Annotated in this window: 49 protein-coding genes and 1 tRNA gene (2 of these 50 running past the window's edge); 25 read left to right on the forward strand and 25 right to left on the reverse strand. The window is 57.3% G+C overall.

The genetic code is table 11. From position 1 onward, the window contains the following. Together BN5935_RS11815 and BN5935_RS11820 are read right to left on the reverse strand one after the other, a co-directional pair. Positions 1-1384: the 5' end (the start) of a hybrid sensor histidine kinase/response regulator transcription factor gene (locus BN5935_RS11815; protein ID WP_064976262.1), read on the reverse strand. The gene continues 2612 nt to the left of window position 1, outside the view; the window shows 1384 of its 3996 coding nt (coding positions 1-1384); its start codon is at positions 1382-1384; its stop codon lies off the left edge, out of view. A 43-nt stretch (positions 1385-1427) separates the two neighbouring features. Continuing rightward, a complete protein-coding gene (locus BN5935_RS11820) occupies positions 1428-3482 on the reverse strand; it encodes a beta-L-arabinofuranosidase domain-containing protein (protein WP_064976263.1) in 2055 nt (684 codons plus the stop codon). Positions 3483-3684: 202 nt separating this feature from the next. Between BN5935_RS11820 and fsa the strand changes: the two genes are divergently transcribed. The 5 genes from fsa (at position 3685) to BN5935_RS11845 (ending at position 7268) form a co-directional block, all read left to right on the forward strand. Then, positions 3685-4341 carry a fructose-6-phosphate aldolase gene (gene fsa / locus BN5935_RS11825; protein ID WP_064976264.1) on the forward strand — a complete coding sequence of 219 codons (657 nt, stop codon included), beginning with the start codon at positions 3685-3687 and terminating at the stop codon, positions 4339-4341. Beyond that, a complete protein-coding gene (locus BN5935_RS11830; protein WP_064976265.1) occupies positions 4341-5390 on the forward strand; it encodes an alcohol dehydrogenase in 1050 nt (349 codons plus the stop codon). Before fsa ends, BN5935_RS11830 begins: the two co-directional genes overlap by 1 nt. Before the next feature lie 205 nt (positions 5391-5595). Next, positions 5596-6246 (forward strand): FadR/GntR family transcriptional regulator, encoded by a 651-nt coding sequence (locus tag BN5935_RS11835; protein ID WP_064976266.1) that lies wholly within the window; start codon positions 5596-5598, stop codon positions 6244-6246. Between the two features lie 28 nt (positions 6247-6274). Beyond that, complete coding sequence (locus tag BN5935_RS11840; protein WP_204244911.1) at positions 6275-6658, forward strand: antibiotic biosynthesis monooxygenase family protein; 384 nt, start codon at positions 6275-6277, stop codon at positions 6656-6658. An 82-nt stretch (positions 6659-6740) separates the two neighbouring features. Next, positions 6741-7268, forward strand: a complete 528-nt coding sequence (locus tag BN5935_RS11845) for a methylated-DNA--[protein]-cysteine S-methyltransferase (RefSeq protein WP_064976941.1) — start codon at positions 6741-6743, stop codon at positions 7266-7268. A gap of 83 nt (positions 7269-7351) precedes the next feature. Here the strand turns inward: BN5935_RS11845 and BN5935_RS11850 are convergent, their stop codons facing one another. Genes BN5935_RS11850 through BN5935_RS11875 form a run of 6 tightly spaced genes read right to left on the reverse strand, consistent with a single transcriptional unit; the run spans position 7352 to position 13207 of the window. Beyond that, positions 7352-8509, reverse strand: coding sequence for a MalY/PatB family protein (locus tag BN5935_RS11850; RefSeq protein WP_064976267.1), 1158 nt, complete (start codon positions 8507-8509; stop codon positions 7352-7354). Positions 8510-8512: 3 nt separating this feature from the next. Continuing rightward, positions 8513-9946, reverse strand: a complete 1434-nt coding sequence (locus tag BN5935_RS11855; protein WP_064976268.1) for an MATE family efflux transporter — start codon at positions 9944-9946, stop codon at positions 8513-8515. A 19-nt stretch (positions 9947-9965) separates the two neighbouring features. Then, positions 9966-10832, reverse strand: a complete 867-nt coding sequence (locus BN5935_RS11860) for a DUF3737 family protein (protein ID WP_064976269.1) — start codon at positions 10830-10832, stop codon at positions 9966-9968. A 25-nt stretch (positions 10833-10857) separates the two neighbouring features. Beyond that, the gene (locus BN5935_RS11865; RefSeq protein WP_064976270.1) at positions 10858-11382 is read right to left on the reverse strand and encodes a cyclophilin-like fold protein; all 525 of its coding nucleotides are present in this window, start codon (positions 11380-11382) and stop codon (positions 10858-10860) included. Between the two features lie 2 nt (positions 11383-11384). Next, positions 11385-12200, reverse strand: coding sequence for a carboxymuconolactone decarboxylase family protein (locus BN5935_RS11870; RefSeq protein WP_082944129.1), 816 nt, complete (start codon positions 12198-12200; stop codon positions 11385-11387). A gap of 11 nt (positions 12201-12211) precedes the next feature. Continuing rightward, positions 12212-13207 (reverse strand): flavin reductase, encoded by a 996-nt coding sequence (locus BN5935_RS11875; protein ID WP_064976272.1) that lies wholly within the window; start codon positions 13205-13207, stop codon positions 12212-12214. A gap of 203 nt (positions 13208-13410) precedes the next feature. On the opposite strand from BN5935_RS11875, the gene BN5935_RS11880 reads away from it, so the two are divergent. Continuing rightward, entirely contained in the window at positions 13411-14307 is an 897-nt protein-coding gene (locus BN5935_RS11880) for a helix-turn-helix domain-containing protein (protein WP_064976273.1), read from the forward strand. 17 nt (positions 14308-14324) lie between these two features. After that, positions 14325-15155 carry a helix-turn-helix domain-containing protein gene (locus BN5935_RS11885; RefSeq protein WP_064976274.1) on the forward strand — a complete coding sequence of 277 codons (831 nt, stop codon included), beginning with the start codon at positions 14325-14327 and terminating at the stop codon, positions 15153-15155. Positions 15156-15186: 31 nt separating this feature from the next. Here BN5935_RS11885 and BN5935_RS11890 read toward each other — a convergent pair whose 3' ends face one another. After that, positions 15187-16023: an SDR family oxidoreductase gene (locus BN5935_RS11890; RefSeq protein ID WP_064976275.1), complete on the reverse strand. Its 837-nt coding sequence runs from the start codon at positions 16021-16023 to the stop codon at positions 15187-15189. 375 nt (positions 16024-16398) lie between these two features. Next, positions 16399-17364 carry a hypothetical protein gene (locus BN5935_RS11895; RefSeq protein WP_064976276.1) on the reverse strand — a complete coding sequence of 322 codons (966 nt, stop codon included), beginning with the start codon at positions 17362-17364 and terminating at the stop codon, positions 16399-16401. 706 nt (positions 17365-18070) lie between these two features. Between BN5935_RS11895 and BN5935_RS11900 the strand changes: the two genes are divergently transcribed. Further along, complete coding sequence (locus BN5935_RS11900) at positions 18071-18952, forward strand: HEPN domain-containing protein (RefSeq protein WP_064976277.1); 882 nt, start codon at positions 18071-18073, stop codon at positions 18950-18952. Beyond that, positions 18952-19602 (forward strand): hypothetical protein, encoded by a 651-nt coding sequence (locus tag BN5935_RS11905; protein ID WP_064976278.1) that lies wholly within the window; start codon positions 18952-18954, stop codon positions 19600-19602. Before BN5935_RS11900 ends, BN5935_RS11905 begins: the two co-directional genes overlap by 1 nt. A gap of 13 nt (positions 19603-19615) precedes the next feature. Here the strand turns inward: BN5935_RS11905 and BN5935_RS11910 are convergent, their stop codons facing one another. Both BN5935_RS11910 and BN5935_RS11915 read right to left on the reverse strand, forming a co-directional pair. After that, positions 19616-21046, reverse strand: coding sequence for a relaxase/mobilization nuclease domain-containing protein (locus BN5935_RS11910; RefSeq protein WP_064976279.1), 1431 nt, complete (start codon positions 21044-21046; stop codon positions 19616-19618). A gap of 2 nt (positions 21047-21048) precedes the next feature. After that, positions 21049-21405 carry a plasmid mobilization protein gene (locus tag BN5935_RS11915; RefSeq protein ID WP_064976280.1) on the reverse strand — a complete coding sequence of 119 codons (357 nt, stop codon included), beginning with the start codon at positions 21403-21405 and terminating at the stop codon, positions 21049-21051. Between the two features lie 1180 nt (positions 21406-22585). Here BN5935_RS11915 and BN5935_RS14965 point away from each other — a divergent pair. The 3 genes from BN5935_RS14965 (at position 22586) to BN5935_RS11925 (ending at position 23913) form a co-directional block, all read left to right on the forward strand. Beyond that, on the forward strand, positions 22586-22744 hold the full coding sequence (locus BN5935_RS14965; RefSeq protein ID WP_082944130.1) for a helix-turn-helix domain-containing protein: 159 nt from the start codon (positions 22586-22588) through the stop codon (positions 22742-22744). A 1-nt stretch (position 22745) separates the two neighbouring features. Next, complete coding sequence (locus BN5935_RS11920; RefSeq protein WP_064976281.1) at positions 22746-23051, forward strand: helix-turn-helix domain-containing protein; 306 nt, start codon at positions 22746-22748, stop codon at positions 23049-23051. 148 nt (positions 23052-23199) lie between these two features. Further along, entirely contained in the window at positions 23200-23913 is a 714-nt protein-coding gene (locus BN5935_RS11925; RefSeq protein WP_147625831.1) for a hypothetical protein, read from the forward strand. Here BN5935_RS11925 and BN5935_RS11930 read toward each other — a convergent pair. The 4 genes from BN5935_RS11930 to lepA form a co-directional block, all read right to left on the reverse strand. After that, the gene (locus tag BN5935_RS11930) at positions 23910-25130 is read right to left on the reverse strand and encodes a site-specific integrase (RefSeq protein ID WP_064976283.1); all 1221 of its coding nucleotides are present in this window, start codon (positions 25128-25130) and stop codon (positions 23910-23912) included. The genes BN5935_RS11925 and BN5935_RS11930 overlap by 4 nt on opposite strands. A 320-nt stretch (positions 25131-25450) precedes the next feature. Beyond that, positions 25451-25523, reverse strand: a tRNA-Gly gene (locus tag BN5935_RS11935). 65 nt (positions 25524-25588) lie between these two features. Next, the gene (locus BN5935_RS11940; protein WP_064976284.1) at positions 25589-27496 is read right to left on the reverse strand and encodes an AMP-dependent synthetase/ligase; all 1908 of its coding nucleotides are present in this window, start codon (positions 27494-27496) and stop codon (positions 25589-25591) included. A gap of 4 nt (positions 27497-27500) precedes the next feature. Beyond that, on the reverse strand, positions 27501-29291 hold the full coding sequence (gene lepA, locus BN5935_RS11945; RefSeq protein ID WP_064976285.1) for a translation elongation factor 4: 1791 nt from the start codon (positions 29289-29291) through the stop codon (positions 27501-27503). Between the two features lie 130 nt (positions 29292-29421). Between lepA and lysA the strand changes: the two genes are divergently transcribed. Continuing rightward, positions 29422-30588, forward strand: a complete 1167-nt coding sequence (gene lysA, locus BN5935_RS11950; protein ID WP_064976286.1) for a diaminopimelate decarboxylase — start codon at positions 29422-29424, stop codon at positions 30586-30588. Positions 30589-30622: 34 nt separating this feature from the next. Then, a complete protein-coding gene (locus BN5935_RS11955) occupies positions 30623-31525 on the forward strand; it encodes a DMT family transporter (protein ID WP_064976287.1) in 903 nt (300 codons plus the stop codon). Positions 31526-31644: 119 nt separating this feature from the next. Here BN5935_RS11955 and BN5935_RS11960 read toward each other — a convergent pair whose 3' ends face one another. Then, positions 31645-33006, reverse strand: a complete 1362-nt coding sequence (locus BN5935_RS11960) for a TrpB-like pyridoxal phosphate-dependent enzyme (RefSeq protein WP_064976288.1) — start codon at positions 33004-33006, stop codon at positions 31645-31647. A gap of 337 nt (positions 33007-33343) precedes the next feature. Between BN5935_RS11960 and pheT the strand changes: the two genes are divergently transcribed. Both pheT and BN5935_RS11970 read left to right on the forward strand, forming a co-directional pair. After that, positions 33344-35809 carry a phenylalanine--tRNA ligase subunit beta gene (pheT, locus tag BN5935_RS11965; RefSeq protein WP_064976289.1) on the forward strand — a complete coding sequence of 822 codons (2466 nt, stop codon included), beginning with the start codon at positions 33344-33346 and terminating at the stop codon, positions 35807-35809. Between the two features lie 68 nt (positions 35810-35877). Next, entirely contained in the window at positions 35878-36507 is a 630-nt protein-coding gene (locus tag BN5935_RS11970) for a lysoplasmalogenase family protein (protein ID WP_064976290.1), read from the forward strand. Positions 36508-36513: 6 nt separating this feature from the next. On the opposite strand, the gene BN5935_RS11975 is transcribed toward BN5935_RS11970, so the two are convergent. Further along, positions 36514-38682, reverse strand: coding sequence for a beta-N-acetylhexosaminidase (locus tag BN5935_RS11975; RefSeq protein WP_064976291.1), 2169 nt, complete (start codon positions 38680-38682; stop codon positions 36514-36516). A 72-nt stretch (positions 38683-38754) separates the two neighbouring features. Here BN5935_RS11975 and mazG point away from each other — a divergent pair, with 72 nt between their 5' ends. From mazG to BN5935_RS12005, 6 genes are all read left to right on the forward strand, one after another. Further along, positions 38755-39531, forward strand: coding sequence for a nucleoside triphosphate pyrophosphohydrolase (gene mazG, locus BN5935_RS11980; protein WP_064976292.1), 777 nt, complete (start codon positions 38755-38757; stop codon positions 39529-39531). 76 nt (positions 39532-39607) lie between these two features. Further along, the gene (locus tag BN5935_RS11985; RefSeq protein ID WP_064976293.1) at positions 39608-40138 is read left to right on the forward strand and encodes a gamma carbonic anhydrase family protein; all 531 of its coding nucleotides are present in this window, start codon (positions 39608-39610) and stop codon (positions 40136-40138) included. A gap of 147 nt (positions 40139-40285) precedes the next feature. Further along, complete coding sequence (locus BN5935_RS11990) at positions 40286-41593, forward strand: histidine kinase (RefSeq protein ID WP_064976294.1); 1308 nt, start codon at positions 40286-40288, stop codon at positions 41591-41593. Next, positions 41590-42351 (forward strand): LytR/AlgR family response regulator transcription factor, encoded by a 762-nt coding sequence (locus BN5935_RS11995; protein WP_064976295.1) that lies wholly within the window; start codon positions 41590-41592, stop codon positions 42349-42351. Before BN5935_RS11990 ends, BN5935_RS11995 begins: the two co-directional genes overlap by 4 nt. A 142-nt stretch (positions 42352-42493) precedes the next feature. After that, entirely contained in the window at positions 42494-42946 is a 453-nt protein-coding gene (locus tag BN5935_RS12000; RefSeq protein ID WP_064976296.1) for a DUF4890 domain-containing protein, read from the forward strand. A gap of 153 nt (positions 42947-43099) precedes the next feature. Further along, a complete protein-coding gene (locus BN5935_RS12005; RefSeq protein ID WP_064976297.1) occupies positions 43100-46084 on the forward strand; it encodes an outer membrane beta-barrel protein in 2985 nt (994 codons plus the stop codon). A gap of 45 nt (positions 46085-46129) precedes the next feature. On the opposite strand, the gene BN5935_RS12010 is transcribed toward BN5935_RS12005, so the two are convergent. Further along, a complete protein-coding gene (locus BN5935_RS12010) occupies positions 46130-46756 on the reverse strand; it encodes a nitroreductase family protein (RefSeq protein WP_064976298.1) in 627 nt (208 codons plus the stop codon). Positions 46757-46884: 128 nt separating this feature from the next. On the opposite strand from BN5935_RS12010, the gene BN5935_RS12015 reads away from it, so the two are divergent. Continuing rightward, positions 46885-47775 (forward strand): AraC family transcriptional regulator, encoded by an 891-nt coding sequence (locus BN5935_RS12015; protein ID WP_064976942.1) that lies wholly within the window; start codon positions 46885-46887, stop codon positions 47773-47775. 8 nt (positions 47776-47783) lie between these two features. Here the strand turns inward: BN5935_RS12015 and BN5935_RS12020 are convergent, their stop codons facing one another. From BN5935_RS12020 to BN5935_RS12045, 6 genes are all read right to left on the reverse strand, one after another. Continuing rightward, positions 47784-49013, reverse strand: a complete 1230-nt coding sequence (locus BN5935_RS12020) for an ABC transporter permease (protein WP_064976299.1) — start codon at positions 49011-49013, stop codon at positions 47784-47786. Position 49014: 1 nt separating this feature from the next. Next, positions 49015-50193, reverse strand: a complete 1179-nt coding sequence (locus BN5935_RS12025) for an ABC transporter permease (RefSeq protein ID WP_064976300.1) — start codon at positions 50191-50193, stop codon at positions 49015-49017. 3 nt (positions 50194-50196) lie between these two features. Then, the gene (locus BN5935_RS12030; RefSeq protein ID WP_064976301.1) at positions 50197-51186 is read right to left on the reverse strand and encodes an HlyD family secretion protein; all 990 of its coding nucleotides are present in this window, start codon (positions 51184-51186) and stop codon (positions 50197-50199) included. 12 nt (positions 51187-51198) lie between these two features. Beyond that, positions 51199-52653, reverse strand: coding sequence for a TolC family protein (locus tag BN5935_RS12035; protein ID WP_064976302.1), 1455 nt, complete (start codon positions 52651-52653; stop codon positions 51199-51201). Between the two features lie 110 nt (positions 52654-52763). After that, positions 52764-53840 carry a dihydrofolate reductase family protein gene (locus BN5935_RS12040; protein WP_082944132.1) on the reverse strand — a complete coding sequence of 359 codons (1077 nt, stop codon included), beginning with the start codon at positions 53838-53840 and terminating at the stop codon, positions 52764-52766. After that, entirely contained in the window at positions 53831-54988 is a 1158-nt protein-coding gene (locus tag BN5935_RS12045; protein ID WP_064976303.1) for a metallophosphoesterase, read from the reverse strand. Before BN5935_RS12045 ends, BN5935_RS12040 begins: the two co-directional genes overlap by 10 nt. A gap of 182 nt (positions 54989-55170) precedes the next feature. Here BN5935_RS12045 and BN5935_RS12050 point away from each other — a divergent pair, with 182 nt between their 5' ends. Together BN5935_RS12050 and BN5935_RS12055 are read left to right on the forward strand one after the other, a co-directional pair. Next, on the forward strand, positions 55171-56526 hold the full coding sequence (locus BN5935_RS12050) for a DcaP family trimeric outer membrane transporter (protein WP_204244912.1): 1356 nt from the start codon (positions 55171-55173) through the stop codon (positions 56524-56526). Between the two features lie 173 nt (positions 56527-56699). Further along, positions 56700-57671, forward strand: the 5' portion of a protein-coding gene (locus BN5935_RS12055; protein ID WP_064976305.1) for a mechanosensitive ion channel family protein. 225 nt of this gene lie beyond the right edge of the window; 972 of the gene's 1197 nt are visible here — the first part of the coding sequence; it begins with the start codon at positions 56700-56702; its stop codon lies off the right edge, out of view.

A 57671-nucleotide genomic window follows, 5' to 3' on the forward strand; every position in this document is an offset into this window, starting at 1 on the left:
GCCCGTCGTAAAAGGTCCCCGCCCAGAGATTGTCGGTGCCGTCCTGCAACAGGCTGTAAACGCTGTTCGAGGGGGTTGCCGGGGTTGCTCTGCGCAGGTTGAACACTCCGTCGCCCGGCCTCATGCGGTTCAGTCCGCCGTAAAAGTTTCCGACCCAGAGGTTTTTGCGGTCGTCGATGCAGACGGCGTGTACGTTGTCGTTGTTCAGGCCGCTGTTGCGGCTGTTGTAATTGCGGAAATGCGACGTGGCGGTGTCGTAGACGAACAGTCCCCGGTTCTCGGTACCGATGTAGATGCGCTCGCCGACCGAGGTGATGGAGCTGACGGCGCACCCTTTCAACTCGTTGCGCCCCGACGCCGACACAAGGTCGGCGAACATGCCGTAACGGTCGTTCATCACATTGACGCCGCCGAAGAACGTCCCGACCCACATCGCGCCGTCGCGATCGCGGCAGAGGCTGTACACCGCATTGTCGTTCAGTCCCCACATGTCGTTCTCGCGGCTGTAAAGGAATTCCGTTTCCCCGTCCGCGAAGATCGTGATTCCCTTTTCCGTCCCAGCCCACATCTTTCCGTCGCTGTCCGTGCCCAGAGCGCGGACGATGTCGTTGCTCAACGTGCCGTCCCGTTCGCTGTAGTGTTCCGTCGCGCCGGCTGCGTCGACCCGGAAAAGCCCCGAGCCTTCGGTGGCGGCCCACAGCCGCTGCCGGTCGTCTTCGGCCAGCGCCTTGACCGCGTGGTGTGACCCTGCGAGCGGAATGCGGACGCATTCACCGCCCTCCATGCGCCACAGGTTGCCCCCGTTGTCGCCGAACCAGACCGAACCGTCGCGCCGGCAGATTACGGCCGTAATTGCCGGAAAACCCTCCGACGGAGGCGGAACGACCGTGCAGATGCTCCGCGTCGGGTCAATCCGGTTCAGGCCGTTACCCGTACCGACCCACAGCGCGCCGTCCGTCGTCCCGTCCATGCAGAGCACATCGTCGGACGAGAGCCGGCAGGGGCTCTCCTCGCTGGAAGCGTAACGCGTGTAAGTGTTGTAACGGCGGTCGTGGCGATAGAGGCCGTCGTCGGTTCCGAACCAGAGGTCGCCTGCGGCATCCTCTTCGACGAAGGTCACGTTGGCGGCCGTGCCGTTGCTGCGGTTGCTGAACGCATACTCCTCGAATTCATAACCGTCGTAACGGTAGGTGCCGTACATGGTCGAGAACCAGAGATAGCCGCGGCTGTCTTGGTCGATGTTCCATATCCATGTGTACTTCAATCCGTTCTGGTTCGTGATATGCCGGAACCGGTAGCGGGAGTCGATTCCGTCCGCCGAGGCACGGACAGTAGAGAGGCCGAATCCCGCCGGCATCAGCAGGGATGCCAGCAGGATTGCCAAGAATCGGTATGACGGACGTAATCGCATGGATCGTTTTCAGTCGTTATTCGGCCGAGTGCTGCCCCGTCATCGGGAACTCGGTCACGCGCAGGGTCGTGCAGCCGTAGGGGATCAGTTCGATCCCGGCCTCCTCCGCCGTGCCGAGACCGTACATGATGCTGTAAGGCAGCGGTCCCGCCATCTGGTTGTATTCTTTCCACGAGGGAACGCGCACGGCCCGGGTGCGTATCGTGACCGGTGCGGCCTCTTCGCTCCACGGACGCACCGCCGCGGCTTTGACCGGATCGACGCTCACCGTGTAATGTTCCTCCAATTTGTCTTCCGGACACTGTATCAGGGCGTAGTTCCAAGGCGTGGACGACGTGTGTTCGTAATGCCACTCCCCCTGATAGGCCGGATCGCCGTCGTTATCGACTTTCCGGCACTCGGTTTCCATCTTCAGGGCATATACCAGCGGTCCCCGTTCGACGGTCCGGGCGTTCTCTTTCCACATCGTGAGCCGCACGCGCGGCGAGAACCGCAGTTCGAGTTCGTCGCCCGCACTCCACTCGCGTCCGATGGTCGCCAGACGGTCCTCCCCGACGGAGAATGCCACGACTTCACCGTTGAGCCGAATCTCCGTACTCTCGCTCCACGAAGGGATACGCACCGTAAAGGGGAACTGCGCCGGGCGCGCCATCTCTTCGATGCGGAACGCCACGGTCTCTTCGAACGGATAGTTCGTTCGCTCGGCGATGCGGACATCGACGCCGTCGGCTACCTTCATCCGCACCTCCGAGGGGGCGTACTGCGTGACGGCCACCCCGTTTGCGGGCGTCGCATACCAGAGGTTCTGCGTGAATTTGGGCCAGCCCTGATGCATGTTCGACGTACAGCAGGGGTAACCGGTCAGGATACCGAAACAGCAGTCGAGGCCGTCGTGGTTGACATCGAAATTCCGTATTCCGGGCGTCAGCTTCACCTGATTGACCTGCTGGAAATACTGGCGGGTGACGAACTCGTCGTCCACCTGCGCCGGCAGTGCGTTGTAGGCGATCTTCTCCAGCAGTTCGGCGAATTTCGGGTCGCCCGTGATGCGGTACATCGTCTCCAGCGAGAACATGTATTCCACGATGGTGCACAGTTCCACGCCCTGTGTCGGGTCGGTGCCGTGGATGGCTTCGTCGCCGCTGAACATGCCCGTCGGATAACCGTGGTAACGGTGCAGGTCGTCCAGCGCGCAATCCAGCGCATCGAGGTACTTTTGCTGCGGATCGGCCTGCCAGTAAACGACCGGGGTCTTGATGCCCTGCGCGAGGTTCACCGCATGGATCGTCCCCACGCGCGTCAGCTTGTCGCCTGCGAGAAACATCTCCGTGTAGGGCTCCGTTTGGGCATAGAGTTTGCGTCCCAGCTCCAATAACGTATCGTCGCCCGTAATATTATAGAGCCAGTATGCGGCCATCATGTTGTCGCCGCCGCGGAAACGCGCCCAGAAGCTCCAGTTGTCCAGCGGATACTGGTCGAGATGGGCCAACTGATAATGGAAATAGCGGGTCATGAAATCGATGACGCGTTCGTCGCCCGTGGCCGAATGGTACTGCATCAGCACTTTGAGCATCACCATTTTGGGCCACCAGTCGCGGCAGTTGTCGCGTTGCAGCCCGGGCTCGAATTCGTAATCGGTCACCGGTCCGAAATAGCCGTCCTCCTGCTGGCTGGCGAGCGTCCATTCGACCCACGGACGGGTTTTGGCGATCAGCGCCGAATCCTGCAGGATATAGGCCAGCGGCAGCAGTCCGTCTATCCAGTACGGACCGCGTTCCCACTGGTCGCCGTCGCCGCCCAGCCAGCCGTTGCGCGGCCCCATCACCAGCGGATAGAGTTCGTCGAGATGTCCCGTCGCTCCGTCGCGCTGTGCCGCCAGCATTTCGCGCAGCCACCCCGAAGGCGAGATGCTGCCGAGCGGCAGTTCCACGAAAGCCTGCGGCTGAAGGGGGGCGCGGCTTCCCCCGTAATTGACATTTTGCGGAGTCCCGGCCCCGGTCCCGCATGAAACGAGCGTTGCGGCCAGCATCCCGGCGGCCGTCCATAATCCGATAGTTCGTTTTAATTCCATGAGTAGTTTTGTTGCAAAATTAATTCGAAACAAAAATAAACCATCCCGGGAGATTCTATCGGAACCATCCTGTCAAAACACCGGACAAATCGTTCATCTGCGCCTCCGGTGCTTCTGCGGTGGGTATAAATACCCGGGGATGCGGAAATATACGATAATTTTTTCTATCTTTATTCGGTCGAACAACTTAAAAAACGCGCTTATGAAATTCTTTATCGACACAGCCAATCTGGAACAGATCCGCCGCGCCCATTCGCTGGGCGTTCTCGACGGCGTGACGACCAATCCGTCGCTGATGGCCAAGGAGAACGTCCGGGGCGAGGAGGCCTGCTTCCGCCGTTACATCGAAATCTGCCGCATCGTGGACGGCGACGTCAGCGCCGAGGTGATCTCGACGGATTTCGACGGCATGGTCCGCGAGGGTGAACGCCTTGCCGGACTGCATCCCAATATCGTCGTGAAACTCCCCTGCACCGCCGACGGAATCCGCGCCGTGAACTACTTCGCCGGGAAGAACATCCGCACCAACTGTACGCTGGTCTTCTCCGTCGGGCAGGCCCTGCTGGCCGCGAAAGCTGGGGCCACCTATGTTTCGCCTTTCGTCGGGCGTCTGGACGACATTTCCGAGGACGGCGTGGCGCTCGTGGCCCATATCGTGCGTGTCTACCGTTATTACGGTTATAGGACTCAGGTGCTCGCCGCGTCGATCCGCCATACGCAGCACATCATCCAATGTCTCGACGCCGGTGCCGACGTGGCGACCTGCCCGCTGGCGGCCATCGAAGGATTGCTCAACCATCCGCTGACGGATCAGGGACTGGCGAAGTTCCTCGCCGACCATGCCAAAGTAAACCGATAATGCAAGCCTATACTTATATTGAACGCGGACGCTTCGAATTCCGCGAGAAACCGAAACCCGAACTGCTGGACCCGCGTGACGCCATCGTGCGGGTCACGCTCGGAAGCATCTGCACCAGCGATCTGCACATCAAGCACGGCAGCGTTCCCCGCGCCGTGCCGGGCATCACCGTCGGCCACGAAATGGTCGGCGTCGTGGAGCAGGTCGGGGCGGATGTCGCCACGGTCAGGCCCGGCGACCGTGTCACGGTCAACGTCGAGACCTTCTGCGGCGAATGTTTCTTCTGCCGGCACGGATATGTGAACAACTGCACCGATCCGAATGGCGGTTGGGCCTTGGGCTGCCGCATCGACGGCGGGCAGGCGGAGTATGTCCGCGTCCCCTATGCCGATCAGGGACTCTGCCGCATTCCCGATACCGTGAGCGACGAACAGGCTTTGTTCGTGGGCGACGTGCTGGCTACGGGTTTCTGGGCCGCCCGCATCTCGGAGATCGGTGAGGAGGATACGGTGCTCATCATCGGGGCCGGGCCTACGGGCATCTGCACCCTGCTTTGCGTGCTGTTGAAACGTCCGAAGCGCATCATTGTCTGTGAAAAGTCCCCCGAGCGCATCCGTTTCGTCCGGGAGCATTATCCCGACGTGCTGGTCTGCGAGCCGGAGATGTGCCGGGATTTCGTACTCCGCAACAGCGATCATGGAGGCGCCGATGTGGTGCTGGAGGTGGCCGGAGCGGCGGATACGTTTCGGCTGGCTTGGGAGTGTGCCCGCCCCAATGCCGTCGTCACGGTCGTGGCGCTCTATGACCGGCCGCAGACGCTTCCCCTGCCGGACATGTACGGCAAGAACCTGACCTTCAAAACGGGAGGCGTGGACGGCTGCGACTGCGCCGAAATCCTGCGCCTGATCGAAACAGGGCTGATAGACACTACCCCGCTTATCACGCACCGCTTTCCGCTGAGCCGTATCGACGAAGCCTACCGCCTCTTTGAAGGTAAATCGGACGGTGTTATCAAGATCGCCGTCGAGTTGCGTCAGGCTCGGATATAGGCTCCGTTTTAAGTAGTGAGATATGAAAATTGTAATTTTAATAAAAGTCAAATTTTCATAATCAATATTGGCCGACGGTTAAGTTTTTCGTTGGTAATTCACTGCATTAAACATCGATTAATCATTGAATATTTTGCTTGTCAGATAGAAATGCATACTTTTGTAAATCATCTGATGATATGATGAATAAAAGAGAGGTAGATATATGATTATACAGAAGAAGTCTTTGGCCGATATGGTAGCCGAGCAGTTGAAACAACAGGTTGCGGAAGGAGTTTATACAATCGGGGATAAACTTCCGACCGAACCGGAGTTGATGAAAACGTTCAAAGTCGGACGATCGAGTATCCGTGAAGCGGTAAAATTGTTGGTAAACATGGGTGTTGTCCAAGTCCGGCAAGGGGCGGGAACATTTGTCGCCGAAGCACCCGATGATAATAGAGGCAGCATAAATATGAGTATCGCCGACCGGACGGAACTCGATGAGGTGAGGAAAATTTTGGATATTGCAATCGTGGAGAAAGCCGTGGCAAGAAGAACGGGAAAAGATATAGAACGAATGCAGTCCTCCCTTGAAGCAAGAAAGGCAAACGCGAAAAACGACCGGTTGAAAGAATGCATCGAAGCCGACCTGAATTTCCACATCGCCATTGCCGATGCCACTCACAACCGAATATTGGCAGACATTTACCGTTCCGCTTCCCTGCATCTGCTTTCGGAGTTCAACCGTATTTACGATGGTCCGGATTGCTTCGTAAATTCACAATCTTCTCACGAGAAGTTGTTGAGATACATCATTGCAGGCGATTTGAAGAACGCCCGGAAGATGGCAGTCAAGATTGTGGAAGAACCATAGGACGAACAACAGAAATTATAGAAACCCAATGATGAAGAATACAGAAAACAGCCACGAGAAAGTGGTTGTTCTTTTTGAAGTAACGCCAACGGCAGAGGGTAAAGTGCGCTATCTCGAACTCGCCGCCCAATTAAAGCCGTTGCTTTCAAATGCGGAGGGTTTTATTCGTTCCGAACGGTTCGGCAGCCTGAATGAAGAAGGCAAGCTGTTGTCGCTGAATGTATGGGAGAACGAAGAATCCGTTGAAAAGTGGCGCAATGAACTTCACCACCGCATGAGCCAATCGGAAGGACGTAAAAGGCTTTTTGAAAATTATCGAATCACCGTCGCTTCCGTCATAAGGGAATATGACGATTCCAATCGGAATGAGGCTCCGGCGGACTCCAACGAATATTTCCACGATAGAAAATAGATACGGCAATGATGCCTTACAAGCCGGATACAGACCATGTAAAATATGTATGAAAGAATTTCACAACAATAAAAGGAACAATATGGAAACTATCAAAATTACACGGTATCAATCACCCGTGGGCGAGATGCTTGTCGGTTCTTACGGTGACAAGCTGTGTATTTGCGATTGGGCGGTGGAGAAACGCCGCAGTACGATAGACCGCCGCATACAGCGACATCTGCGTGCGAAGTACGAAGAGGGAACTTCCGACATCATCGAACGGGCGATCGGGGAACTCGAAGAATATTTTGCCGGACACCGTAAGACGTTCGACATCCCCGTTGTCTTTACCGGCTCGGAATTTCAATGTACCGTATGGGAAGAGCTGATGAAAATACCCTATGGAACGACCCTGTCTTATGGCGAACTTGCTCGCCGCATCCACAATCCGAAGGCTGTGCGTGCAGTCGCGTCGGCAAACGCTACCAATCCTATCTCCATCTTCGTACCCTGCCACCGGGTAATCGGCAGCAATCATAAACTCACGGGATACGGAGGCGGCCTTGATGCAAAAAAAGGATTATTGGAGTTGGAATGTTCTAAGACGGCGGGAACCGGGTTATGGTAGATTTAAGCAAATAATCTCAAAAGCCATACTTGATGTCATGAAGCGTAAAGCCCCCAGTAGAAAAATTCTCTGGAGGCTTTATGCTAATATAAATTAAAGAGAATCCGTTCCAGCCCGTCGGCAAGCAGTGTCCGGGGGCAGGCGATATTCAGGCGGATGAACCCTTCGCCGCCCGGGCCGTACATCGTACCGGAGTTGACCATCAGTTTTTGTTCCTCCTGCAGCCGCAGGGTCGTGGCGTCCGAACCGATACCCGATGCCCGGCAGTCTATCCAGACCAGATAAGTCCCTTCGAGCGGCAGCACGGGATATTGCGGCAGCCTTTCGGCGAAAAAGCGGCAGAGGTATTCGTAATTCTCCCGCAGGTATTTCCGCAGGGCATCGAGCCATTCCCCGCTTTCGTTATAGGCGGCTATTGTGGCCGCTACGCCGAACGGATTGACGTCGCACACCTCGTTGATGTTGATGGCACGGTCGATACGGCGGCGCACCTCCTCGTCGGCCGCGACGATGCTGGCGATTTGCAGTCCGGCCAGATTGAACGCCTTGCTCGGCGAGAGGCAGGTCACGGAGTTTTGCCGGAAGCGTTCGGACAGAGAGCCGAAGGGCGTGTAGTCATGCCCCTCGTAGGTCAGCTCGCAATGAATCTCGTCCGCCACGACAAACACCCCGTTGCGCAGACAGATGTCGCCGATGCGCCGCAGTTCCTCCGGCGTCCAGACCCGTCCGACCGGATTGTGGGGATTGCACAACAACAGCAGTCTCGCCTTCGGATCGGCCGCTTTCGCTTCGAGGTCGTCGAAGTCGATCGTGTAGCGACCGTCCCTGTAAACGAGGTTGTTGGCCGAGAGGAAGCATCCGTCGTTGCGGATCGACGAATAGAAGCAGTTGTATGCCGGGGTCTGGACGATTACTTTGTCGCCCGGTGCGGTCAGCGCCTTGATGATGGCCGACAGAGCCGGCACGACGCCGCTCGTATAGATTATCCACTGGGGATCGATCCGCCAGCGATGACGGCCCTCGAACCACCGGACGACCGCGTCGTAATAGGCTTCGGGCACTTTGGTATAACCGAAAATGCCGTGCGCCACCCGCTTCTGCAAGGCTTCCACAACAGCCGGCGCCGTGCGGAAATCCATATCCGCCACCCACATGGGCAGCACATGCTCCTCTTCGGGAGTATCCCATTTGTAGGAGTTCGTCCCGCGGCGCGGGACAACCGTATCGAAATCGTAGTTCATAACTTATCTTTTTATGCGTAATTTATAAATCCAGTTGCCGCCCCACAGTCTCGTGAGGAATATCGCTCCCCGGAAGCAAAGCTCGATGCACATGGCGAGCCACACGCCGCGCAACCCCATCGTGGGGGCGAGCCATGCCGCCAGCGTCAGCCGCACGCCCCAGATGCTGCCGAAGTTCATCAGGCTGGGTACGAACGTACTTCCGACACCCACGAATACGCCGTAGGCAACGATCGAAGCCGCGAACATCGGTTCGGCAAAGGCTTCTATCCGTAAGATTTCAATTCCCAACGTGCGGATTTCCTCCACGGGCGTCATCACACCGATGATTTGCGGGGCCGCCGCATACATCAGCGCTCCCATGACGCCCATAATCAGCATCCCCGACCAGACGGTGATATTGGCAAAGCGCTTGAGCAGCCGGATGCGGTTCGCCCCGAGGCTCTGCCCGACCAGCGTCGTGGCCGCCTCCGAGATGCCGTAGCCGGGCATATAGCAGAGGCTTTCGGCGATGATGGCGAACGAGTTGGCGGCAATGGCTACGATGCCGAGCGGAGCGACGATGACCGTCGTTGCGATCTGCGCCCCGCAAATGGCCATATGCTCGAATCCCATCGGCAGGGAGATGCGGACCGCCTTGCGCAGCGTCTCTTTCCGGGGCCGGAAACTACCCCGCTCTCCGGTCAGTTTCAGCATGGGCGAGCGGCGGCAAAGATACCTCATCATCCCGCCGGCGGTGACGAGTTCGGCCAATACCGTTCCCAATGCCGCGCCTTCCACCCCCAAGCCTGCCCCGGGAGCGGTGAATTCCACTCCCAGCCATTCCACCTGCCGTGCGGGGAAAATCAGCAGGAAGTTGAACACGACATCCAAAAGGCACATCAGCACGTTCAGCATGCTCGGGACGCGCATATTTCCGCTGCAACGCAACATACCTCCCGCAAGGAAGTTCAGTTGCAGGGCCGGCAGGAAAAGCGAGAATATCCTAAAATAGAGGGACGAATCGCCCCGTATCGCCTCGTCGCCGCCCAGCCATCCGGGAAGCACGCCGCCGATGGTGATGCCGGCCAACGCCAGCAGGGAACTGAAAACAAGCGTGGCCGCGACCGACTGGCGGAGTATCTTTCGGGCTCCTGCAAAATCCCCTGCTCCGATCCGGTGCGCCACCTGTACGGAAAATCCCGTCGCGGCGGCTGCGCACAATCCCCAGAAGAGCCATGTCGTGGTCGATACCAGCCCGATGGAAGCGGCGGCATTCGCCCCCAGACTGCCCACCATCGAGGCGTCGATATACTGCATGGCGATGGAGGACACCTGCGCCATAATGGCCGGGACGCTGAGGTATGCAGTCAGGCGCAACTGCTGCCCCAGCGTCATCTTTTCTCCGTTGCGGATAAGCGACAACAGGTGATCGGTCTCTCTTTTTTCCGTTTCCATCAGGCGGTCCGCAACGTTTTCAGCCGGCGAGACCGGTTTTCTCGCCCCGGCATATCAGCTCGCAATCGGCCGGAGCCTTGATATTCTCGTCGAGGATGATCTCCCCGTAGCTGTCCGCAATGATACAGCCGGTCCGCGGATTTTTCACTCCGCCTATCGCACCCCGGATGGTCGCCTGCACCGAACTGTACTCGAAAGCCCGGTCGCAGTCGGGGCCGAAGGTGCAGTTTTCCAACACGAGGTCGCGGGCATAGCAGAGCGGCTGTTCGCCGGTAATGTGACAGTTCACCAGCCGAAGGTTGTGCGAATGCCAGCCCAGATATTCGCCGTTGAGCTCGGAGTCGTAGATCGTCACGTTCTCCACCTCCCAGAAGGCGTCCTTCGTGGTAATCTTGGCGTTATGAATCTCCACGTTCTTCACATACTGGAAGACGTATTTGCTGTCGCTCTCCAATCCGTTGATGCGGATGTCGCTGCTGAACAGGAACGGGTAGGTGCCGCCGTGCAGTTTCAGATTCTTGATGTTCAGATTCCGGCAACGCCAGAACACTTCGTCGGCATCGTTCATCTCCACGTTCTCGATTTCGATGTCGTGCATCTCGCGGAACATTTTGGGTGCGTCGATGCGTGTGTCCGTCATTTTCAGATGGTCGGAGTACCACAGCGCCGAACGTCCGCCGACATCGAAGAAACAACGGTCTATAACGAACCCGTGCACATGCCAAAAGGGATAATTTCCCTCGAACCGGCAGTCGACGGCTTCGATGTTGCTACACTCCTTGATGGCCGATTCTCCGGCGCGGATGACGACGTTCTCCAACCGGAGATCGTGCGATTCGAACAAAGGCCGCTCGCCTCCGAATTCCGTATTCGATATTACTTTCATATTATTCCTGTTTTCAATTCGGTGATTACTTTTCCGCTCTCTTTATAAATTTTACGGGTATATCTCCGGCTACGCTCAACGCCTCGATACCGTTCCCGTCGATACGGCCGATTTTAATCAGGTCGCGGCTGTACGACCAGCTCTTGCAGAAAATCGCCACGTTGCCCCACGGGACATAGATGGTTATATCGCCGGGTGCGGGAGCACAGCCGGGCGTGACGCCTTCGGTCGTCAGCGCCGGGGAGGGATAGAAAATCTTCTCCGTCGTGTTGTTATAATCGTTCAGTGTCGTCCCGAGGGGCAGGCGTGCGAGAAAATCCCGTGCGGCGGCATTGTCCTCCATCGTGGCGGTGACGGTGCGGTCGCCGACTAAGATGTTTATATGCAATGAAGGGATGCCGGGCGTTTCGGGTTCATCGTCATCTCCCTCTCCCGGCTGTTCGGGAATTTCGGGTCGTCCGGGCTTGACCGGCTCATCGTCTGAACCGCCGCAGGCTGCCATCGGCAGGACGGTCAGCAGCATCAGGGGAATCAATAATAGCTTTTTCATCGTTATTTAAGTCGGTCGTACTCCTCGTCCGTCACCGGTTCGAGCCACTCGTTGGAGGCATTTTCCCCCGGAACCTCGAACGCCAGATGAGCGAACCAACTGTCTGCCGCCGCTCCGTGCCAGTGTTTCACGTTAGCCGGGATATGGATTACCGTACCGGGCAGAATCTCTACCGCCGGCTTGCCCTCTTCCTGATACCAGCCGCGTCCGGCCACACCGATAAGCATCTGTCCGCCGCCTTTCGCAGCCTTGTGAATATGCCAGTTGTTGCGGCAACGGGGTTCGAAAGTGACGTTGGAGATATTTGCCTGCTCGCGCGAGACCGGAGCGAGGTAGCTGTCGCCGATGAAGTACTGGGCGTATGCCGTGTTCGGTTCGCCGATGGGGAAAATCATCTCACGCTGGAACGCGGCTTTGGCATCTTCGCCGGCCGAGTCTTCCGCCCATACGCCTTTGGCCAGATTGAACGCCGCCCAAGCCTTCGGCCAACCCGCATAGAAACCGATATGAGTGATGATTTCGGCAATCTCGGTACGGGTAATACCGTTCTTCTTTGCCGACTGGAGGTGGTAGACGAGCGAGTTGTCGGTAATACCCTGACTGATGAGCGAGGTAATCGTTACCAGACTGCGGTCGCGCAGACCGAGGCGGTCGGTGCGGCTCCACACTTCGCCGAAGAGGACGTCGTCGTTGAGTTCCGCGAATTTGGGTGCGAACTCGCCGAGTTGGGTTCGCCCTGCCGTCTGTACAATCTTTTCTTGTGCCATAACATGAAGAGTTAAGATGCTAAATACTGTTGCTAAAAGAATTTTGTTCATAATCGTTGTATTTATTGCATGAAGTTATTGAGTTTGTTCGCCGGATTGAGCGGCGTCTGGTCGGACAACACCAGCGATTTGACCATGTGCAGCGTTGCCTGCTTGTATTTCCGGAAGTGTTCCGAGGCGATGTGCTTCTCGTACGCCCCGCGGTTCGCATAGGTTTCGAGAATCGTTACCTTGCAGGGATTCTCCTTTTCGCCGACGGCGTACATCGTCAGTACGCCCGGTTCGGTGCGCAGGGAGATTTCGCCCACTTCGGTCGCATATTGCATATACTCGTCGAGATACTGCGGATAAACCTCTATCTTCGACAGCCTTACGATGCCGTCGGCCGCCATTGGCTCTTTGGCGCACATCCCCGGCTGCTTGTCCAGATTCAGGCATTTGCCGATCACCTCTCCCGTGGCAAGGTAGGAGTAGGTCGGGAACTCGAACAGCACGGGTTTCAGCCGCGTATAGTCGAGCCTGCCGTTGCCGTCGAGCACGTCGGAAGCGGCGTATGTATTGACTACGGCACAAATGAAATTGTCGAAGCCGTCGGTTTCGTAAATATCCACCACTTCGCACTCCATCGTCAAAGGCGACGCGTCGATGACGGGCGTGCCGTATTCGCCGGTGTGGTAGGCGAAAACCTCCGACTTATCGACTGCCGCTCCGCTGACACTTCCTACATAGTCGGCCTTCGGCAGCATCTCGCGGCTCACGAGATTGACGGAAAGTCGTTTCGATTTCTTGATGCCCTGATTGGTATGGTGGCTTTTACTCATGCTGACCAGTATCCGGTCGTGGCCGATAACTCCGGTGTGTCCCACCACGAGCCAGTTCACCTTCCCTTCGACCTCCGCCCCGACGACTGTCATCGGTTTGGGATAGAGCGCCGGCAGGCTTCCGAGATTTTTCTTGTTCGTTTCCATAATATCGGGTTGAGCGGCATGCTCCTTCACCGCCGTACTGCACGACAGCATGACCGACAGCGACAGAATACCCAGTATCGTTTTTATCATCCTTGTTTCTATTTATCTATTTGACTTTCGGTGAACGGCCCCTCTTGGAGCGATTTTCCAATTGCAAAATTACCGTGATAAAACAAGCCGGCTTGTATACGATTTACGGATATTCATACCTAAATTCCCGATTCTGCGACCGGGCCGTACGGAATTCGTATCAAATGAATTATTTTTGCCCGAAAGAGATTAAACGAAGGCTTATGGAAGAAGTCATGAAACTCGATTCAGTAGATAAATACAACAAACTGTTCGGACTCGAGACACGGCATCCGCTGGTGAGTGTGGTCGATCTGTCGCAGGCAACGCAGTGGCCGGAACACATTAAGATCAACTACGGGGTATATGCCCTTTATCTGAAAGACACCTACTGCGGGAACATCCTATACGGACGCCAGAGTTACGACTATCAGGAGGGCACGATTGTCAGTTTCGCCCCCGGTCAGGTAACGGAGACCGAGATGCAGAAAAACGTCCGGCCTAAAGCCCACGGCATTCTGTTCCATCCCGACCTGATTCGGGGTACGGCGCTCGGTCAGGAGATCAAGAACTACTCGTTCTTCTCTTATGCGACCCGTGAGGCGCTGCACCTGTCGGAGGAGGAACGGGCCACCGTCATGGACTGTCTGCACAAAATCGAGGCGGAGTTGAAACACAGTATCGACAAACACAGCCGCCGGCTGATCTGTGCCAATATCGGGCTGCTGCTCGACTACTGTATGCGTTTCTACGAACGGCAGTTCACCACACGCGAAGAGGTGAACAAAGACATTGTCGTCCGTTTCGAACGACTGCTGGACGAGTATTTCGACAGCGACGCTCCGGTACGCGAGGGATTGCCGACCGTCAGGTATTTTGCCGATAAAGTGTTTCTGTCGGCGAATTATTTCGGCGATATGATCCGTAAACAGACGGGACAGACCGCTTCGGAATATGTCCAGAACAAACTGATCGGGCGGGCCAAGGAAGCCCTGCTCGGCACGGACAAGACAACGAGTGAAATTGCTTACGCGCTGGGATTCCAATATCCGCAGCATCTGAGCCGGATGTTCAAACGGGTGACGGGCTGTACGCCCAATGAATTTCGCGCTCAGCGTTAGATGCGATACGAAAGGCGATGAACGAACTGCAATTCCCCGGACTTTATATCGACGACGCAGCCGATCCGTGTGCTACTGTTCCGCATCTGTGCCGGTCGGGATATTATTGTCTGATATTAATGAATACCCCGGCTGAATCCTGCGCACGATACGGCCGGCAGCATTACGACTATTGCGACGGAACATTCGTCTGCTACCGGGCCGGTGCAGTCTGCAAGAAAATCCCGGAATCCGGTCTGTGGACGGTTGCGTTCCATCCCGAGCTGTTCGAAGGGCGAACTTTAGAAAAGCGTATCGAAGAATATACATTTTTCTCATATGCACTCAAGGAGGCATTGCATGTATCCAAGGAAGAGAAACGAATCCTCGCTTCGTGTGCCGATGATATCCGCAGGGAGCTTCTTCGAGGTGCGGATGCCTACAAACGTACGATCCTGATACGGCATATCACCCGCCTGCTGGACTATGCGACCCGTTTTTACGAACGGCAGTTCATTGTCCGCGAGCCGGCTGACGAACTGTTGATCCGGCAATATGAAAACCTTGTCGAACAGTATATAGGCGAAGGAAAACTTGCGCAGATGCCCCTCACATCAGCCTGTTGTGCCGAACAGCTCCATTTGTCGGAGGCCTATTTCAACGATCTGCTTTTCCTACGCCTCGGACATACGCACAACTGCCATATCCAACTGAAACGTATCGAGTTGGCAAAGGCGAAACTGCGCTCTTCGGGCGAGCCTGTCTCCCGAATAGTACGCGAACTCGGATTTCCTTCGGTGCAGTATTTCTGTTTCCTTTTCAAAAAGATAACCGGAACGGCTCCGAATGAATATAGATGGTTGAATTGAAAAAACTTGTATTCCAAGTTTTTTCAGTCCGTCAGTCGTTTTCGGGTTTCAGAGCTCCATAAAAGTAGGATGCCGTAGCGCCGCCGTCGATCAGGAAATCGGCTCCCGTAATAAACGCTCCCCGGTCGCTTATCAGCAGCTCGGCCACATTCGCAATCTCATCCGCCGTACCGGGACGCCCTGCCGGACATTTGGCGAACATATTCTTGTAAAAATCCCCTCGCGGCCCGTTGAACTCATCCAATGCCAGCGGGGTTACGACGATCCCCGGAGAGATCGAGTTGATACGGGCATCCCGTTCGCCCCATTTCACGGCCTCGGCCATTACCCGTTTCACGTTGCAGCGTTTGGCCATCTGGTAGGCGTGCAACGTATCCCGGATATTTCGAGGTTGAAGAATATCGAGCGAGAGCAGTTCCTCTGTCGGTGTGCAGGCCAGTTGTTCGTCCTCGGCGGCGGTCAGTGCAGGCATCCGATGTCCCGATTGGCTGGAAATCGTAACGCCGACACCATCCTCTTTGATAACCTTACCGACTTCTTCGAGCAGAACGGCCGTTCCGTATAAGTCCACTTTCAATATGGTTTCTATCGAAGCCTGCGACGGCGACACGCCCGCCGCATTGACAAGCATCGAAATCTCACCGTATTTCCGGGCCTCGGCAATCAGGCTCAATATGGATGCTCTGGATGAAAGGTCCATTTCAACGGGTATTGCATCGAACCCGGCATTGTTCATGATCCGGGCAATATCCTCCGCATTTTCCGGCTTCTTATCGCCCACGACTATTTTCTTTCCATAGCTCATGCGACAGGCTATTGCCATACCGATCTGACCGGCTCCGGTCAATATGAGGACATCCTGATTCATTTGTCTTTCATTATTTATTTCTACCGGCAAAATTAAAGCTTTATTAATCAGGGAGCCTTAACTCCATTACCGATTGTCTTACCGGAATTACGGATTTTGATATTTATGCTTTGCATGGCTGCCTTCCTTCCGCAAACACAGTCTGTTTTGCTTCAATATGCGCTCGTCCGCCAACAAAAAAAGAGGCCTTAAAAGACCTCTTCGAGCGGAAAACGGAAACCAAACCTTCGGCTTCTTTCCGTTATGTATCAATATGTTACGGCGTTCTTTAGTTTTTTAGGTTACCGATAAGCAGCTCACCTTTTGCGCCTTGCTGCATTTCTATGCGTCAATACAAAGATACACAATCTTTTAGACAAAAACAAATCTTTTATTCTATCTATTTTGGCGGAGTATTTTATCGTATCCGTCGAAATCCATCAGGTCGAACGATTCCACCCGCTCCCCCGCTTCCCGCCGGGCGGCTATGATCTCCAACAGTTGCCGGAATTGCCGGAACCGTCTTATCGCGTCGGCTCCCGACGGGGTTGCCCGGCCTGCAGCCCACATATCATGCCTTACGGCATAGGCGTATGCGAACACCTTGAGCGAAAGATGATCGTGGCGCGGCGTTTCCCGCAGGCGGAATATCGCGTCCGTATCGTCCGGGGTCGTCAGGTAATGATACCATCCCGGCGGTGGCTCGGACCGCCATTTGCGCACGAAGACCGTCGGCAGGTGTTCCGCCCGGATCACGAAATTATTACGCCGCAGGTAGGCGACGCTCTGCCGAATCTCCTGATAGGGATCGTAATAGGGGCTTTCGTATATTCGGTACTGCTTCCGGTCGGCCGGATAATGCAGGCTCGCATAGCCGGGATGGAGCAGCTCGTATTGCACGGGCAGCGGCACGGCCATATCCGTCAGCAGTTCGCGCAGCAGTCCGACCATCTGCGCTCCGGCATGGTGTTCTTGAAAAACAAGCAGGTCGCAACGCTCGATAAACAGCCGGAACAGCTCCGGAGGCGAAAAACGCTCCGCGCACCGCTCCATCACCTCCCGGCGATCCGCCGCGTCGATTATCGGGTTGCATTCGGCGGCTTTGCCGTGCGAAACGTTTTGCAGATATTCCCGCCATTGTCGGGCCGTCAGCACGACGGCGACCTCCAACCCGGAGTGCTTCGCCCGTTGTTCCAAAAGGCAGGCCGCAACCGACCGCTCGGCTTTGCCCGTCAGGGCGATCAGCACCCGGACGCGCGACATGGATTTCAGATAGTATGCGGCGAGTTGTTCGAAATACTGCGCCGTGCGGAGACTGCGGCCGCAGCCGTACAGGATGCCGAGGGTAAAGGCAGGTTCCATAGTTTGTGGTTGTCGGATTAAAAAGCGGATGCGGGGCCGAAACAATCAAGTGACGCAACTTCACAGATTGAAGAATTCGTTTCGGTCGCCCGCATCCGCAAAATAAAAAGGACGGCCGGGCACGGGATTACTTGCGTGTTACTACCAGATTTCAGGGCCATGTCCGCCGTCCTTGTGAAGCCACCGGCAGATACGGCAAGACCCGCCGACCAAGGGCCGACGAATGCCGAAAACGCCTCTTTTCGATTGATTTGCCGTGACATAATACCGGGGTTGAGATTTGTGTGAGTGCGCCCCGGATGGAAATAAAAAAGGGGCGCATTTGCAGCCCCGTTAAGCAGGTCGTGGAAAACCCGAATCAGTAAGCTGTCCTGCGCCCTTGTCTGCCCCGCCCGTAAAGGGCAGGACACAAAAGGACTGACAACTATTATACCTGATTCAAACCCTCCCGCAAGAGGTTTCCACGTTTGCTTAACGGTATAAAGAGTTGTTTACCCTTTATATGTTATGTCCGTCGGCTATGCCGAGTCGAGATAATTCCTTGAAGTTTGCATAGTAGTTGCTTGCCAGTTTGTTCCCGGACGGCCTCTGCCGCCCCTATACAACGAAACTGCTTCAAGAAATCGTGAAACAAATATACGAACAATTTCGAATCTAATACCAACGGGCCGTGTGTTTTTGGAAAAATCTTGCTAATTTTGTGGGTATGAAGAACTCCATCGACTTTCTGCCCGAACGCAAACAGCGGGATTTACGCGAATTGGCCGCACTGATCCGCGACGAGGTGAAAGATGTCGTTATGATTATCCTATACGGGAGTTATGCGGCGAATACCTATGTCGAACGCGACGAACGGCGCGACTACGGCGTGCGGACAATCTACATGAGCGACTACGATCTGCTGGTCGTTACCAAGCGTCGGCTGGGAGAACGGGAAAGCACGGTAGAGGCCCGCGTTAGGGAGCGGTTTGCAGCCGAGAAGAACGACGAGAACCTGCCCCGACCCCAGATTATCAACGAAAGCATCTCCAAGCTGAACGACGCCCTGACGATGGGCCGTTATTTCTACGTCGAGATCGTCGCAAAGGGAATCATGCTCTACGATTCGGGCGAATGTCAGTTAACCACGCCAAAAGAATTGGACTATGCGGAGATTAAGGTAATGGCGGAGGAATATTATAATAAACGAGTAGCAGACGCTAACGATTATTTATGGGGTGCTTTACAATACTATAACGTATCCAAATACGATAAGGCAATTTTTCTTCTTCACCAAGCTACCGAAAATTATTTAAAGGTTATTCCGTTAGTCTATATCCTTTACGGATATAAAGAACATGATCTTGAATTTCTGATCGGGAAATGTAAACCCTATACGTTGGAACTGGCAAAAGTATTCCCCTGCGACACGGACGAAGAAAAACGCCTGTTCGACCTGTTGCGCCGCGCCTATCTGGAGGCACGCTACAATGACAAATTCGTTGTAACGAAAGCCGACATCGACGCCCTCGTCCCCAAGATCGAACTATTGCGCAATATTACAGAAAGGATTTGCATAGAGCGTATCAATAAATATCTCTCAATATAATGAAAGAAGTACTTATTACTATTATAAGCGCGATAGGGCTTGGTAGTCTTATTACCTTTTTTATCAAACGATATGATGAGAAGAAATCCATAAAGCAAAAGGCATTAACAGACACCTTGAATCATATTTGTGGATATAGTAAATCTATTTCAGAATTTATGCTGGAACATACTTATGCATTTAAAGAATTTAATGACAGATATGTTATCCCAGATAGCCTTGACTCGGATATTGACGTCCAAAATAAAGATATAGCTCAACTTGAAGAAATGCAAAGTCATGGCGAGGTAGATTGTGTAGAATATAATTCATTGCAGCAGAAAATATTTCAACAGCAAATTGCATTAAAAGATAAGTTGACTGAAATTCGTAATAATAGAAACAAAGAAGAGCTTAAATTCGTTGCAAGATTTAAAGAATTGAGAACAAATATATCATCATATAATAATCTACTCAATATAACAAAAGTGAATGGAAGTAAATATCCAGACATTTATAAAGCAATTGGGGAACTTGACGTTAATACTGTGGCAATTTTACTCTTTGACGAAAAAATAATTGCTAAAGAGAGTCTGAAATTATTTGACTTATTTGCGAAGCAGCTTAATCAGATAGAAAAGATCAAGTTTCTTATCAACAAAAAAAATTAGCTCCAATGCTTTATTATATTCCCCGCCCCTTCTTCTGTTTCGAAGATATTAAGTTGTAGGTTTTTACCTGCGGCCTCGGTTTCTGTTGCTGTTCCGGTTTCACCTGCGATTTCGGCTCGGGTTTCATCTCTTGCGGCTGTTGCACGGATAATACGCACTCGGTCAGCATGTCTTTCTGTCCGGGCTTTGATTCCACCCCGAACCGGAGGCGGTAAGGCGTTCCGTCCTGTCTGCGGAACGCCTTAATCAACCCCTGTTCGGAATACAACTGTTTCTGTTCCTGCACCGTCAGCCGACAGCCTTTTGTCGCCGTAACCAATTCACGGGTAAAGGCTTCATCCCTGCGGCGCAGGGCGATAAGGGTGTATTGCACCCCTCCTGCATTGTCGAACCAGTATTCGCGCAGCATATTTGCATCGCTGTGGCGAACGATTATCCGCAGCATCCGGTTCTCCTGCAACTGCCGCCATTGCTCCTGCGTAAATCGTGTACCGCCGATTTCGACCTGCTGCGGCGCGGAGGGTTTCGGTACGGCTGAAGCCGGTTGTGTCTGCTGCGACTGTTGCAGGCGGGGTGTTTCTTCCCGCTTGACCTGCGGCGGTTGCGGCCTTTCTGCTTTCCGCGGCTTCGGCGTTGTGTCGCGTTCCTGCTCCCGCCGTCTTTCCCGCATGTATTTGATCTCCTCATCGGCCGTTTCCCGTGCCAACGTCTCGACCCGTTCGCGGATCGTCTTCGACAATCCGGCATAGCTGAATTTGCGGTCTACCTGCGAGCCTTTGAATGTCAGTCCGTCTTTGGCAAAGGTTACGCCCTGAACCGCTTTCTTCGGGTCGTTGCCCCGGTGGATGAACTGCATGCCGATCCCCTGCCGTTTCAGCTTGGCCGACAGGTCGGTTATCCGGTCGCATTTGGGCAGGATGCGGGTTATGGCGTCGAATACCTCCTGTCGCACCCTGTCCGCTCCGTGGAGCCGTTCGGTCTTTATGTCTTGCCTGCCGTTGGAGAATGTCAGCCCGTATCGGCGTTTAAGCTGTTTGCAGACTTTGACGTTCCGGCGGCGTTCGTTCTTATCCGCCACAAGCGTCCGGTCGTATTTCACCCGGTTGTAGATAATATGCAGGTGGGGATGTTCCGTGTCGTTGTGCCGGGCAACAATATACTGCGTGTCGGCAATTCCCATGCGCTCCATGTAAGCCGCCGCCAGTTCCCGCATCCGCTCGTCGGTCAGCGTCGGTGCATCGTCCCGGTGGAACGAGAGCGAGATATGCCCCACGACCTTTGCAATCTCCCGGCGGGCCTTGCGCTGGAAGTTGAAGTCGTCGATTATCGACCGGATGCTTTCGGTATCTACCCCGTCGCTCTCCAGCAGGCGGGCTTTCTCTTTCATGAGGACATACTCGACGGCTCCGCCGAACGATTTGCCCGTTACGATTTTTCCTATCATTGCTACTCTCTTTTCAGTTTGGCAATCATCCGATTGTAAAACCGGATGATCCGGATCAGCTCCGCTTCCCGCGTTGCGGCTCCTGCGGCATTCTGGGCTTTGGCAAGCTGGTTCAGGTTGTTCTTCTCGCGGGTCAGCTCGGCGATCAGGCCCAGTTCTTCGGGACTGGCCGGGGCAATGACTTTTCCGGCAAGCACCATTTGCCGGGCATATTCCGACAGGGTCAGCCTGCCTTTCGCTGCGCTTTGTTGCAAAGTTTGCATCTGGGCGGCCGTTACGCGGAAACGGACGGTTTCGGAGTGCTTTGCGGCGGCGGTTTTGGGCGGTCTGCCGCCCTTGTTCTTTCGGTTCTCGGCCATGCGCGAACCCGTGTTAGTTCAGCGCATGGCCGCACGTCCGACCGTTGCCGGATGACCGAGTAAAACGAGTGAAGCGGGCACGGTCGTAAACCCGCGTCGCAGACGCCCCGAATCCCAAGCCCGCGGCGACCGCAGGGAGTGGCGGGCGGTTCGGAATGCGACCCGCGCCGGGAGCAGTCCGAATGGGATGGCCTCGCAGAGCAAGGTTGTTTGAAGTGGTCGCAAAAAATGCCAACGGCAGATTTTTGTGGCACGAAAACACAACCTTGCTTCTTCTGTTTTCGGGAGCGGTCGATGCCGGGGCTAAAGCCCCGAACACGGCACGCAGGGTCTGCCCCTCAAACCGCGCCGCCATAGGTCGGCGATGGTAAGGGGCAACACGCGCGGGACGTGCCGCATCGACGCTCACGCAAAGGCGCAGGCGGACAGAGCGGGAAAGTCAGTACCCCGAAAGGCGGGAGATCGGAGAGTTGATTTCAGGGCGGGCGGCTCTTCACGACGGGCGGAAGATCGTCGGGGTGGAATGGATGGTTCGGGTAGTCATAAACACGTCGGATTTTAAGGTTTGCGGCGAAGATAATACACAATTTGCCAATCTGTTACACGACTGACATTATTGCGCCCTGCTGCGCAAAACTGCTCCGTAGTATGGACAAAACCTCCGGATGTTGGATTTTGGCACTGATACCCCGAAACTGCGGCTGATTTTGTCCGGTTTTCGGGGTCAATTAGCACCGTTCATAACCGTTCACTACCCGGACAGCACCAAGTCGGGACGCTGCCCTTATCTTGCCGCCAAGTTTGCAGGAACGCCGAGGGGAGAGGCCGGGAGTTATGCCGCGGAATCCGTCCGATTCATGAGGCCAATTAGGGCGAATGAGGGAAAACGAGGGCGTAAACAGTACAAAACAGCGAGTTGCCCCTTATCTTGTCGTCAAGTTTGCGGGGATACCGAGAGTAAACGGCCTAGGACGGTTTGGGGCGGACGCGCTTTTGAAGACTTTTGATTCGGTATTACCATGCAAACGAAATTTTAATAAACCTTTTAATTCAAATTTTTATGACAAGCATTTGCATGAACGAGCGCGTATGAAGAGCGCTCACGGAACGGCTGAAAACATTGGCTGCTCAATCACAACGAACAAGGACGCGTTACAATCCGCCGTCGCCTGACGGCTGACTGGATGGGCCGGAAGTCTGTCAGTTGTTACGGATTTCCAAGCGCACGCTCCAAAGCTACCGCGACAGGCGGGTACTGCCCTATTCGAATGTCGGCGGTAAGTTCTTCTACCGGGAAACCGACGTAACCGGGTTTCTGCGGGCGCGGACAATCATGTAGCATGGAATCGGACTATTTAACGATGGAGAGCGAGGAAGTCCGGGAGTTGCTCGCTATGATCGACCGGGCCGAAGAAACCCTGCAACTGGCTGCTGCGAACTATCAGCCATTAATAGGCTCAGAGTGCTATCTTACTGGGGAGGAAGTTTGCGAATATCTGCACATCTCTCCCCGAACCTTGCAAACGCTCCGCGATACGCGGCAGATACCGTTTGTCGCAATAAGCGAGCGCAACATCCTCTATCCCGAATCGGCGATCCGGGAGACGCTGACAAAGAATTACAAACCAACCTACCACCCGCAATAGGTCGGGCTATGTAAACGAAAGGCGGGGCGCATCAGGGATCATTCCGATCCCGTGCGCCCCGCCTTTCTTGTTATCCCTTTTTATATTGCTATTTATTGCATTGGTCAGAATATTATTAACTTTGTTTTGATTAATAATTCCTAAGGATATGAAGAAAATCAAAAAGCGGTCTCAATACTTTTCAACTATCCGGCTCGATTTGACCTTGTATGCAAGCGTTAGTTTTATATTTGTAGTGGTTTATGAAATTTGGCTAATCCACATACCTGCGATTTTTCCCTCTGCCGATAGTATTGGCAGAATATTTAACATGTTGCTTTCCGGTTACTTACTTGCTTATCTAATTTATCTGGTAGATCACCATGCAGAAGAGATGAGAGCTTTTCGCAAGATATATCCTATTGTTGGGCAACATATTGTCGATATTATCAATACCGGAAAAGGAATAATTCATAATATGGCAAATGTACAAAATATCAATGAAATTGCCGATTATCCTGATAAGAAAACTGTATTCCAAATTTTCGACAATCTAAAGCTCGGTGATAGGACTGCCCCTATGGTAGATAGCAAAAATCTAAAGAAGCTTACTTGGATAGAATACATTTCGTATGTAAATTTATATAATGGGCAAAATATTATGGCTATCTTTTTTTTCGAGAAGTATATAGATGCAGAATTAATGGCAATCTTATCCAAGATACGCGGTTGCTTTTTTATGTCCATTTTTGATAATCCAATAATTGATCGGATGAAGAATGACGGCGGTAATTTTGCATTTATGTATGAGGAGTTTTTGGATTTGATTCATCAACTTGACGATTATTATAAGAAGCACATCGCTTTATTTTCTAAAATCTAATTTAACAGACTTCCGAATTTCTGCATCTCCCGGCCTATCAAGCCCTCCGAGAACTTGGCATAGTGCCGCGTCATATTCGTATTGGTGTGGCCGAGAATCTTTGCCAATACGTCTATGGGCATTCCGTATTCAACAGCCAAACAAGCGAACGTATGCCGGGCGACATGCGTCGTCAGCGTCTTGTCGATATTGCAGATGCCCGCCAGTTCTTTCAGATAGGCGTTCATTTTGCTGTTGCTCGGTACGGGCAGCATCTTTCCGCGCTGCCTGCAATTCGGGTCGTGCTCGTACTTTCGCAGAAGTTTCACCGGATGCGGCAACAAGGGGATGCGGCTCATTACGGCGGTTTTCTCGCGGGGCTTGTGAATCCACAACTGCCCGCTATCATCCGCGCTGATATGTTCCGGGCGCAGGTGGTCGGCATCCGTAAAGGCAAGTCCCGTTAGGCAGCAGAACGCGAACACGTCCCGGATGCGTTCTATCCGCTCGTTCTGCATAGGTTTGGTTATCAAAACATCCAATTCCGCTTTGGTCAAGTGGTCTTTCGACTTGTTGTGTTCGGGTTTAAGTTTGTAGTACTGAAACGGATTCTTTTCGATCCACTCGTTGCGGATAGCGTACAGCATAAAGTTCTTCAAACAGCACAACAGATTGACCGCACCGTTGGTCTTGCAGTTATGGGCCGTCTGGATAAAGGTGTTCAGTCCGTCGAGGTACTCGTAATTAACCATATCCAGCGGAATATCTTCCTTTTTGTATTGCGCCTGCATATACTCTTTCAGGTAGCGAAGCAGGCGGTGATACTTGTTCGCCGTGAGTTGGGTGATCCGTGTTCCGACCTCTTTCTGCCGTTTGTCACAATATTTCCCAAACTCAGCAAGAAACAAACGCGCATTGCCCGCGGGGTTTTCAAGCCGGTGTTTGATAGCAAAGTACGTCGGCTCTTTGCCCTCCTTGATTAACTGGTCATAGGCCGCGAGGACATTGGCCCGGTAGCTGGCGACGATGCTGTTGATCTGTTGGTCTATCTCGTCCTTATAGAGTGACCGTTCAAGCCGTTGATTCCAACGCTCCGGTTCGATTTGGCATCGCGTGTAAATCTCCGTAGCCGTGCCGTAGGTCTTGATGCGCACATAGATCGGGGCCTTGCCCTTTTTCGTTACTTTGGTTTTCTTGCAAAAGAAAACCACGCTGAAAGTTCGCCGAGCCGAGGGCATAGCCGAACTTGTTCGAGCTATGCCGAGGCGAGAATGAACTTCAACTTTGTTGAAAGTCTTTCTTTCCATACTGCTGTAAATAGTTTGTTAGTAATACGTTTACAGCATAGAATTGTTGCGGGGCAAAAAGCTGATAATTAATGCAATAACTTACATTAGTGACCTATTTCGGGTCCGAGCGAAACAGGTCACCGATAAGGTCGTAAAAACCTGCATTCCGTTGCTTTTTTCGGCTTCGACCTAAAAACGAAAAAACCTTACATATCATTGATACATAAGGTTTTTACTCTTTATTTCTGCCTCTTTCTCAAGGCTTCCAGAGCGGAAAACGGGATTCGAACCCGCGACCCTCAGCTTGGGAAGCTGATGCTCTACCGACTGAGCTATTTCCGCATTACGGAGTACAAAGTTACTCCGTTTTTTTTATTTGTCAAGTTTTCGGCTGCCGAAAAATGCGCTTAACCCACGATTTTTTTCAGTGACGCGAGATTCTCGGGATTTTTCAGGTTGCGGCCCTCGGGTGTGTAGAGATAATCCAGCCGACCGCGGAAATGCTCCTCGACCTTGCCGCGCACGACTTTCATCGTGCTGTTCACCAATCCGTTCTGCTCCGAGAACGCTTCGTCGACGATCGCCAGTCCTGCGGGCAGCCACCGTTCAGGGAACTCCCCGGCGAAGACGCCTCCGGCGCGGTAACGGTCGATCTCGGACCCGAGGATTTCGGCAGCCGCGGCGGCGCGCTCCCCTTCCGGGACTTTGCGGGCCTCCAGTTCGCGGCGCAGCGCTTCGCGATTGGGCACCACGATCGCCCCCGTAAACGGGTCCTGATTGTTGTGGACGATGATCTGGTCGATGTAGGGCGACTTGTCCACGATCGCCTCCTCCATGCCTTCGGGGCTGTATTTCTCACCGTCCGAAGCGATCAGCAGACTCTTGAAACGTCCTAGCACATAGAGAAAATCGTCCTCCGAAACATAGCCCATGTCCCCCGTGTGCAGCCATCCGTCGCGCACGGTGTCGGTCGTCGCCTCGGGATTTTTCCAGTATCCGGCCATGACGTTCTCTCCGCGGATGACGATCTCGCCTTTTTGTCCGCGGGGAACCTCCCTGCCCTCCTCGTCGAGTATCTTCAGATCGAGCGGAATGAGTATCTTGCCCGAGGAACCGAAGCGGTGCCAGTGGTATTTGGGCGAATTGGTTGAGATGACGGGCGTGGCTTCCGAAAGCCCATAGCCCTGAAACATCGGAATGCCGATGGCGTAGTAGAAACGCTGCAACTCCGCATCGAGCAGCGCCCCGCCCCCGACGAAGAATTTCAGGCTGCCGCCGAACGCCTCGCGGACCTTGTGGAACAATACGGCGTCGAACAGCGCCACGAAAGGCTTCAATAGGATGCGCCAGCCGCTGCCCTTGCTGTACCCGTCGCGGTTGTAGGCGTATGCCGTGCGGAGTGCGAGATGGAAAAGCCCCTCGGTGAATTTGCCTTTGGCCCGGATGGAACTCTCGATCCCCTTGCGGAAATTCTTGGCCAGCGCGGGCACCGACAGCAGAAAATGCGGCTTCACCTCGCGGATGTTCTGCGGGATGTTCTTGAGCGTCTCCATCGGCGTCGCCCCGACCTGCACCGTGGCTACCGAAGCACCGCAGGCGATCATGATGTAGAATCCCACGACGTGCGCAAAGCAGTGGTCCAGCGGCAGGATGATGAGTGTGCGGTAATACGGCGGAATATCGACGCGCGACAACGCCTGTTCGACGTTGGCGGTGTAGTTGCGGTGGGTCAGGATGACGCCTTTCGGGTCGGACGTGGTGCCTGACGTGTAGGTGATCGTGGCGTAGTCGTCGTTCCGGATCGCCTGCCCTATTTTCAAAAACTCCTCCCGGTTCTTGGACAGGTAGTCGCGGCCCAGCCGCTTGAGCGTCCCGTAAGCGGTCTCCCCCGAATCGAGCGGGATGTGTCCCAAGACGATCACCTGCTCCAGTTGCGGCAGCTCGGCGCGGATGCGGCGAATCTTCGGCAACTGGTATTTCGACACGAAAACGGCCTTGACCTCGGCATGCTGCAGGCGGAACAGCAGGTCGTTCGACTCTTCGAGCTTCACCGACAGCGGGACGCTGATCGCCCCGGCATAGAACAATCCCAACTCGGAGATGATCCAGGCGTTGCTGCCCTCGGCCAGTATGGCCACCTTGTCCCCGGGGCGGATGCCCGTCGAGGCGAGTCCCGCTCCGACCTCCAAAGCCTGTTCCTTGGTCTCGGCATAGGTCGTTGGTTCGAATTTGCGGTGGCGCTTTTCGAGCAGGAAGGTCTTGGCCCCGTACTGCTCGACGGATGTTTCGAAGAGGTCGATGATGGTCTTTTTCATGGCTCTAATCCATTTTTAACACGGCGAGGAATGCCGACTGGGGAACTTCGACGTTACCGATCTGACGCATGCGCTTCTTACCCTTCTTCTGCTTCTCGAGCAGTTTGCGCTTGCGCGAGATGTCGCCGCCGTAGCACTTCGCCGTCACGTCCTTGCGCACGGCCTTGACCGTCTCGCGGGCGATGATCTTGGCGCCGATGGCGGCCTGTATGGCGATGTCGAACTGCTGGCGCGGGATCAGCTCCTTGAGCTTCTCGCACATCTTGCGCCCGAAATCGTAGGCGTGGTCCGTGTATGTCAGCGACGAAAGGGCGTCGACCGGTTCGCCGTTGAGCAGAATGTCCAGCTTGACGAGTTTTGAGGGCTGGAATCCCGTGCGGTGGTAGTCGAACGAGGCGTAACCTTTCGAGATGCTCTTGAGCTTGTCGTAGAAATCGAAGACGATCTCCGACAGCGGCATGTCGAAATTGACCTCCACGCGGTCCTGTGTCAGGAACGTCTGGTTTTTCATCACGCCGCGCTTGTCGATGCACAGCTTGATGACGTTGCCCAGAAACTCCGACTTGGTGATGATCTGGGCCTGAATGTATGGCTCCTCGATCTTGTCGATCTTCGTCACCTCGGGCAGTCCCGAGGGGTTGTGCACCTCGACCACGTCGCCCTGCGTCGTGGTGATGCGGTACGACACGTTGGGCACGGTCGTGATGACGTCCATGTCGAATTCGCGGTACAGCCGCTCCTGAATGATCTCCATGTGCAGCAGTCCGAGGAATCCGCAGCGGAATCCGAATCCCAGCGCCAGCGAGCTCTCGGGTTCGAACGTCAGCGAGGCGTCGTTCAGTTGCAGTTTCTCGAGCGACGCGCGCAAATCCTCGTACTCGTCGGCCTCCACCGGATACAGACCCGCGAAGACCATCGGCTTCACGTCCTCGAATCCGGCGATGGCCTCTTTGGCGGGATTCGTCACCGAGGTGATCGTGTCGCCGACCTTCACATCGGCCGAGGTCTTGATTCCCGAGCAGATATACCCCACGTCCCCGGCCTTGATCTCCTGCCGGGGCTGCATCTTGAGCTTCAGCACACCTATTTCGTCGGCGTCGTACTGGCTGCCCGTGTTGAAGAATTTCACATGGTCGCCCTTGCGCATCGTGCCGTTGAATACGCGATAGTAGGCGATGATGCCGCGGAACGGGTTGAACACCGAGTCGAAGATCAACGCCTGCAGCGGCGCGTTCTCATCGCCCTCGGGGCCCGGAATGCGGTGCACGATGGCTTCCAGCACCTCCTCGACGCCCAGCCCCGTCTTTCCCGAAGCCAGCAGGATATCCTCGTCCTTGCATCCTATGAGGTCGATCACCTGATCCTTCACCTCGTCGATCATCGCCGCATCCATGTCGATCTTGTTCAGCACGGGGATGATCTCCAGATCGTGCCCCACGGCCAGATAGAGGTTCGAAATGGTCTGCGCCTGAATGCCCTGCGTCGCGTCGACCACCAGCAGCGCCCCTTCGCACGAGGCGATGGCGCGCGACACCTCGTAGGAGAAGTCGACGTGTCCCGGGGTGTCGATCAGGTTGAGCGTGTACTGCTGACCGTCGCGGGCCGTGTACTCCATCTGTATGGCGTGGCTCTTGATGGTGATGCCCTTTTCGCGCTCGAGGTCCATGTCGTCGAGCACCTGCGACTGCATTTCGCGCTGGTTCAGCGTGTTGGTTTTCTCCAGCAGCCGGTCGGCAAGCGTCGACTTGCCATGGTCGATATGGGCTATGATGCAGAAATTGCGGATGTTTTTCATATATATTCTAAGGGACCAAATTCATTTGGTCGCAAATATACGAAAAAATTTGAATATATCGGGCCTCTGTAACTTGTCGGAATGGTACAAATTACTTATATTTGCGACTTCAATCAAGTAGTTAGGTCACATGTTAAGCAGACAAATCGCATCCAAGCTCCGGGGCTATGAAACCCCGTTCTACCTCTATGACATGGCGCTCCTGCGCCAGACCCTCGAAAGCGTCGTCTACGAGTCGAAAAAATACGGCTATAAGGTCCACTACGCCATCAAGGCCAACTACGACGACCACCTGCTGGCGGTCATCCGCGAATACGGGCTGGGCATCGACTGCGCCTCGGGCAACGAGCTGCGCAAGGCCGTCGAGGCGGGCTTCGACCCCAAGGGCATCGTCTACGCCGGCGTGGGCAAACGCGACAAGGAGCTGAAATATGCCATCGAGCAGGAGATCCTCGCCATCAACTGCGAGTCGATTCAGGAGCTGGAGCTGGTCAACGCCTTCTCGGCCGAGATGGGCAAGGTGACCGACATTGCGCTGCGTATCAACCCCGACATCGACCCCAAGACCAACCACTGCATCGACACGGGTCAGGCCGACAGTAAGTTCGGCATCTCCTACGAGGAGGTCCTCGAACACGCCAAGGAGATCCGGTCGCTCAAGAACATCAACATCATCGGCCTCCACCTGCACATCGGGTCGCAGATCCGCGAACTGCATGTCTTCGAAAATATGTGCAACAAGGTCAACGTCATCGTCGAGAACCTCGAGAAACTGGGCTGCAAGTTCCGTTTCGTCGACGTGGGCGGCGGTCTGGGCGTCAACTACGACGTTCCCGAGAACGAGCCCATCCCCAATTTCGCCTCGCTGTTCTCGATCGTCCACAACCACCTGCGCATCGGCGACCGCGAGGTGCACTTCGAATTCGGCCGTTCGATCGTCGCCGAGTGCGGCGAGCTGATTACGACCGTGCTGTTCAACAAGACCACCGCCACGGGCCGCAAACTGGTGATCGTCGACGCTTCGATGACCGAGCTGGTCCGCCCGGCGATGTACGGCTCGTACCACAATATCGAGAACATCACGGCCAAAGAGGAGGAGGCTCCCAGCGAAAAGTATACGGTCGTGGGCACGGCCTGCGAATCGACGGACGTTTTCGACGAGAACGTCAGCCTGCGCAAGACCCGCCGCGGCGACCTGCTGACGATCAAATCCGCCGGGGCCTACGGCATGTCGATGGCCTCGCGCTACAACCTCCACGATCTTCCCGGAGCCGTTTACAGCGACGAAATCAAATAGATAAAGGCGGCTCCGGCCGCCTTTCCTAATCGCTATGTGGCTCACTTTAGCATTCACGTCGGCAGCGTTGCTCGGCTTCTATGATGCGGCCAAGAAAAAGGCTCTCACCGGAAATGCCGTGCTTCCCGTGCTGCTGCTCAACACGCTCTTCTCGACGCTGATCTTCCTGCCCGCGATCCTCTCGGCGGAGTTCGGCCTCGGGTGGTTCGACCATACCGTGCTGGCCACGGCCCCCGGGTCGCTGGAGGCTCACGGAATGGTCATCCTGAAATCGGTCATCGTCCTCACTTCGTGGACTTTCGGCTACTTCGGCATGAAACACCTGCCCATCACCATCGTCGGACCGATCAACGCCACGCGCCCCGTGATGGTGCTCGTCGGGGCGCTCCTGATCTTCGGCGAACGGCTCAACGCCTGCCAGTGGACCGGCGTCGCGCTGGCCCTCGTGTCGCTCTTTATGCTGAGCCGTTCGAGCCGCCGCGAAGGGGTTGTCTTTTCGCATAACATCTGGATTCTCTGCGTCACCCTCTCGGCCGTCACGGGCGCTGTCAGCGGGCTTTACGACAAATTCATCATGACGCGCCTCGACCCGGTTTTCGTCCAGAGCTGGTACAACCTCTACCAATTGCTGATGATGGCCGCCGTGGTAGCCGTCGTCTGGTGGCCCCGGCGCAACCGCACTACCCCGTTCCATTGGAGCTGGGCCATTCCGCTGATCTCGGTCTTTCTTTCGATGGCCGACTTCGCCTACCTCTATGCCCTGCGCGATCCGGATGCGATGATCTCCGTCGTCTCGATGATCCGCCGCGGTTCGGTCGTGGTGTCGTTCCTCTGCGGGGCCCTGCTGTTCCGCGAGCGCAACCTGCGCTCCAAGGCCGTCGATCTGGCCTTCATCCTCGTCGGCATGATCTTCCTCTGGCTCGGCTCCCGGGCCTAAGAGGCCCGTTTTAGGGGCGACGGAGTGGCATTTGGCGTCCTGTCCAATTCTGCGCTTCCAGCGCAAAACAAAAAAAGACGGACCTTAACAGGTTCGTCTTTTTTACTTGAAGCATTACTCTATATAAGGTGCTCCAACTGGTTGACCGTCTTTGCAATCTCCTCGTCGCTCGGCGAGAAGTCTTTCAACGCTCCGGCCAGATACTGCTCGTAGGCGTAGAGGTCGATTACGCCGTTGCCCGAGAGGTTGAACAGAATGGTCTTCGACACACCCTCCTCCTTGGCTTTCAGGGCCTCGCGGATCGTCGCGGCGATGGCATGCGTCGATTCCGGCGCCGGGATGATGCCTTCGGTCTGGGCGAACAGAATGCCTGCGGCGAGGGTCTCGACCTGCGGCATCGACTGCGCCTCGATCAGCCCGTCCTTCATCAGTTGGCTGACGATCGAACCCGCTCCGTGGTAGCGCAATCCTCCGGCGTGAATGTCCGAGGGCTGGAAATCGTGGCCCAGCGTGTACATCGGCAGCAGGGGCGTGAATCCGGCCACGTCGCCGAAGTCGTACTGGAACTCGCCGCGCGTGAGTTTCGGACACCCTTCGGGCTCCACGGCGATCACGCGGATCTTCTTCCCTTCGGTGAGGTTCTTTTGCAGGAACGGGAATCCGATGCCGGCGAAGTTGCTGCCGCCGCCGAAACATCCGATCACCATGTCGGGCTCCGCATCGGCCATCTCCATCTGCGTCACGGCCTCCTGACCGATGACCGTCTGGTGCAGCACGACGTGGTTCAGGACGCTGCCCAGACAGTAGCGCGTATCCTCCGGACGACGCAGGGCCATCTCCACGGCCTCCGAGATTGCCAGCCCGAGGCTTCCCGAGCAGTGCGGGTCACGCTCCAGCGCCGCACGTCCCGAGTTGGTCAGCGTCGAGGGCGACGCCACGCACTCCGCACCCCATGTGTTCATCATCAGGCGGCGGTAGGGCTTCTGGTCGTAGCTGACCTTGACCATGAATACCTGCAAATCGATGCCGAAATGCTTCGCCGCGAAGGCGATCGAGGCGCCCCACTGCCCGGCGCCGGTTTCGGTCGTCAGGTGCTTGATGCCCTGCTTGTAGTTGTAGTAGGCCTGCGGCACGGCGGTGTTGGGCTTGTGCGAACCTGCGGGCGACACGCTCTCATTCTTGAAATAGATCTTCGCGGGCGTTCCGAGGGCCTTTTCGAGCCCCGTTGCGCGCACGAGCGGCGTCGGACGCCATATCTTGTAGATCTCCTGCACCTCTTCCGGGATGTCGATGTAGCGTTCGGTGGACATCTCCTGATCGATCAGTTCCTCGGCGAAGATCGCCGACATCTGTTCCTTGGTGACGGGCTGCTTCGTCCCGGGATGCAGCGGCGGCAGCGGTTTGGTGGGCATGTCGGCCACGATGTTGTACCATTGCGTGGGCATCTGTTTTTCGGTGAGGCAGAATTTCTTCGTTTCCATTGTCGTTATTGTTTTTTGGGATTTGAATGTGCTAAAGAAAAAGCCCGTTGCTTACTTCTCGTAAACAACGGGCTTGTGTATTTTTTCGGTTTCAACTATACACGCGCGATTCCGCACTCATTGTTCACGAGAGTCAACGAGCGCCACCACCATGCCTGTATGTTGAAATTATGAATCATTTCTTTGGTTTTATGTCTGCAAATATAAACGGTCGGTTCGTAAAAAGCAAATTTTTTACGAATTATTTTCCACACCTATATATGTGAGAATTTTTACCGTACTTTGCGGAAAAATTTATACTTTTGCATGATTATCCGCAAATTCAAAATTCAACGATATGAATATTTCGTATAACTGGCTCAAACGTTATATCGACACCGACCTTCCGGCTGAGAAAGTGGCCGAGGTGCTGACCGACATCGGTCTCGAGGTCGAGGGTCTCGAGAAGATCGAGACCGTGAAAGGCGGCCTTCAGGGCGTCGTCGTCGGCGAGGTCGTGACCTGCACGGACCATCCCGATTCGGACCACCTCCACCTGACCACGGTCGATGTCGGCGCCGCCGAACCGCTGCAGATCGTCTGCGGCGCCCCCAACTGCCGTGCGGGGCTTAAAGTCCTCTGCGCGACGGTCGGCGCGGTGCTCTACCCCGACGGCGGCGACGAGGAGTTCAAGATCAAGCGTTCGAAAATCCGCGGCGTGGAGTCGTTGGGCATGCTCTGCGCCGAGGACGAACTGGGCATCGGAGCGTCGCACGACGGTATCATGGAGCTTCCGGCCGACGCCCCCGTGGGCATGACGGCCAAGGAGTATCTGCATATCGAGGACGACTACCTGATCGAGATCGGCCTTACGCCCAACCGCGTGGATGCCGCATCGCACATCGGCGTGGCCCGCGATCTGGCCGCTTACCTGAAAAGCCGCGGCGAACACGTCGCGGTGAAGATGCCCGACGTCTCGGCCTTCGCCCCCGACAACCACGATCTGAATGTAAAAATCCGTGTCGAGAACACCGAAGCCGCCCCCCGCTATGTGGGCGTCACGGTCACGGGCTGTAAGATCGGCCCCTCGCCCGACTGGATGCAGAACTGCCTGCGTGCCGCGGGCATCAACCCCAAGAACAACCTCGTCGACATCACCAATTTCGTGCTGTTCGAACTGGGCCAGCCCCTGCACGCCTTCGACGCCGCGAAGATCGAGGGCCGCGAAGTCGTGGTCCGCACCTGCGCCGAGGGGACACCTTTCGTGACGCTGGACGGCGTGGAGCGCAAGCTGACCGACCGGGATCTGATGATCTGCTCCGCCGAGCGCCCGATGTGCATTGCCGGCGTCTTCGGCGGTCTGGATTCGGGCATCAGCGACACGACGACCGACGTCTTTATCGAGAGTGCCTATTTCAATCCCGTGTGGGTGCGCAAGACGGCCAAGCGTTTCGGCCTGAATACCGATGCGTCGTTCCGCTTCGAGCGCGGCATCGACCCCAACATGCAGGTCTACGCCGCCAAACGGGCCGCCCTGCTGATGAAGGAGCTGGCCGGGGGCACGATCTCGAGCGACATTACGGACGTCTACCCTGCGCCGATCGCCGATTTCGTCTTCGACCTTTCGCTGGCGCGCGTCAATGCGCTGATCGGCAAGGAGATTCCCGAAGAGACCGTCCGCACGATCATCGCGGCGCTGGAGGTGAAGGTCCTCGCCGAGAAAGACGGGGTGCTGACCGTCGCCGTTCCGCCCTACCGCGTGGACGTGCAGCGCGAGGCCGACCTGATCGAGGACATCCTCCGCATCTACGGCTACAACAACGTCGAAATTCCCCGGCAGGTCCGCTCGACGCTCTCCTATGCGCCGAAACCCGACCGCAACCGCCTGATGAACCTCGCCGCCGATTTCCTGACGGCCAACGGGTTCACCGAGATCATGTCCAACTCGCTGACCAAGGCGTCGTATTACGAGGGGCTGACCTCCTGCCCCGCCGACCGCTGCGTGCGCATCCTCAATCCGCTGAGCGCCGACCTCAGCGTCATGCGCCAGACGCTGCTGTTCAACATGCTGGAAGCCGTCGCGCTGAACGCCAACCGTCGCAACGGCGATCTGTGCCTCTACGAGTTCGGCAACTGTTATTTCTACGACGAGTCGAAACGCTCCGAAGAAAACCGCCTTGCGGCCTATTCCGAGGAGTACCGGCTCGCTGTCGCCGTCACGGGCGTCTCGACCCCGCAGTCGTGGAACGCGAAGCCCGAAAAGGCGTCGTTCTTCACCCTGCGCGCTGTCGCCGAGAAGCTCCTGCGCCGCTTCGGCATCGACATCTACGCCCTGAAGACCGAGCCGCTCGAAAGCGACCTTTTCAGCGAGGGCCTCTCGCTGTCGCTCAACGGCAAGGACCTGTTGCAAATCGGCTCCGTCGCCGCGAAAATCCGCCGCACGACCGATGTCAAGCAGGAGGTCTACTATCTGGAAATGAATTTCGAAGCCCTTGCCAAATCCACGAAGAAACTGAAGATCGTGGCCGAGGAACTCTCGAAGTTCCCCGAGGTGAAACGCGATCTGGCGCTGCTGGTGGACAAGCAGGTGACCTTTGCGGCCCTGCGCGACGCGGCTTTCGCCGCCGAGCGCAAGCTGCTCAAGAGTGTCTCGCTGTTCGACGTCTACGAGGGCGACAAGCTCCCCGAGGGCAAGAAATCCTATGCCCTGAGCTTCATCCTCGAGGACAAGACCCGCACGCTCGACGACAAGACCATTGAGCGCGTGATGGCCAACCTCACCCGCCAGTTCGAACAGCGCTGCGGCGCTCAGGTCCGGGCGTAACCCGTTTTAGCTATCGAACCGCCGCCTGACCCCGCAAAGAGTCAGGCGGCTTTTGATTCAGACCGACGATGCAACGATTTTCCGGGATATTCGCTTTGACGACGCTGCTCTTTGCGGCGGGCGCCGTCGTGTTCTTCACCGAAGCCGCCCCGCTGCCCTATAAGGTCGCCTACCCGGTCCTGCTGCTGGGCCTTTCGACGCTCCTGCTTCGGCGCAAGGAGCTGTATCCGATCGGATTGGCATTCCTGCTGTCGGCCGCCGGCGACGTGATGGGCGCCCGGCATTGGTTTATCCCCCAGATGGCGTTTTTCGCGCTGGCGCACGCCGCCTATATCTGCTGGTTTCTGCCCCGGGCGCGGCGCACTCCCCGCATCGGGTCGCTGGCCGTCGTCGTCCCGCTGCTCGCGTTCCTGTTCACCGCCATCGTCCCCAACGCCCCGTTTCCGGCCGAGTCTATCGGCGTCGCCGTCTATGGGCTGGTCATCGCCGGAATGCTCTATTCGGTGCTCCAGTACGACGGCGCCTGCGCCGCCGGGTTCCGCTGTGCGGCCCTGTTGTTCGTCTTTTCCGACGCCGTAATCGCTTGGAACCGCTTCATCGGACCTGTCCCGGCCCGGACTTATGTTATCATGGTCACCTACTACCTCGCACAATACCTCTTTTTCCGCTTCGCCTTCAAAGCCACGACCCGGAACTGACCGCTTTTACAATACCGGCTTCACCTGCGGCGGCTGAATCGTGACGTAGGGCGTGCCGTTGTCGTCGCAGGTCGAGACGATCCGCACGGCCTTCACCGGGCGTTCGGGATGCAGCACGATGCTGCCCATCAGCAGCTCCCCGGCGGGTTCGAACCGCACGCCGTCGTAGGAAACCTCGGCGTAACCCGTCGTCACGATGGTCTTCGGCAACTGGCGGTTTCCCGTCTGCAAATACATCTCGCGGCACTTCACGGGTTGTTCGAACGTGTAGAGTATCCAGTCCTGCTGGCGGCAGGCGCGGCGCGTCCGCGACAAACCGCGGTAATTGGCGGCATTCGAATACGGAAATTTCCCGCTCTCGCCCATCGAGGTCGTGATCGCCACGGCGGGCGTGATGGTCCGCCAGTAGGATTTATCGGTCGCATAGGGGCTCCGGGCCGTTTTGTAACGCGTGAAGAAACGGTACCGATGCGGTTTTTCGGTACGAACCGGTCCCGTGTAGCGATGCTCCTCCGAGGAACCGTCCACCAGATAGTAGATCGCCGAACCGTCGTCCGCCGAGGCCGTGAACGCCCCCTCCTTGTAGCTCAGGCGCGGCGGGAATAACCGGAAACGGATGTCCATCGCCGCCATGCGGTCGTAATGCTCCTCTTTCAGCTCTTTGTAATAGGCGTCCCACCCCTCGGCGTTGCCGCTCCACGCGATGCGTGCGAGGGCGCAGACGCGCGGGAAAAGCATGTAGTCGAGGTAGTCGGGCTTCTCGGGTTCGTGCGAGACGTAGGCTTCGCTGAAAAACGCCCCCTGCAACCCCTCGACGCGGCTCATCTGCTCGGGCGTGAACCCTGCAAAACCGAATCCGTAGACCTTTTTGGCATCGAAGATCGCCGCCCAGTCGTGCCCGTCCTCGCGGGGTGTCTGTCGCATGTCGAAATAGAAATATTCACCCGGCATCACCACCGTCCGATACCCTTTCGCCGTGGCGTCCAGACAGGCTTTTACACTCTCCCAGCCGTGTACGCGGCACTCCTTGGTGAATGCCCCCGTGCGCACCGCCTCGTTCCACACCGCGGGCCGCTTGCCGTGCGAAGCGAGTATCCCGGACATGCGCTCCATGAAGAGGTCCTGCAACCGGCGCGGATCGTCCGTCCCGAGCCGCGCCATCAGCGCCCGGCAGTCGGGGCAGCGGGTCCATTGGGTCATTTCGACCTCGTCGCCGCCTACATGGATGTATTGCGAGGGGAACAACTCGCACAGTTCGCCCAGAATGTCCCCCAGCAGCGCGTAATTCTCCTCACGGGCCACGCACCACGCCGAGCGGTAATCGTATCCGTTGGTCGAAACCGTGTCGGGCGCATAGTTGCAGCGGATTTCGGGATGCACCGAGGCGATGTTGCGGCTGTGACCCGGGAGGTCGATCTCGGGGATGATTTCGATGTTCCGCTCGGCGGCATAGCGGATCAGCCCGCGCATCTCCTCCTGCGTGAAATAACCGCCGTATTTCCCGGACCACTTGCCATATACGGGCCTTACGGGCGAGTCCCCGCCGCGGAATCCGCCGATCTCCGTCAGCTCGGGGTGCGATTTGATTTCGATGCGCCACCCTTCGTCGTCCGAAAGATGCAGGTGTAATTTGTTGATGTTATGATAGGAAAACAGGTCTATATAACGCTTTACTTTAGCTGTGTCGATCCACGTCCGCGCCACGTCGAGCATCATTCCCCGGTAGGCGAAACGCGGGGCATCCCCGATCTCCGCGCAGGCCACCTGCGTCCCTGCGGCAACACCTTTTTTGGCATAAACCTCGGGCGGCAGGAGCCGGAACAGTTGTTGCAGTCCGTTGAAAACCCCGCCGTAGGTCGGGCCGCCGATGCGGATGTGGTCGGGCGCGATGTCGAGGATATAAGCCTCCGGCGCCTCTGACGCCTCCCCGTCCGCGGCGTCGAGCGTCAGCACGACGGCCCCGTCCCCCGCCACGCCGTTGCGGAGTTCGCAGCCGAGGTATTCGGCGGCATAACGGGCCAACGGCAGCAACTCGCTGTCGGCGGCGATGGTCGTGCGGGAACCGAACGTGAAGTGCCCGGCGCGGGGCGTCGTCTTTTTCGGTGCGGGCTGTGCCGAAGCGGAGAGGAGTCCCCCGAGAAGTGCCGCGAGGAGCAGCGGAAATCGTAGTTTCATGGCGAATCGCGAAATTTGTATGCAACAAAGTTACTTTTTTGTTACCTTTGTTCCAATAATTGAACGACATTCATGGAAAAAGATAAACGTTTGGAGGCTACGGCCCGTCTTTTGGAGGTGATGAACACCCTGCGCCGCGAGTGTCCTTGGGACCGCGAACAGACCTTCGACTCGTTGCGGAGCAACACCATCGAGGAGACTTACGAGCTGGCCGATGCCATTACCGACCACAATATGGAGGGTATCAAGGAGGAGCTGGGCGACCTGCTGCTGCATGTGGTGTTCTATTCGAAACTGGGCGAGGAAGAGGGCGCGTTCGATTTCGGCGACGTGGCCAACGCCCTGTGCGACAAGCTGGTCTACCGTCATCCGCACGTCTACGGCGACATCCACGCCAATACGCCCGACGAGGTTCTGGAAAACTGGGAGGCGCTGAAACTCCGCAAGAAGAACCGCAAGAGCGGCACGCTGGGCGGGGTTCCGCGGTCGCTTCCGGCGATGGTCAAGGCCTACCGCATGGGCGAAAAGGCCGCGGGAGCGGGCTTCGACTGGGAGAAAAAGGAGGATGTCTGGGACAAGGTCCGCGAGGAGCTGGGCGAGGTCGAGGCCGAGATGAAATCGGGCAGCAAGACCGATCTCGAAGGCGAATTCGGCGACCTGCTGTTCGCGCTCATCAACGCCTGCCGGCTCTACGGCGTGGATCCCGAGTCGGCGCTGGAGCGCACGAACAAGAAGTTCATGTATCGCTTCAATTACATGGAGGAACAGGCTGCCGCAAAGGGACATACGCTGCACGAAATGTCGCTCGACGCGATGGAGGAACTGTGGCAGTCTGCAAAGCAGGTGTAAGACACCTGTTTTAGGGGCGATGGACGGTTATCGTGCCGGACGAGGTTTTTTACGCTACCATTTAGAATAACGAAATATGGCACTTATACGAAAAGTCCGCGGGCATGAGCCCGTGATCGGGGACAACACCTTTCTGGCTGAAACGGCCGTCATTCTGGGCGACGTGACCATCGGCCGCGACTGTTCGATCTGGTACAACGCCGTGCTGCGCGGCGACGTGAACCGCATCGTCATCGGCGACCGCACGAACATTCAAGACGGCGTGGTGCTCCACACCATCTACGACAAGGCGAAGCACCCTTCGCAGACGATCATCGGCAGCGACGTTTCGGTGGGCCACAACGCCATCATCCACGGGGCGGTGATCGAAGACAACTGCCTGATCGGTATGGGCGCCACCCTGCTGGACAATGCCCATATACCTTCGGGCTGTATCATCGCCGCCAATGCGCTGGTGCTTTCGAACGCGCAGTTGGAACCCAACTCGGTCTATGCGGGCGTTCCGGCCCGGAAGGTCAAGGAGGTCACCGAGGAACAGCGCGAGGAGATCATCCGCCGCACGGCCCACGACTATATGCTGTACGCGTCGTGGTATAAGGAAGAGTAATTTATATCCGCATTCCGGTCGCATGCGATAAGCCCTTCCCTAAGGGAAGGGTTTGGGATGGGGTCAGATTTGTGAACGCCGCCATGGGCGGCGACTACGACCGTCCGGAACGAAATCCGGCGACTTTTTAGCTAACAACCGTCTTATATGAAACTGCAACCCAAATACGCCGATCTGATCCTGAACCTGCTGGTTGCCGTGGCGATCAGTCTGGTGGTCAACTTCTCCTATGTGCTGCTGATGCTCGTGGACATGAACAGCGACAACCAGTCCCGCCCCGCCGAAGAACGTGTCGTGGAGCGGGCCGATGAAGGCGTGCTTGCGGTTCATCCCGACGGGTACGGCTACCTGATCTACGACAACGGCGACAGCGTCTATGTCCCCCCGCGGCGCATGCGCTGGCTGGGCATCGCGCCCGGCGACCGCATCGTAGCGGACCTGATGCCGCCGCGTTCCGAAAAGGCCCATCCGATGCTGGCCGAGGTGCGCAGTAACAACGGCGAGGAGTTCGATTACGGCAAATTGTACAACGGCCCCTCGAAGAGCACGGAACTGTTGCTGCAACTGTTCTATTACCTCGTCATGTCGTTCGTCATGCTTTCGATCCTCACGTCCGTAAGGCGCAACTACTCGATGGCGCGCTTCGTGCGGCGCTGCCTGTGGTGCTGTGTGGCCGCCGCCGCGCTCTACTGCGTGGCTCCGGTCACCGAGTGGCACACAGGGCGCATCCAGATGAATTTCATGGGTGGACGGATGTTCGACTACATGCTGCTGCTGAAATGTTCGTTCGCCGTGGCGGTGTCGGTGCTCTACGGACGCATCTATGTGCTGATCTCCCAGCGGCAGGCTGTCGTCGTGGAGAACGAACAGCTCAAGAACGAGAACCTCACCACGCGCTACAACATGCTCGTCGGGCAGATCAACCCCCATTTCTTCTTCAACTCGCTCAACTCGCTGGCGATGCTCGTGCGCGAAAAGCACGACGAGAAGGCGCTGACCTATATCGACCAGCTTTCGTACACGTTCCGCTACATCATCCAGAACGGTCAGAGCATGCTGATGACGCTCGACGAGGAACTGAAATTCCTCGAGGCGTACAGCTACCTCTTCAAGATACGCTATGCCGACAAGCTCTTTTTCGATGTCGATGTCGATGAGAAGTACCTCGGGTGGAAACTCCCGGCCTTCTCGCTCCAGCCGCTGATCGACAACGCCGTCAAACACAATTCGATCACCCGCAGCAAGCCGTTCCATATCTCGGTCCGCACCGAGGGCGCCCTGCTCGTCGTCTCGAACCCCAAGGTTCCGAAACTCGAGCCCGAACCCTCGACCGGCATCGGGCTGGAGAACCTGCGCAACCGCTGGCACCTGATTACGGGCAGCGACATCGGGATCGACGACGACTCGCAGACCTTCACCGTGCGCATGCCGCTGCAAAACCCCACCGTCGGATGAAAGCCCTGATTATCGAAGACGAAACCGCCGCCGCGCGCAACCTCGCGGCGATTCTCCGGCAGGAGGAACCCTCGATGGAGATCGTGGCGACGCTGGAAAGCGTTGCCGAGAGCGTGGAGTGGCTGCGGGCGAACCCCCAGCCCGACCTGCTGTTCATGGACATCCATCTGGCCGACGGCGATTCGTTCCGCATCTTCGACGCCGTGGAGATCACCGCCCCGGTCGTCTTCACCACGGCCTACGACCAATATGCTCTCGAGGCTTTCAAGGTCAACAGCATCGACTATCTCCTCAAACCGCTCAACACCGACGATGTCCGCCGCGCCCTCGCCAAACTGCGCCGCCTGACCTCCACCGAGCGCAGTGATTACGGTTCGCGTGTCCGCACGATGGCCGTCCGCCGCCGCGAGGATGTCTTTCTGGTCCATGTGCGCGACCGGATCATCCCCTTGCAGCGCGAGCAGATCGCCTTTTGCTACACGTTCAACGAGAAGGTCACGGCCTACGGCTACGATGGCACGGCCTACCCGCTGGACAAGACCCTCGAAGCGTTGCAGGCCCTGCTGCCCGAGGCTGAGTTTTTCCGCGCCAACCGTCAGTTCATCGTCGCACGCCGCGCCGTGAAGGAGATCGCCGTGTGGTTCGGAAGCCGCCTCACGCTGCACCTTACGGTCGAAACGCCCGAGCGGATCATCATTTCCAAGGCCCGGGCCCCCGAATTCAAGGAGTGGCTGAGGTCGGTTCACCCTGTCGAATAGGCGGTTGACCCCGCTGTTCCGCCGTTTTACCCGGAGTCCTGCTCCGGGTTTCCCGTTTTGGCTTTACCTTTGTACCAGACCCCGGAAAAGGGATTCCGGAAACGGTCATTTAATGATGCACAACCTAATAATTATGAAAGTTATGAAAAAGAAGATTTTTGCGGCCGCCATGGCCCTCTGCCTGATGGCAGGAACGAGTGCTTTCGCACAACAGCAGAATAAGCCCGAGGCCCCGAAGGAGCGCCCGACGGCCGAGCAGATGGCTCAGCGCAAGACCGACAGGATGACCGAGCAACTGAAGCTCAACGAGGCGCAGGCCAAGCAGGTCTATGCCATCAACCTCGCGCAGGTCAGGGAGATGATCGCCCAGCGCGAGAAGATGGAGGCCGCCCGCAAGGCCGAGGCCGAAAAGATGAAGTCGATCCTGACGACCGAGCAGTTCATGCAGTGGTCGCAGATGCAGAAATCGCAAATGCGCATGCAGGGCCAGCGCGGTCACGGTCCGCAGATGCACAAGGGCGGCAAAAAGAACGCCGAATGCAAGGGTAACTGCGACAAGCCGCGTCCCGAAAAGGACAGAAAGGGAAAGGAGTGAGGTTAGGATTCTCAGGTTTGTAGCAGTCGGGGGTGCCGGTCCGGTCGACTGGCACCCTTTTTTTGTCGATTCGCCCCGCGGCAGGCCCGATTTCGCCGTAAAAAAGTTATCTTCGCTCCGCAATTTGCAACACAGCAACACATACAGGCAAACATGAAAAAAATACTACTGACTACCCTGCTGACGCTCTTTGCGGCGGCGGCTTTCGCCCAGCGAGGCAGCGTGACGGCCACGGTCGTCAATGCCGATACCGGGGAGAGCGTCGCCGGAGCCGTACTGATCGTGGCGCCCGTCAAAACCCCGGAGAAGCAACAGGGCTTCACCTCGGCTTTCAAGGGCGCGGTTTCCATTCCGTCGCTCGCCTACGGCGAATACAAACTTACGGTGTCGTTCATCGGTTACAACAACCTCGACACGACGTTCCGGGTCTCCGCCCCGAAACTCAGCCTCGGCCAACTGAAACTCAAGCCGGGCGTGCAGATCGAGACCGTCGTCAAGGAGGCCAAGGCGTTGCGCACGTCACAGAAGGGCGACACGGTGAGCTATAACGCCGGAGCCTTCAAGGTCGTCGCCGACGCCGATGTCGAAGGGCTGCTGAAGAAGATGCCCGGCATCACCGTCACCGACGGTACGGTCGAGGCGCAGGGCGAGACGGTCAAGAAGATTTTCGTCGACGGCAAGGAGTTCTTCGGCGAGGACGTCACTACGGCCATCAAGTCGCTGCCGGCCGAGGCCGTCGACCGCGTGGAGGTCTACAACAAGCTCTCCGACGCCGCCGAGTTCTCGGGCATGGACGACGGCGAGGGCTATAAGGCGCTCAACATCGTCACCCGTCCGGGCATGCGTCAGGGTCAGTTCGGCAAGCTCTACGCCGGATTCGGCTACGACGCCGACACCAAGACCGAGGACAAGTTCAAATACCTCGCAGGCGGTAACGCCAACGTCTTCAGCGGCGACAGCCGCATTTCGCTGATCGGTCTGTTCAACAACGTCAACCAGCAGAATTTCTCGTTCGAGGACATTCTGGGTGTTTCGGGCGGCGGAGGCGGCGGACGCCGCGGCGGTGTGGGCCAGTACATGATGCGCCCGCAGAGCGGCGTGGCGACGGTCAACGCCTTCGGCATCAACTACTCCGACTCGTGGGGCAAGCGCGATCAGGTGACGTTCCAAGGCAGCTATTTCTTCAACAACACCAATACCGAGAACCGTTCGACGGTGGAGAAGTGGTACGAGGCCCCGATGCGTCTCGACACGTTGATGACCAACGGCTATTCCGACACGAAGGGCTACAACCACCGGTTCAACGCCCGTCTGGAGTGGAAAATCTCCGAGAACCAGAACCTGATGGTGCGTCCGCGTTTCAGCTACCAGTCCAACGATCCGTGGAGCCGCACGACCGGATGGCAGTACGGCGCCCCCGCGGACGGCGGCAACGGTTACAGCCGCACGGACAATTTCAGCGACGCCCTGCGCCACGGCTACAACGTGGGGACGAGCGCCGTCTACCGGGCCAAACTGGGCAAGAACGGCCGCACGATCACCCTCGACGGGTCGTTCAGCTACTCGGACAACACGAACAATTCCAATTCGTGGTCGAACGTCCTCGGCACCCAGCCGAATCGTCCGGCGATCGACCCGGAGACCGGTGCGTGGGACCCGACGGATTACCTCCAGTTGCGTTACCTGCGCAATCTGGCGCCGTCGTCGTCGTACAGCCTGCGGGGCAGCTTCACCTACACCGAGCCCGTGGCCAAATATGCGCAGGTGAGCTTCCAGTACCGTGCATCGTACAATTCGCAGGAGCGCGACAAGCGTTCCTACATCACGGGCGACGATTTCTCGATCGCGGGACTTGCTCCCGACCGCTCGCTTTCGAACTCCTACGAGAGCGGCTACCTGACGCAGAGCGTGGGCCCCGGCTTCCGCTTCTCGAAGGAGCGCAACACCTTCGTGGCCAATGTCTACTACCAGCGTTCGGCCCTCGACGGACAGATCGTGCGTGACGATGCCGAGAAGATCAAACACGCCTACAACAACGTGACCTATTTCATGATGGGCCAACTGAACATCAACCGCGAGAATTCGCTGCGGCTCTTCGTTTCGTCCTACACCGACAGCCCGTCGATCACCGACCTGCAGAGCGTCTACGACGTCTCCGACGCCCAGAACATCAGCCATGGTAACCCCAACCTGAAACCGACCTACTCGCACCGGGTGAATTTCCACTACACCAACTCCAACGTCGAGAAGGGCCGGACTTTCATGTGGATGTTCTCGATGAACACGACGCTGGATTATACGGCTACGCATCTGTACCAGAACCCCGATCCCATCACCATCGACGGGAAGTCCTATTCGCCCAATTTCTATTCGACGACCACCAATCTCGACGGCTACTGGCAGTTGCGGACCCACCTGAGCTACGGACTGCCGATCGGGTTCCTCAAATCGAACTTCAATGTCATGGCGGGCGTCACCTACACCAAGACCCCCAGCATGCTGGGCGGTAACTCGATCGACCCTGAGACGGGTATGATCTCGGGCGGCGAGCGCAACGACACCAAGAACATGGGTTACGACTTCCGGGCCGTGCTGGGCAGCAACATTTCGGAGAATGTCGACTTCACCCTCTCGTGGAACGGCACCTACAACGAGGCGACCAACTCGCTGAACACCGACAAGTCGAAGAACCGCTATTTCAACCACTCGGCGCAGGGCAACCTGAAAGTGGTCTTCCCGCTGGGCTTCACCTTCACGGCGAGCGCGGCCTACACGCAGTACATCGGCTTCACGAACGATTACTCGGAGGATTACCTCCTGTGCAACGTCTGGCTGGGTAAAAAGGTCTTCAGAAACAAGCGCGGCGAGGTGATGGTCGGGGTCAACGACCTCTTCAACCAGAACCGGGCCTTCTCGCGCTCGACGGGTTCGGGCTATACGCAGAACTCCACCAACAGCGTCATCGGACGCTACTACATGGTGCAGTTCACCTACAACCTGCGCCGTTTCGGCAAGAAGGGTTCGCGCAACCTCAAGGATTACGGCGTGGAGCCGTCCGGCGGCACTCGCCGCATGGGTCCCGGCGGCCCGGGCGGACCTCCCCCGGGAGGCTTCCGCGGAGGCCCCGGAGGATTCTAATGAACAAAAAGACGTCAGGCGAAAACCTGACGTCTTTTTAGTCGATTACCAGACGTTCCGGTGTATTCGGTCCGTCGTGCGAATCTCTTTCTGTTTGGGCAGGAATGCGTTTTCTGCGGGATAGCCCATTGTGAGCAGACAAGTGAATTCGTAGTCTTCGGGAGCTCCTGCGATTCTCTTTATCTTGCCGGCCTCGTCGCCCACGGGGACGTGGAATACGGTTCCCAAGCCCTCTGCAGTGGCGGCAAGCAGTATGTTTTCCAATGCGCACCATGCCGAAGCGAAGTAGTTGAGCGAACTCTGCTCCGCAGGTTCGAGCAACGGCCATGTCAACTGGCGAAAGAACGGAATGACAAGCAGCCCGCTCTCCATGAGCATCTTTTGCTGCTTGGGCAGCGCATCGGCGAACATCGCCATTTTATCCTTGTCGCCGGACTCGTCCACCTCGGAGACAAGCTCCTTGAACTTCTCCATGTTCTTTGAGAGCGGAGCGATTACCTTGGCGATGTTTTCGCGGCCGCGCACCACGACGAACTCGAATTGTCGCAGATGGTCATTGGTCGGGGCTTTGAATGCCGCCGACAACACTTTTTCCAATACTTCGTCCGAAACCTCTTTGTCGGAAAAGTCGCGGATGGTCCTCCGCTTCTCCAATACTTCATAAAAATCCATGGCAATCGTTTTTTAAGTCGAACTTCTTGTTTCCGATTGCAAAGTTACATCGCTTTATTGTCGTGTATTTGTCCTATCGTTTCAAATAATTGTCGTACATTTGTATTCGGATCAATTCAATGGCTTTTATGGAAGATACAGCCATCCCCTACGAACTGCCCGAAACGGAGAATCATTCGTTTTTCTTTATCGACCAACGGATCGAAACGGAGATCGAAGCCAAGCTGCACCGCCACGATGCTTGGGAGTTGTATTACGTCGTCCACGGGTACGGGAACCGGATGGCGGGCGACACGTTGCAGCCTTTTTCGGCTGGCGATGTGGCGCTGATCCCGCCCGGCATGCTCCACCGCTGGACCTATGCGCCGGACTCGGCCGGCGATGACGGGTGCGTCCGCTATCTGATGGCGGCTTTCAGCCATTCGCTGGTGGAACGGTGCATGGAGGTCTTTCCCGAACTGCGCAACCGTCTGGCGGGCATTGCCTTTCCGACCGATGCCCTGCGATTTGGGCCCGGAAGTTCCCGAACCATCCGCAAGATGCTCGCAGGGATGAACGATATGGACGAGTTGGGACGTCTGTGCGAAATGCTCCGGCTGCTGCCCGTCATCTTCACGTCGTCCGACCACACTTTCGCCGGCAGGCCCATGCGCATCGAGCGGGACGTGCGGCGCATGCAGCATATCTGCACCTATGTAATGGCACATTACGTCCACGCTATCCCGTTGGACGACATTGCCGCAGAAGCGGGCATGAACCGTTCTGCGTTTTGCGCTTACTTCCGGCGATGCAAGGGGATGACTTTCTCGCAGTATGTCACCCGATACCGGCTGAATACGGCCTGCGAACTGTTGAAACATTCGCAGAAGCAGGTGTCGGAGATTTGCTTTATGGTCGGCTTCAATGATCTGCCCCACTTCATCCGGGTTTTCAAGAAAGCCACGGGAATGTCGCCCGCGCGGTACCGGAAAACGACGATTCCCGGCGGGGGCAATCCTACCGGGAATCGCAGGATATGAAAGGCTGACTATTTTTCGTTCCCCAAAGTCCGATTTCTAAGTTGGCGTTGTTCGCGCCGGATCACCTGATGGATGCCGATGCAGGCTAGTCCGCCGTATGCGACCGTGAGGATGATGAGCCATTTGATCTCGGCGAACACCTCGGGGATCGAGGCCCCCATGCTCTGAATGCGGATGAACCCGTTGACGCCGTGGCTGCTCGGAAACAACTGCCCGAGGTTGAAAAGCCAGTCGGGAATGCCCTCGCGGGGATAGGAGACGCCGCTGAGCATCAGCACCGGGATCGAGGTCCACAGCAACAGCAGCAGCGAATTTTCGCGGTAGCGGAACAGCGTCGAGACGGCGATTCCCATGGCGATGCAGGCCGCCAGATAGGCCGCCATGAAGAGCATCACGGCCCCCGTTGCACCGTTCATCGGGAAATGGAACAGCTTGTAGTGAAGCCCGAGGATGTAGGTGCAGGTCACGGCGTAGATAAGCCCGTATACCAGCGCGCGTCCCAGCACGATCGGAAGCGTCGACATCCGCTGCCGCCCCGAGGGGCAGAGCTTGTGGTAAAGCCCGAACTCGCGCCATGTGCCGCCGATCATGCCGATGCCGATGAGCATCGTCTGCTGGATGATGACCATGATGATCGCCGGCATGACGAACGTCCCGTAACCCAGATAGGGGTTGAACAGGTTGTGCGACTGGTAGATCACGGGTTGCGTGGTGGCCTGCGCCTGCGGGATGTTGGCCCCCTTGGCGATCAGGCGCTGGAATTCGACCATCGCCCCCGTCTTGCCGATCGAGGTCACGACCTCCTGAAACACCTGCCGGTACATCAGGAAATAGCTGGCGTCGCAGTAGATCGCCACATTGGCCTGCTCGCCGCCGTAGAGTTTCTCCTCGTAATTGGCGGGAATGTAAACCACTCCGTAAATCTTGCGGCTGTAGAAGAGCTCCTTGGCCTCCTCCATCGAGGGCGGCGTGTAGGCCACATAGGTGTTGGGCCCAGCGTTGAAGGTGTCGATCAGGCTGCGGCTGGTCGGCGTGCGGCACTCGTCCACCACGCCGATGGGCACGTTGCGCAGCACCTGCGCGCCGTAGGCCAGCGAATAGGCCGTGGCGTAGATGATCAGCGCGAAGATCAGGATCAGCATCACGCCGCCGTCCTTGAAGATCGTCTGGAATTCGTTGCGCACGACCGCCCCGAGCTGCTTCCAATAGGATGCTATCTGGTGTGTGAATCGACTCATGCTACAACCTCCCCCAGAATTTTTCCTCCGTGCATACCCTTTTCAGGCGCGGCAGGCAGAGGAGCGGTAAGACAACGAACAGCATCATATACCCCAAGTCGGGCAGCGAGTAGACCCACGGTGTGCCGCGGAGCATCTGGTCGACGAAGATGTCGGTGTAGAACGTGAACGGAAAGATCTTGCTCACCCACTGCATCGGCTCCCACATGGCCATGATCGGGAACGTCAGTCCCGAGAAGGTGAAGGCCAGCACCGAGTATCCGCCGCCGATCGAGAGCGACAGGCGCAGGTTGGCCAGCAGCGAGACGATCAGCACCGAGATCGACTGGTAGCTGAGGATAAAGAGCAGCGTTCCGACGAGGATGACCGTCAAACTGCCGTTCAGGGGCGTTCCCACGATCTTGAAGTTGATCAGAAGCATCACCAGCGAGATCAGGAACATCACCGCCGTGATGGGCAGCACCTTGCCCAGCAGTGCCGCGCCGACCGAGTCGTTGCCCGCGGCCATCCATTCGCGGGAGGTCGAGTGCTTGAGTTCGGTGCCGATGGAAAAGACGGTCACCATCACCACGAAGATCATCAGCATCATGGGCATGAAGCTCGGCGAGAGGTAGTAACCGTAGTTGATGTGGGGGTTGAACAGCACATGGCGGTCGAAGCGCACGGGCATCAGTTGGGCCATGGCCTGCCGCTGGGTGAGCCCCTGCTTCATCAGCACCTGAAGCTGAATGCCTCCGGTGAAGGTCGTCACGGCGGTCTGAATGTCCTTCGACAGCAGTCCGTTGACCGTGATGTTGGTTCCCGAAACGTAGCTTTCCAGATGGGTCTGGCTGTTGCTCAGGATGTTCTTCTCGAAGAAAGCCGGAATCTGCACGACGGCCATGATCTTGCCCTCGCGGATCAGCCGCTCGCCCTCGGCCATCGACTGGATGTCGCGGGCGACGAGCGCCGTCGGCGTGTCGTCGATCATCTGCGCGACCTTGCGCGAGAGCGTCGTGTTGTCCTCGTCCAGCACGGCGATCGGGATGTTGCGGATGGCGCCCTGATTGAACAGCAGGGCGAAGAACGCGAACGACACCACGGGCAGCACGATCATCAGCACGAAATACATCGGCTGATGGGTCAGCCTGTGCATTTCGCGCCGCATGACGGCACCGGTATGGCTCAGGAATCCGGGCATCGCCTATTTCTCGATTTTGTCCCAGTCCACCAACACGCTCATTCCCGGACGCATGTTCGCGTCCTGCGAAACGGGTTTGGCCTTCACGGCGAACGTGCGGATGTCGAATCCGCCCTGCGTGCGGGTCGCGGCCCATGTTGCGAAATCGGCCTGCGGGGAGATGTAGGTCACCTCGAACTCCACGTCGGCGTCCAGCGCCGGAACATAGCCGCTCATGCGCATGCCCATCCGGATGCCGGGCATCAGCGTCTCCTTGATGTTGAAGGTCACCCACATGTCGCTCATGTCGAGGATCGCCACCACCGGGTAACCGCTGCCGACCAACTCGCCCTGCTCGGCGATGATCGTCGAGATCTCCCCCGTCACAGGCGAGTAGACCATCGCGTCGCTGAGGTACGACTCGACCTCGCTGACGGCTCCCTCGGCCTGACGGACACGCGCCGCGGCGGCCTCCTTGTCCTCCTTGCGGGCCCCGTCCGCCGCCATGTCGTACTGCGCCTTGGCGGCCAGCGCCGTAGCCTCCATGGCCTTGTAGTTGGCCGAGGCTTCGTCGAGCTTCTGGGCAGGCACTACCCCGTCGTTGTAGAGGTTCTGCACCCGTTCGAAGGTCTTGCGGGCCAGCTCCAGCCCCGCCTGCGCCTTCTCCCACATGTTCAGCGCGGCTTCGATTTGCTGGATGCGCGCACCGGCTACGGCGGCGGCGTCCAGCGCCGCTGCGGCGCTCTTCACGGCCTCGGCCTGCTGGAGTTTGGCATCCAGTTCGGGCGTCGAGAGCGTGTAGAGCAACTGCCCTTTCTCCACGCGGTCGCCCTCGGCTACCTTCATGTCGTCGATGCGCCCCGGGACCTTCGACGAGGCTTTGTAGGTGGTGCACTCCACCGTGCCCTGAATCAGCATCGGGGTCCGTTTGGTGAGGTACCAACTGATCAGTACGACCGAGAGGACGATGACCGCGGCGGCCGCTAAGATTCCGATTACGTTGCTTCGTTTCATATCGTAGTATTTTTATTTTTTGTCGTAATGAATCGCCTGTGCGTCGTTGCGGCGCGCATAGGCCGGGAATTCGTCGCTGATGCCCGCGGCTTCGAGCAGTTGGGCCAGCAGCAGGTCGTAGTTGTAGGCCGCCTGCAGGCGTTCGGTGCGGATGCCCGCGAGGTTCAGCTCGGCGTCGATCAAATCCGACGAGGAGCTCATGCCCTCGAGGAACGCGGCGTTCTTCATCCGCAGGTACTCCTCGGCAAAGGCGATCGAAGCGTCGATCGAGGTCATCTGGTTGCGGTAGTTCATCAACTGGTTGTAGAGCTTCTCCACCAGCACCGAGATATCCTTTCCGGCCTTGTTCTGCAATTCACCCACGCGGCGCGCCGTCTGCTTGGCCGCCGAGTATTTGTATTCGCGGTTCAGACCGTCGAAGATCTTGATGTTGACCCCCACGCCCACGGCCCAGCGGGGCACGAGACCTGCGACCTGATAGTTGTAGAACGATCCGCCGCCGATAGCCGCCACCTGCGGCAGGAAGTTGGCGCGCTGGGCGCGGATGCCCTCCTCGGCCAGTTGGCGTTTGAGCGACACCTGACTCAGCAGCGGGTTGCGTATCTGTGCGAGGTCTTGGTAGTAGTCCAGCTCCTCGACGTTCGCGAGTATGAACATCGCCGTCACGGGCTGCCACTCTTTTTCGCGGCCCAGCGTGTTGGAAAGTGCGCTGGCAATGGTCTCGGCCTGCAGTTTGGCGTTGGCCAGCTCGCGTTCGGCCTCGGCCATCTTGAAGGCGACGTAGAGGCGTTCGCTCTGGGCGATCATGCCGTTCTTTTCGAGCGCAATGGCATCCTGCAGGTGCTTGCGCACCCCTTCGACCACCTGCTGACGTACCTCCACGACCTGCGTGGCGAGGGCCAGTCCGAAATAACGCTCCACCAGTTCCGAGATCAGCGCGTTGCGGGTCTGGTTGCCCTGCTCGACGGCGCTCTTTTCGTTGATCTTCGCGGCACGGTTCGCGGCGTTGATCTTGCCGCCCATCCAGATCGGGAGGGTCACTTCGCCGCCCACGAATCCGAGGCTTTGGTCCTGCACCTTGAGGAACCAGTCGGCGTTCATCATCGGGTTCAGCAAACCCTGAATGCCCTGTATGATGGTCGGGTCGGTAATCATGCCGCTGCCGAGTATCTTGCCCGCAAGGTCCTTGGCCGGGCCTTTCATGTCGTTGAAATCGAACCCGATGTCCTTGGCCATGTAGGCGTAGGCGCCCGTGACGTTTATCTGCGGCATGCGCAGGCCGATGGCCGCGCGGCGTTCCTGCTGGGCGGCGCGCTCCTCATAGGCGGCGGCCTTCATCGCAGGGTTCTCCGTGAGGGTGACGGCGATCGCCTCGTCGAGCGAGATCATCTGACGCTCCCCCTGCGCCAACGCGAGCGCCGGAACCATCGCCGCCGCCACGAAGGCGATCTTGACTGCTTTTCTCATAGCTTTATTCGTTTATGGGGCAAATATATAAGTTCTTGCGATATCTTCAGCGGCCCATGCGTCATTTAGGACATTTATAGACCTTTATGGACACAAAATGAGCCGATTTGTCATTGCAGGTGGGCATTGGCCTCACGAACCCCGCCCGCCAGCGAGGGATACACCCGCACTTCGACACCCGCCTCGCGCAGGGTCTGCGCCCCGCGGCAGCAGACGAAACGGTCGGGTTCGTACAACGCAAAGACCACGCGGGCAAAGCCGTGGCGCAGGATCAACTGCGTGCAGCTCTCGGGTTCGCTGCTGCGCTGCGAACAGGGCTCCATCGAGGAGTAGATCGCCGCACCGCGCAAGTCGGCTCCGGCGTCCAGCGCCTTGCGGATGGCCTCCTGCTCGGCGTGGTGCGTGGGCGAAGTCTCGTGGGTATGGCCCGTGAACGTGCGTCCGTCCGTCAGCACGACCACCGCCCCCACGCAATACGAGGTGGCGCTCGGCGTGCAGAGCCGTCCCGCGGCGACCGCCTGCGCCAGATAGCCGAGGTCTTCGGCCGTGGTGTCGGGACGGAGCGTGCAGGTCGTGACCTCCATGCCGTCCACCTCCTCGTGCCGGCATTCGGCGCCCGGCGGAGGTGTGAACACGAACCGCGCACCTCCCCTTTCGGGCCCGAGCGTCAACTGCGGATTGACCGCCCGGCGCACCTCGTCGGCCATCCCTTCGGCAAGGAACATTCCGAGTATCCGTGCGCCCCCTTCGACCAGCAAACTTTCGACGCCGCGCTTTTCCAACTCGGTGACAATGTAACCGGTCGTTATTGAACCGTCGGTTGAGATAACCTCCGCAATATCCTCTAATTCGGGAATTTCCGTTTGCGAGAAAACATAACGGTCGGCATCTCCCTCGGTGAAGAACCGCATCGCCGGGGAGAGCCCACCCGAACGGGTGACGGTGACTTTCGCCAGATCGGGACGCACTCCCCGTGCCCGCCGCAGTTCGCGGACGGCGGGATCGCGCAGCAACAAGGCGGGATTGTCGCGCCGCAGCGTTTCGGCCCCGACGAGGATGGCGTCGTGCGCGGCACGCAGCCGCATCACCGCCTTCCAGTCCCCGGGAGTCGAGATCATGAGCCGTTCGGGACTGTTGTCGTCCAGATAACCGTCGGCCGTCGTGGCAAATGAAAGAGTTACTCGCATCGCTTCAAGGTGAACAGGGTGACTTCGGGCCATGCGCCCAGTCGCATGGGGTATGCAACATATCCCGTGCCGTCGTTGACATAAAGTGTGTGGCGGCCCGCGTCGTAGCGGCCGCTCCAATGTTCGTAAATCCACGATGCGGGCGACCAGCCGCGCCCCCACGGGCGGATTTTGAACTGCATCGAATGAACGTGTCCGGCCAGCGTCAGGTCGCCGTACCCCATCGCGGTGATCTGCTCCCAGAGCTGCGGCAGGTGGACCAGCGTGATGTTGTAGAGCGAGTCGGGAACCCCGGCGAAGGCTTTGGCGATGCCCGGAGCCGGGAGGTCGCGGTCGTGGCGGCGGTCTCGCAGCGCAGGGTCGAACGAGATTCCCGTGAGCGAGATGCTGTCTGCGCCGCGCCGCAGGTAGACGGTCGTGTCTTCCAGCACGCGCCATCCGATCGACCGCTGGCGGGCGACCACCTCGCGGGCTTCGGCGGCGGCCGGGAAGCTCACCGAATCTTTAATATAGGTACCGATGTCGTGGTTGCCCGTCACGGACCACACGGGGCCTTCGATCTGCCGCAGGAGCGTCAGCATGCGTTCGTCGAGCTCCCCGGCGCGGATGTTCACCAGATCGCCCGTGAAGAACACGGCATCGGGCCGCAGGGCGTTGATGCACTCGGCAAGGCGTGTGAGTTCGCGCCCCGGGCGGACGATCGTGCCCACATGAGTATCGGTGATCTGCACGAAGCGGTAGCCGTCGAAAGCCTCCGGAATGCGGTCGGAGACGATCTCCACCTCGTTCACACGGATCGACGTGCGGCCCCACGTCGTGCCCCAGAGGAAGAAAATCGTGAGCCCGGCTGCAACGACATACCCCGTGCGGCGCAGGTGCACGAAGTTGAAGACATAGAACGCCAGTCGCGGCAGCACGGTGACGATCCACCCCCAGAACAGCCACATATAGAGGTACATCAACCCCGTGCCGTTGTCGGGGTTGAGCGCGCTGATGACCGACGAGATGATCGGCAGTGCGTCGGTTGCGGCGGCCCACGCTATCAGGGCTTTGCGCCGCGGAACATGCCGCCGCCTGCTGCGCCGGAAATGGATGAAATCCGCTGCAATGGCTATCAGGGAGAGAAAAAACGTCATCAGAAAAAGCATATACCTTATATTTTAAAGGCAAAGATAGTAAAATTTGTTTTATACCCGCTTCTTAAGCGGGCAGCCCCTAAATACCGGTTCTTAGCCGGGCGGGTGGCATGTAAGTTGCGGAGATGGCGGCTGGGTATTGACACTCTTGAATATGAGCGAGAACATTAAAAAAAACTAAATTTATTCGGCTTATGAAAACTTTTCGACTATTGATTGTGGCCCTGCTGCTTGCGGGCACGGCGTCGGCTCAGCGTTTCGAACGCAGGGCCATGCGCGGCGACTATTCGCCGACGGTCTATCTGATCTCTGTGCGCGAGACGGACACCCTCTACAACTACAATCCCGCCGCTGCGCGGCAGGCCGCGGCGCTCAACCGGATGGCCATGGACAACGCCACGCAGGACTATATCGACACCCACCGCCCCGGCTTCCAGCAGACGGAGAAACCCCAGTTCGTCTTCGCCTCGAAGAACAACCGTTTCTCGTTCTCGCTGGGCGGCTTCGTCAGCCTCCGCGCGGGATACGATTTCGACGGCATCGTCGACAATATCGACTTCGTGCCCTACGATATCCCGGTCCACGGCAATTACAACACCAAGCAAAAGCTGATGATGGACGCTTCGACCTCGCGGATCTTCATGAAGGCCATCACCAACACCCGGGCGCTGGGCCGCGTGGTGATCTATATGGACGCCGACTTCCGCGGAGGCGCCGAGGGCAGCTATACGCCCCGCGTGCGCTCGGCCTACGTCTCGTTTCTGGGTTTCACGCTGGGACGCGACGTGACGACCTTCTGCGACCTCTCGGCAGCCCCCACGACCATCGACTTTCAGGGTCCCAACGCCTATAATTTCAATTTCGCGACGCTGATCCGCTACGAATACGCCTTTGCGGACAACCACTTCAAATTCGGCATCGCGGCCGAAATGCCCGAGGTGAGCGCCACTTACGGCGACAACTTCAAGCCCATGCACCAGCGTGTTCCCGACGTCCCGATGTACTTCCAGTATGCGTGGGGCGCCAACCGCGACAGCCACATCCGCGCCTCGGGCGTGCTGCGCAATCCCTATATGTTCAAGGTGTCGAAGGACTCCGACACCTCGCTGCTGGGCTGGGGCGTACAGTTGAGCGGTACGATCAAGGTCTGCACCCCCGTGCGTCTCTTCATGAACGGCGTCTACGGCGAAGGCATCACGCCTTATATTCAGGACCTCACGGGTTCGGGACTCGACTTCACGCCCAATCCCGAAGACCCCTCGCTCGTGCGCACGATGCCGATGTGGGGATGGCAGGCCGCCGCGCAGATCAACCTGACCCGCCGTCTGTTCGTCTCGGGAGGCTACTCCACGGTCCGCGTGCAGCGCAGCCACGGCTACTACACCGACGACCAGTACAAGCAGGGCCAGTACATCTTCGGCAACATCTTCTACTCGCTCACCCCGCGCTGCAAGGTGGCCGGCGAATACCTCTACGGTTCGCGCAAGGACATGAACAACGACAAGGGGCACGCCAACCGCGTGAACGTGATGTTGCAGTATAACTTTTAACCCACTTAAGAAGTGGGCTTTAAGGGCTGCTGTAAGACTTTGCACCTCAGAACCCCATTTCCGCTACGATTGATTACACCATTACAAGGGATTGCACCCCTGTAATGGTGTAATTTATGTTTTGTTCCCGTCCAGCTTTTTGCTACCTTTGCATTCAGACTAATTGACGAAAGATGGAAGACCTGAACACCCTCGTGGCCCAATGGCTGGCTGAAGCCGGATGGAACGAGTCGTATATCACGCTGACCACCAAAGCGATCATCATTCTGGGCATTCTTCTCGTGGCCTTCGCGGTGACGGTCGTGTTCCGGCGGCTGATCGTCCCGGCCCTGCAGAAGATCAGCGCCCGGACCAAAGCCACATGGGACGACTATCTTTTCAGCGACCGCGTGATGCACTGCACCGCACGGCTGATCCCGCCCATCATCTGGTACGCCCTGCTCCGGGCGGCATTCTACGATATGCCCCTGCTGCTCGACGTGCTCCACAAAGGGTGCATTATCTACCTGATCGTCGTCTTCCTGCAACTCGTCGCGGCTTTTTTGGATACGCTCTACGACATTTCGAGCCGCCACGAAACGCTGCGCAACCGCCCGCTGAAGGGTGTCTACCAGATGATTAAACTGCTGGCCGTGTGTGTCGGCGTAATCCTCATCGTCAGCATCCTCATCGGCCGCGACGCCACGACCATTCTGGCCGGACTGGGCGCCTCGGCGGCCATCATCATGCTGATCTTCCGCGACAGCATCCTCGGACTGGTCGCGGGCGTGCAGCTCTCGGCCAACGACATGCTGCGTCCCGGCGACTGGATCACGATGACCAAATACGGCGCCGACGGCTATGTGACCGAGGTGACGCTCACGACGGTCAAAGTCCAGAATTTCGACAAGACCATCACCACCATCCCGCCCTATGCGCTGGTCAGCGACTCGTTCCAGAACTGGCGGGGCATGTGGGAGAGCGGCGGACGGCGCATCAAGCGCTCGCTGCTGATCGACGCCAGCACGGTGCGCGCCCTGACCGGGGAGGAGCTGGCGGCACTGAGCAAAAAGCAAATGGTCGAGGCCGGCGACGCGGCGGAACCCGTCGTCAACCTCTACGCTCTGCGGGAATACGCGGCGCGTTACATCAAGCACCACCCGGAG

Source organism: Alistipes provencensis (assembly GCF_900083545.1).
Classification (GTDB): Bacteria; Bacteroidota; Bacteroidia; order Bacteroidales; family Rikenellaceae; genus Alistipes; species Alistipes provencensis.

Coding starts and splice junctions, on each gene's coding strand:
- BN5935_RS11845 (WP_064976941.1), top strand. CDS start 6,741: ATGGAAACTATCAAAATTACACGGTATCAATCACCCGTGGGCGAGATG.
- BN5935_RS11905 (WP_064976278.1), top strand. CDS start 18,952: ATGAAAGAAGTACTTATTACTATTATAAGCGCGATAGGGCTTGGTAGT.
- BN5935_RS11860 (WP_064976269.1), bottom strand. CDS start 10,832: ATGAAAGTAATATCGAATACGGAATTCGGAGGCGAGCGGCCTTTGTTC.
- BN5935_RS11985 (WP_064976293.1), top strand. CDS start 39,608: ATGGCACTTATACGAAAAGTCCGCGGGCATGAGCCCGTGATCGGGGAC.
- BN5935_RS11820 (WP_064976263.1), bottom strand. CDS start 3,482: ATGGAATTAAAACGAACTATCGGATTATGGACGGCCGCCGGGATGCTG.
- BN5935_RS12015 (WP_064976942.1), top strand. CDS start 46,885: ATGGAAGATACAGCCATCCCCTACGAACTGCCCGAAACGGAGAATCAT.
- pheT (WP_064976289.1), top strand. CDS start 33,344: ATGAATATTTCGTATAACTGGCTCAAACGTTATATCGACACCGACCTT.
- fsa (WP_064976264.1), top strand. CDS start 3,685: ATGAAATTCTTTATCGACACAGCCAATCTGGAACAGATCCGCCGCGCC.
- lysA (WP_064976286.1), top strand. CDS start 29,422: ATGTTAAGCAGACAAATCGCATCCAAGCTCCGGGGCTATGAAACCCCG.
- lepA (WP_064976285.1), bottom strand. CDS start 29,291: ATGAAAAACATCCGCAATTTCTGCATCATAGCCCATATCGACCATGGC.
- BN5935_RS11890 (WP_064976275.1), bottom strand. CDS start 16,023: ATGAATCAGGATGTCCTCATATTGACCGGAGCCGGTCAGATCGGTATG.
- BN5935_RS11975 (WP_064976291.1), bottom strand. CDS start 38,682: ATGAAACTACGATTTCCGCTGCTCCTCGCGGCACTTCTCGGGGGACTC.
- BN5935_RS11995 (WP_064976295.1), top strand. CDS start 41,590: ATGAAAGCCCTGATTATCGAAGACGAAACCGCCGCCGCGCGCAACCTC.
- mazG (WP_064976292.1), top strand. CDS start 38,755: ATGGAAAAAGATAAACGTTTGGAGGCTACGGCCCGTCTTTTGGAGGTG.
- BN5935_RS11900 (WP_064976277.1), top strand. CDS start 18,071: ATGAAGAACTCCATCGACTTTCTGCCCGAACGCAAACAGCGGGATTTA.
- BN5935_RS11885 (WP_064976274.1), top strand. CDS start 14,325: ATGAACGAACTGCAATTCCCCGGACTTTATATCGACGACGCAGCCGAT.
- BN5935_RS11835 (WP_064976266.1), top strand. CDS start 5,596: ATGATTATACAGAAGAAGTCTTTGGCCGATATGGTAGCCGAGCAGTTG.
- BN5935_RS11915 (WP_064976280.1), bottom strand. CDS start 21,405: ATGGCCGAGAACCGAAAGAACAAGGGCGGCAGACCGCCCAAAACCGCC.
- BN5935_RS11865 (WP_064976270.1), bottom strand. CDS start 11,382: ATGAAAAAGCTATTATTGATTCCCCTGATGCTGCTGACCGTCCTGCCG.
- BN5935_RS11830 (WP_064976265.1), top strand. CDS start 4,341: ATGCAAGCCTATACTTATATTGAACGCGGACGCTTCGAATTCCGCGAG.
- BN5935_RS12010 (WP_064976298.1), bottom strand. CDS start 46,756: ATGGATTTTTATGAAGTATTGGAGAAGCGGAGGACCATCCGCGACTTT.
- BN5935_RS11875 (WP_064976272.1), bottom strand. CDS start 13,207: ATGATAAAAACGATACTGGGTATTCTGTCGCTGTCGGTCATGCTGTCG.
- BN5935_RS12000 (WP_064976296.1), top strand. CDS start 42,494: ATGAAAAAGAAGATTTTTGCGGCCGCCATGGCCCTCTGCCTGATGGCA.
- BN5935_RS11920 (WP_064976281.1), top strand. CDS start 22,746: ATGGAATCGGACTATTTAACGATGGAGAGCGAGGAAGTCCGGGAGTTG.
- BN5935_RS11990 (WP_064976294.1), top strand. CDS start 40,286: ATGAAACTGCAACCCAAATACGCCGATCTGATCCTGAACCTGCTGGTT.
- BN5935_RS11855 (WP_064976268.1), bottom strand. CDS start 9,946: ATGGAAACGGAAAAAAGAGAGACCGATCACCTGTTGTCGCTTATCCGC.
- BN5935_RS11930 (WP_064976283.1), bottom strand. CDS start 25,130: ATGCCCTCGGCTCGGCGAACTTTCAGCGTGGTTTTCTTTTGCAAGAAA.
- BN5935_RS11955 (WP_064976287.1), top strand. CDS start 30,623: ATGTGGCTCACTTTAGCATTCACGTCGGCAGCGTTGCTCGGCTTCTAT.
- BN5935_RS12040 (WP_082944132.1), bottom strand. CDS start 53,840: ATGCGAGTAACTCTTTCATTTGCCACGACGGCCGACGGTTATCTGGAC.
- BN5935_RS12025 (WP_064976300.1), bottom strand. CDS start 50,193: ATGCCCGGATTCCTGAGCCATACCGGTGCCGTCATGCGGCGCGAAATG.
- BN5935_RS11840 (WP_204244911.1), top strand. CDS start 6,275: ATGATGAAGAATACAGAAAACAGCCACGAGAAAGTGGTTGTTCTTTTT.
- BN5935_RS11925 (WP_147625831.1), top strand. CDS start 23,200: ATGAAGAAAATCAAAAAGCGGTCTCAATACTTTTCAACTATCCGGCTC.
- BN5935_RS11940 (WP_064976284.1), bottom strand. CDS start 27,496: ATGAAAAAGACCATCATCGACCTCTTCGAAACATCCGTCGAGCAGTAC.
- BN5935_RS12020 (WP_064976299.1), bottom strand. CDS start 49,013: ATGAGTCGATTCACACACCAGATAGCATCCTATTGGAAGCAGCTCGGG.
- BN5935_RS12045 (WP_064976303.1), bottom strand. CDS start 54,988: ATGCTTTTTCTGATGACGTTTTTTCTCTCCCTGATAGCCATTGCAGCG.
- BN5935_RS11970 (WP_064976290.1), top strand. CDS start 35,878: ATGCAACGATTTTCCGGGATATTCGCTTTGACGACGCTGCTCTTTGCG.
- BN5935_RS11910 (WP_064976279.1), bottom strand. CDS start 21,046: ATGATAGGAAAAATCGTAACGGGCAAATCGTTCGGCGGAGCCGTCGAG.
- BN5935_RS12035 (WP_064976302.1), bottom strand. CDS start 52,653: ATGAGAAAAGCAGTCAAGATCGCCTTCGTGGCGGCGGCGATGGTTCCG.
- BN5935_RS12050 (WP_204244912.1), top strand. CDS start 55,171: ATGAAAACTTTTCGACTATTGATTGTGGCCCTGCTGCTTGCGGGCACG.
- BN5935_RS11850 (WP_064976267.1), bottom strand. CDS start 8,509: ATGAACTACGATTTCGATACGGTTGTCCCGCGCCGCGGGACGAACTCC.
- BN5935_RS12005 (WP_064976297.1), top strand. CDS start 43,100: ATGAAAAAAATACTACTGACTACCCTGCTGACGCTCTTTGCGGCGGCG.
- BN5935_RS11895 (WP_064976276.1), bottom strand. CDS start 17,364: ATGGAACCTGCCTTTACCCTCGGCATCCTGTACGGCTGCGGCCGCAGT.
- BN5935_RS11960 (WP_064976288.1), bottom strand. CDS start 33,006: ATGGAAACGAAGAAATTCTGCCTCACCGAAAAACAGATGCCCACGCAA.
- BN5935_RS12030 (WP_064976301.1), bottom strand. CDS start 51,186: ATGAAACGAAGCAACGTAATCGGAATCTTAGCGGCCGCCGCGGTCATC.
- BN5935_RS11870 (WP_082944129.1), bottom strand. CDS start 12,200: ATGAACAAAATTCTTTTAGCAACAGTATTTAGCATCTTAACTCTTCAT.
- BN5935_RS11880 (WP_064976273.1), top strand. CDS start 13,411: ATGGAAGAAGTCATGAAACTCGATTCAGTAGATAAATACAACAAACTG.